Source organism: Pseudomonas sp. 2995-3 (assembly GCF_002742565.1).
GTDB classification, from domain to species: domain Bacteria; phylum Pseudomonadota; class Gammaproteobacteria; order Pseudomonadales; family Pseudomonadaceae; genus Aquipseudomonas; species Aquipseudomonas edaphica.
Genome location: NZ_LJSB01000178.1, coordinates 1 through 57671 on the forward strand (window position 1 = coordinate 1; position 57671 = coordinate 57671).

Below are 57671 nucleotides of genomic sequence, written 5' to 3' on the forward strand. Positions count from 1 at the left end.
CGTCCCCTAGGGGACTCGAACCCCTGTTACCGCCGTGAAAGGGCGGTGTCCTAGGCCACTAGACGAAGGGGACACACGTACAACATTCACTCCCTACCGCATTTCGCTGTGTGCTTTACGCTGTAAGTGGCGCGCATTCTATGGATGGATTGAAAGGTCGTCAACCCCCAAGGATAAATTTATTTAAATCAATGACTTCGCCCTGCTTTCCGGGCCCTGGCGGGCATTCTGCCCGTCCGGGCTTTGACGCCTATATTCTGGCGCCCGACAAGGCGCTATAGTTCGCCCAAGCAAATGATGGCAATGTGCATCCATGCAGGGAGCCCGCCCGGCAACGCTTACCTATATAGAAGAAACTACCTGGGCAACTGGTCGAACAGTCCTATCCGCCGGATGGTCCAGTCACTACACTCCACAGCAAACCCTATAAAAGAGGTCACACCGGTGACACCACTCATGATCACCCTGCTGGTAATAGCCGGGATCGTAATACTGATCGCCATTGGCTACATGAACCACGTGGTGGAAAACAACAAGCTGGAAAAAAAACGTACCGAGATCGAGCTCAATGATCGGCTGCGTCGGTGTGGAGAGATCACCGAGACCTTTCCTGGCCAATTGATGACCCCGGCGCTCAAGCTGCTGCTCACCCGCCTTGAGCTGAACGTCAACCAGCGTCTGCTGCTGCTCAACAAGACCAGTGCAGCACTCAAGGCGCGTATCACTGAGTTGAATGCGCTGATCGCCCAGGGCGAATCGATTCCGGTGACCAACCCGCCGGCGCCGATCCAGACTGAAGCCAAGGCCAAGGACGTGCGTTTCCTCCTTGAAGCCCTGCATGGCCAAGTTACCCGCGCGGCTCAGGATGGTTTTCTGCCGACCAACGAGGCCAAGCACTGGATCAAGGAAATTCGTCATATCCTGGTGCTGCTGCACATCGAGTTCTTCAACAACCTCGGCCAGCACGCCCTGCAACAGAACCAACCCGGCCAGGCACGCCTGGCATTCGAGCGCGGTGTGCAGTACCTGCGTAAACAGCCAGAGCCGGTGCTCTATAGCGCGCAGTTGCAATTGCTTGAGAATCAATTGGCCCGTGCTAATTCGACGGTACTGACTAACAGCAAGCCGGCTGAAGATGAGGTCAATGAGTTGACTGAAGGGCTTAAAGTTGTGGATGCGGATGCGGAGTGGAAGAAGAAAGCTATCTACGATTGATCGTTGGGGGGCGCGCGCGGTGGATGGATGGGTTGGGTACATATCCGTTGCTGCGGTAACGGCTACTTAGGGTTCCGCCCTGACGGCGGCTCACTTTTGGAAAGACCGGAATGCCGGCCCAGCCAAAAGTAAGCAAAAAGTCTTCGCCCCACCACTCGGCACCTCGCTTAGGCTCGGTGTGCCAGAACGAAGGCTTGAATCCGTGGGCCGCCTCAGATCAAAAGCAAGATCAAAAGCAGAGCACGGCGGCCTAGTAGCCGACCTGAGTGGTTAGTTCAAAAGCAAAAGCGGATTTGCATACACTGAAGAGCTGCTTTTCTGTGGGAGCTGGCTTGCCTGCGATGCAGACACCTCGGTACATCAGGCACACCGAGTTGATCCCATCGCAGGCAAGCCAGCTCCCACATTAGACCGAGTATGGCTTTGCTGTTGCTGTTGCCGAGTGTTGGGGCGAAGACTTTTTGGTTGCTTTTGTCTGGGCTGCCATTCCGGTCTTTACAAAAGTGCCCCGCTGTCAGGGCGGACTCCTAAGCCGCCGTTACCTAAATAACGGATATGCCCCCCAACGCAACACGCCACAACAAAGTGCCATCAATTTGCACCTATCCCCCCGCCCCCGACTAGCGTAAAAAAGTGCCCCTAACTCCATGAAGTCAGAGGCCTGCTATGCCTGTCGCCGTCATTGATGGACAACCGCTGCACTACGTCGACCAGGGCACCGGCCCGGTCGTTCTGCTGGGTTCAAGCTACCTGTGGGACCGCCACATGTGGGCGCCGCAAATCGAAGCCCTGTCGCAACAGTACCGCGTGATCGTCCCCGAGCTCTGGGGCCATGGTGAATCCGGCGCGCTACCGGCCCAAACCCGGTCCCTGGACGACCTGGCGCGCCAGACCCTGGCCCTGCTGGATCAGTTGGACATCCCACAGATCAATCTGGTGGGCTTGTCGGTCGGCGGCATGTGGGGCGCACGCCTGGCATTACTGGCCCCAGAGCGCATCAACAGCCTGGTGCTGATGGACACCTACCTGGGCGCCGAGCCCGAGGCCACGCGTCAGTATTATTTCTCGCTGTTCAAGATGATCGAAGACGCCGGTGCCATCCCTGAGCCGTTGCTGGATGTGATCGCACCGATCTTCTTCCGGCCAGGCATCGACCGCGAGTCGGCGCTGTACCAGGATTTCCGCCAGTCACTGCAGGCCTTCTCCAAGGAGCGCCTGCTGGACAGCATCGTGCCATTGGGCCGCCAGATCTTCAGCCGCGCCGATATCCTCGACCAACTGCACCGCCTGGACACCGACACCACCCTGATCATGTGCGGTGAGCAGGACAAGCCACGCCCACCCGCCGAATCCAGGGAAATGGCTGAGTTGATCGGTTGCAGCCTGACCCTGATTCCAGACGCCGGGCACATCTCCAGCCGCGAAAACCCGGACTTCGTCAACGAAGCCCTGCTGACCTTCCTCGCCAACAACGCCTGATCGTACGGCTCCGCCTTTGCTCATTGATCAAAGGCGGAAGTGCCCCACCATGCCCTTGAGCTCCGCCCCCAACTGCGCCAACTGAATGCTCGACGCGGCGTTGCCTTGCATGCTCAGCGCCGATTGATCGGCACTCGCGCGAATACTGGTGACACTGCGATTGATCTCTTCGGCCACCGAGCTTTGCTCCTCGGCGGCGGCGGCAATCTGCTGGTTCATCTGCTGGATCAGGGAGACGGCAGCGGCGATGCTGCCCAGCGCGCTCTCGGTTTCCAGCGCATCGCTGACGGCGAGTTTCACCAGCTCGCCGCTTTGCTGAATCTGCTGCACCGATGACTGCGCCGCACTGCGCAAAGTACTCACCAACCGCTCGATCTCCTCGGTCGATTGCTGAGTACGCTTGGCCAGCGCCCTCACCTCATCGGCCACCACCGCAAACCCTCGGCCTTGCTCGCCGGCACGGGCGGCCTCGATGGCGGCGTTAAGGGCCAGCAGATTGGTCTGTTCGGCGACACTTTTAATTACTCCCAATACCGTGCCGATGTGCTGGATTTCGGCACTGAGGCTGTCGATGCTGGCGCTGGCACTGGTGCTGGAGGACGCCAGCAATTCGATGCGTTGCAGGCTCTGACGCACCACCTGCTGGCCGCTGTCGACCTTGGCATCGGCGGTCTGCGCCGCTTGCGCGGCTTCTTCGGCGTTACGCGCCACGTCATGCACGGTGGCGGTCATCTGGTTCATCGCCGTGGCGACCTGCTCGGTCTCCTCCTTCTGGCTGCTGACCTCTAGATTGGTTTGTTCGGTGACGCTGGAGAGTGATTGCGCAGAGCTGGCCAATTGCTCTATGCCGGCCTGCAAGCCGCTGACCATCTGGCTCAAGCCATTGCCCATCTGTTGCATCGCTTGCATCAGCTGGCCAATTTCATCGCGGCGACTGACCTCCATCCGCCCGCTCAGGTCACCGGCGGCGATCCGCTGGGCCACTGCGATCACACTGCGCAGCGGCGCCACGATCAGGCGGGTAATCAGCCAGGCTGCAACCAGCCCCACCAGTAACGCCAGTGCCGAGGAACCGACGATCAGCAGCGTGCTTTTCTTCAATTGCGCCTGCATCGACTGGTCTTCGGCGGCATACGCCTGGTTGACCCGGCTGACCACCTGGTCGGCGCGGTCATGCAATTGCTTGTAGACGATTTTTTCCTGAGCCAGCAAACCGGTGTACTCACCGAGCTTTTCGCTGAAGGCCGCAATATGCCCGGACACCTCATTGAGCACGGTCTGGTAACCCGCGTCCTTGACCAAGGTTTTCAACTGCTCAACCTGCGCCAGGGCCTGGTCGGCCTGTTCGATCTTGCCCTGTTCGGCGTTGTCGGCATCGGCCTTGCGGCTCTGGTCCAGGCGTACCCGCGCCTCGTTCATGGCTTGCAGCATCAAGCGAGACACCTGGCTGACCTGCCCGGCCTGTTCGATAAACTCGGCGCCCTCCTTGCCCTGGCTTTCCTTGAGGCCATAGGCGCCATCATCGGCCAGGCCGGCTTGCAGCACATCGAGGTTATTGGCCACGCTGGAAACGGACCAACTGGCCATTTCCAAAGCCAGGTCCTTGGTCTGGGTCAACTCGACAAATTCATCGAACGCCTTGCGATACGCGGCCAACGCCTGTTCAACGTCGCCCATCACCGGCACATTGGCGGCGGACTGGGCCTTGAGCGTGGCCGCCAGGGCGGCCAGTGCATCGACGCTCTCATGCAAGGCATCAACGGCTTTGGGGTCGGCGTGCAACGCGTAGTCTTGCTCGATCAAGCGCACCTTGAGCAAGCCGCTGTTGAGCGAGGACATGGCATTGAGGCCTTCGAAACGCTGGCCAATGGTTTGCAGCGACCACACGCCAATGGCCGCCACCAGCGCCGTCAGCAGCAGCACCAGGAAGAAGCCCAAGCCCAGCTTTTTTGCCATACCGAGGTTGGCGAAACGTCGTTGCACGGCCGAAATCATTGCACTTGAATCCTCTTGCACGGGCAGATGCCAGCAAGCCTGGTTGCCATGCAGCGAGATTCGCAACGAGACGCCATTGGCACAAGACGTTGGCGTCACAATAATGGCAAAAAGCTACATGCTCGTCGTTTTCAGAATGGTTGAGGTCGATCTGGCAGGCCCCATGGCACGGAACAACTCCAAAGCCCGCTGATCAGCAGCATAGGCCACATTTATGCGCAGCCAGTCACTGTGCTCACCGCGGGGAGTGAACAGCGCCCCGCAAGACAGCAGGACACCAAGCCTGCGCGCGCACGCCTGCAACCGTGAATGATCGCCCAGGCCCGGCCGCGCCCACACAAACATACCGCCAGCAGGCACGGCAAACACCTGCCATTCCTCATCCTCCAGCACCTGCAGGGTGGCTGCCATTTGCGCATTCAAACGCTTGCGCAGGCGTTGCACCCACTTGCGGTAGGTGCCATTGGCCAGCAATGTGGCGACCACTGCTTCGGCAAACCGTGAAGTGCCGATACCGGTCAGGGTCTTGAGGCTGGCCATTTTCGCAACGATATCTGTGCCGGCACTGACGTAGCCCACGCGCAAGGCACTGCTCAGGGTTTTGGAAAAGCTTGATACGTAGATCACCCGGTCATCATGGGGCAACGCCGACAGCCGCGTGCAACTGGCGTGCTGCAGGTCGCCATAGACGTCTTCTTCAATGATCAGGAAGCCATCGCGTCGCGAAAGCTCCAGCAACCGTTCAGCCACGGCGCGACACAGGCTGGTGCCGGTTGGGTTGTGGTAGAGGCAGTTGATGAACAGGCACTTGGGACGATGCCGTAGCAGCAGTTGCTCAAGCACTGGCATGTCCGGGCCGCCCACGGTGCGCGGAACTTCCAGCAACGTGACCCCATGGCGCTCCAATTGTCGATAGAGGTTGGCGTAGCCCGGCGTCTCGACCACCACCGTATCGCCAGCCTTGAGCAGTGAGCGGATCAACAGGTCCTGTGCATGGCCGGCACCATGGGTGGTCAGGATGCGATCCAGGCAGGTGCCCACCTTTATCTGGGTCAGCCGCTTGAGCAGTTGCTCGCGCAATGCTGGCAGGCCCAATGGCGTGCTGTAGTTGAAGAGACCGGCCGTGTCGGTGCGGCTGATTTCCCGTATCGCGTAGCACAGGTCATCACTTTCACGCCATGTGTCCGGCAGCCAGCCGCAACCCAGCTTCAACTCGCCCAACGGGCCATCGACATAGGCGCCCCAGCCCAGCTCTGCACCCTCATACCAGTGGCCTTCAAGGCAAACAGGCGGCTGGGCGACCACAAATCCCGAACCTTGCCTGGACGCCAACAACCCCTGGGCCACCATTCGCTCGAAAGCCTCGATCACGCTGGACTGGCTGAGCAGGTTGTCGAGGGCCAGTTGCCGGATGGACGGCAAGCGCGTGCCGGGGCTCGCGCCGCTCTTGCGTATCCATTGCGCCACCGCGCTGACGATTTGCTGCACCACCGGTACAAGGGCTTGTCGATCGATCCCTAAATCCATGAGCCACTCACTTGAACTGTCTGTTATTCAACCCCAAACAGTTAAGCACAGAAGCTCGCTCAAGCCGGCCGCAAAAAATTATTAAAGTATTGATTTTATTGACTTATTTACCTGCTGATACACATTCTGACGAGGCCTTGTGCCAGCCATGGAAACGCCCCACAGCAGCCCCATCCTTTTCTAAGAGTGCATGGCATGGAGTCCTAGATAGCCGTTGCGCCACCATCCACCGCCAACGCTTGCCCGGTGGTAAACGCCGCCCCATCACTGCACAGGTACAGCACGGCACTGGCGATTTCCTCGACCTTGCCGATGCGCCCAACCGGGTGCATGGCGGCGGCGAACTCGGCTTTGCGCGGGTCTGCTTCATAGGCACGGCGGAACATGTCGGTGTCGATCACCGCAGGGCACACCGCATTCACGCGGATTTTCTTCTTTGCATATTCAATTGCGGCCGATTTGGTCAGGCCGATCACAGCATGCTTGGACGCCGCATAGATGCTCATCTTCGGCGCAGCGCCCAGCCCGGCTACCGAGGCGGTGTTGACGATCGCACCGCCGCCCTGGGCCAGTAACAGCGGCAGTTGATACTTCATGCACAACCACACGCCCTTGACGTTGACGCCCATGATTGCATCGAACTCATCCAGGCTGCCGTCGGCCAGCTTACCCTTCTCAATCTCGATGCCGGCGTTGTTGAAGGCATAGTCCAGGCGCCCATAGGCGGCGAGGGTCTGTGCCATCAATTGCTGTACGTCGGCATCCAGCGTGACATTGCAACGCACGAACAGCGCTTCGCCGCCCGCCTGTTGAATCAACGCAACCGTGTCCTCGCCGCCCGCCACATCCAGGTCGGCTACCACTACTCTCAAGCCTTCTGCGGCAAATGCCAGCGCGGTGGCGCGGCCAATACCGGCGGCGGCGCCGGTCACCAGGGCAACCTGGCCGGAAAACGTCATGCTCATGGGGGATGTCCTATGCAAGAAATAGCCGTGGGCCGAGTCTAGCCAAGCCGACGGCGGGCGCGTCAGCACTATCATATGGCCGGTTGGGGTTGCATGAATCGCAGTGATAAGACGCCCAGGCCAACTATCAGTCCAACCTATCGGCGGGCATTCGCAGCCACCCTTAACCTTGCCCCCAGGCCGCTGAAGGTCTATCACTCAGGGTTCACTTCTAACAGAGTCCCTGCCATGACTGCCCAGACCAACCGCCAATTCCTGCTCGCCAAACGCCCGGTCGGCGCCGCCACGCGGGAGACCTTTACCTACCAGGAAGTGCCGGTGGGCACGCCAGGTGATGGGCAAGTGCTGGTGCGCAATGAATACTTGTCCCTGGACCCGGCCATGCGTGGCTGGATGAACGAGGGTAAATCCTACATTCCACCGGTCGGCATCGGTGAAGTGATGCGGGCGCTGGGCGTGGGCAAGGTGATTGCCTCGAACAACCCGAAATTTGCCGTGGGTGATTATGTGAACGGCGCGCTGGGTGTGCAGGATTATTTCCTGGGCGAGCCGCGCGGCTTTTATAAGGTCGACCCCAAACTGGCCCCGCTGCCGCGCTACCTGTCAGCGCTGGGCATGACCGGCATGACCGCCTACTTCGCCCTGCTCGACACCGGCGCGCCCAAGGCTGGCGATACCGTGGTGATCTCCGGCGCCGCTGGCGCAGTGGGCAGCATTGCCGGGCAGATTGCCAAGCTCAAGGGTTGCCGCGTGGTGGGCATCGCCGGGGGCGCCGACAAGTGCAAGTTCCTCATTGATGAACTGGGCTTTGACGCGGCCATCGACTACAAAAGCGAAGACGTGCCCGCCGCCCTCAAGCGCGAATGCCCTAAAGGCGTGGATGTGTATTTTGATAACGTCGGCGGCGACATTCTCGACGCCGTGCTCAGCCGCCTGGCCTTGAAGGCACGGGTGGTGATCTGCGGCGCAATCAGCCAGTACAACAATAAAGAAGCAGTGAAAGGCCCGGCCAACTATTTGTCGTTGCTGGTCAATCGTGCGCGCATGGAAGGGTTTGTGGTAATGGACCACGCGGCGAACTTTGCCGCCGCCGGCATGGAAATGGCCGGCTGGATGGCCCAGGGCAAGCTCAAGAGCAAGGAAGATATTGTCGAGGGGCTGGAGACGTTCCCGGAGACGTTGATGAAGCTGTTCAACGGCGAGAACTTTGGGAAATTGGTGCTTAAAGTCAGCTGACCCGATCGTTCCCACGCTTTGCGTGGGAATGCAGCCCGGGACGCTCTGCGTCCCAAAGCGTGACGCAGAGCGTCACAAGAGGCGTTCCCACGCAGAGCGTGGGAACGATCATCAGGCGATTTCGGCGACGACTGCGGCCAGTGCCTTGGCCGGGTCCGCCGCCTGGCTGATCGGGCGACCGATCACCAGGTAGTCCGAGCCTGCATCCAGCGCCTGACGCGGCGTCAGGATACGACGCTGGTCATCCTGGGCGCTGCCCGCGGGACGAATCCCCGGGGTTACCAGTTGCAGCGACGGGTGCGCGGTCTTCAGCGCCTGGGCTTCCAGGGCCGAACACACCAGGCCATCCAGGCCAGCCTTCTGCGCCAAGGCTGCGAGGCGCAGTACCTGCTCCTGCGGCTCGATGTCCAGGCCGATGCCGGCCAGGTCTTCGCGCTCCATGCTGGTGAGCACGGTCACACCGATCAGCAAGGGTTTCGGGCCGCTGCGCTGCTCGAGCACTTCGCGGCAGGCGTTCATCATGCGCAGGCCGCCGGAGCAGTGCACATTGACCATCCACACGCCCATTTCGGCGGCGGCTTTAACCGCCATGGCTGTGGTATTGGGGATGTCATGGAATTTCAGGTCGAGGAATACTTCGAAGCCTTTGTCACGCAGAGTGCCGACGATTTCGGCGGCGCAGCTGGTGAACAGTTCCTTGCCGACCTTGACCCGGCAAAGCGCGGGGTCCAACTGGTCAGCCAGCTTCAGTGCGGCGTCACGAGTGGGGTAATCCAGGGCGACGATGATAGGAGTCTGGCAGACGGACATTGGAATGGGCTCTCAGGCAAGTCGAAATCGGCGCGGATTGTAGCGCAAGCGGCGCCGTTGCGGGATCCGATGATCGGTAAAATGCTGATCAAGCGCGCATAACCCAGTGTTTTAAGAAGATGTGTCAAGACTGATACATTCCCGACATGCCCTCAACACGCCCCGCGACTAGCCTCGCGCACATGACCGCTCGCCCGGCACTTCCAGCCATGGAGCCGGGCGCCTATGCTCAATGCAACAACCCAGGCAGATGATCGCACTATGCATACCCCTACCGTCTCTGTAAACGAAGAGCAAAAAAGCGCGGTGATCGCCGAAGACAAGCGGTGGAACACCCGCGCGCTGATCGTCGATGACGACCTGCCGATCCGCGAACTGCTGATCGACTACCTGGCCCGCTTCAATATTCTTGCCACCGGCGTCACCGACGGCACGGCCATGCGCACCGCCATGCAAGCCGAAACCTTTGATGTGGTGGTGCTCGACCTGATGCTGCCGGGCGAAGACGGCCTGTCGCTGTGCCGTTGGTTGCGCACTGAATCGGACATCCCGATTTTGATGCTCACCGCACGCTGCGAACCCACCGACCGCATCATCGGCCTGGAACTGGGCGCCGATGACTATATGTCAAAGCCGTTCGAACCGCGCGAGCTGGTGGCACGTATCCAGACCATCCTGCGCCGGGTGCGCGATGACCGCACCGAGCAGCGCGCCAACATCCGTTTCGACAACTGGCGGCTCAACAGCGTATTGCGCCAACTGGTGGCCGACGATGGCCTGGTGGTGCCGCTGTCCAACGCGGAATTTCGCTTGCTGTGGGTGTTTATCGAGCGCCCGCGCCGTGTGTTGAGCCGCGAACAATTGCTCGATGCTGCCCGTGGCCGCTCCATCGAAGCCTTTGACCGCAGCATCGATCTGCTCGTATCGCGCCTGCGCCAGAAGCTTGGGGATGACCCGAAAGCACCGCAACTGATCAAGACCGTGCGTGGCGAAGGCTACCTGTTCGACGCCCGGGATATCGGTTGATGCGCGCCACCTTCAATACGCTGTTTGGCAGGCTGTTCGGCGTATTGCTGGTGGCTATTGTGCTCGCTCATGTACTGGCCATTTTCTGGTTCCGTCATTACGGCCCGCCACCACCACGGCCCCAGGAAACCTTTGTCGAGCAACCAGACGGCACGATGAAGCCATTGGCCCGCCATCACCGCCCCTGGTACGGCGGCCCCGTGGTACCGCTGACCTTCCAGTTTATCTCGCTGATCATCGCCGCCTGGTACGGCGCCAAACTGCTGAGCCGGCCGATCCAGCGCCTGAGCGCAGCGGCCGAACGCTTGAGCCTTGACCTCGACAGCCCGCCACTCGACGAATCCGGGCCACGGGAAGCACGCCAGGCGGCATCGACCTTCAACCTGATGCAAAAACGCATCCGCGAACAAGTCAGCCAGCGCGCGCGCATGCTCGGCGCCGTCTCCCATGACCTGCGCACGCCGCTGTCACGCCTCAAGCTGCGCCTGGAGCAGATCGAAGACACCAAGCTGCAAGGCCAGATGCGCCAGGACCTGGACGACATGATCGGCATGCTCGACGCCACCTTGAGCTACCTGCACGAACAGCGCACCAGCGAGACTCGGCACTGGCTCGATGTGCAGGCGCTGGTCGAGTCCCTCAGCGAAAACGCCCAGGACCAAGGCTCGGACGTGCAGTTTTCCGGTACTTGCGTGCCTTTGCAGGTGCAACCGATGGCACTGCGTTCGTGCCTCAACAACCTGATCGACAACGCCCTGCGGTATGCCGGCACGGCGCGTATCGAGCTGGCAGACAGCCGTGGCGCCCTGGTGATCCGCGTGATCGACCACGGGCCAGGGATCGCAGCGGATAAACGCGAAGCGGTGTTCGAACCGTTCTTTCGCCTCGAAGGCTCACGCAACCGCAACTCCGGCGGCGTTGGCCTGGGCATGACCATTTCCAAGGAAGCCGTGGAGCGCCTCGGCGGCCACCTGAGCCTGGAGGAAACCCCAGGCGGTGGCCTGACGGCCGTGATGTACTTACCGAGGGCCTAAAGCGTTTTATCTTCGCGACGTTCCTGGGACTGGGTCGCGCTCCAATCCGTCAGCAGGCTGTAGGCCACCGCTAACAAGGTCGGGCCGATGAACAGGCCGATGAAGCCAAAGGCAATCAAGCCGCCAAATACGCCCAACAGCACGATCACCAGCGGCAGGTTGCCGCCTCGGCTGATCAGGTACGGCTTGAGCACGTTGTCCACGCCACTGATGATGAACGTGCCCCATACACCGAGGAACACCGCATAGGTGTAGTCGCCCTTCCATGCCAGCCAGGCCGTGGCCGGGATCCACACCAGCGGCGGCCCCATAGGGATCAGGCTGAGCAGGAAGGTGACGATGCCCAGCACCAGCGCGCCCGGCACCCCCGCAATCAGGAAGCCGATCAGCGCCAGCAGGGCCTGGGCCGCCGCCGTACCAATCACGCCGTTGACCACGCGCTGCACAGTGCCGGCCACCAACTCGATGTAGTAACCGGCGCGCTCGCCGATCAGGCGCTCCAGCAACCGATGGGCAAACATCGCCAGCCGTGGCCCATCACGGTAAAAGAAGAACACGAACACCAGGCTCAGGGTCAGCTCGAGGATACCGCCGCCAATTTGCGCACTGCGCGCCAGCAGCCAGTTACCCACCTGCCCCAGGTACGGCTTGATGCTGACCATCAGCGCCGCGCCCTGTTGGTCGATGCTGTCCCAGGTCGCCACCAGCCGCTCGCCAACAAAGGGGATCGAGTTCAGCCAGGCAGGTGCGGCGGGCAAGCCGTCAACCTGGATATCCTTGATCAGGCCGACCGCATCGCGCACATGGTCGGCCAGGTTGAACCCCAGCCACACCAGCGGCACCGCCACCAGCAACATCCAGCCCAGGGTCAGGATGCCCGCCGCGAGGGATTCGCGGCCACCCAGCCAGCGCGTGAGCAAACGCATCAGCGGCCAGCTGGCAAACGCCAGCACCGCGCCCCAGAACAGCGCCGACCAGAACGGCGCCATCACCCAGAAGCTGGCACCAAACAACACCAGCAGCAGGATTTGCACCAGTAGGCGATCGTTATTGAGCATCGGGTATCTCGAGAATAAGGCTGTAGGAAGAGAGCTTAGGCGAACGGCACGGGTCCGTTCGCCTTGATAACGGTCAGCGTATCAGATGCAGGTGCAAACCCTTAGCGTCACCGCTGCCGGTTTCCAGGCGGGCAGCCCGCACACCGCTGTCGATCAGGCCCTGGCGCCAGGCTTCGGCGGTCGGCCCGGTGAGGCTCACGCGCAAGGTGGCGTCGAGGTTCAAGCCACGGGAAATCAAGGTCAGCCAAGTGGCGTCAGGCGCGCTGCCGAGTGCCGGAAAATCCAGCTCGCCGGTGCTTTTCAGCTCGCGCAGCAAGGTCGCCGAAGTGGGCAGCAAGTCGCCCAACGGCGCCCCGGCGTCCAGTTGTTCTACATGCAGATAAGCCCGGCGGTTGCCGCGCGTAATGCCATATAGCGCCACCAGCGAATTGTCTTGCGGGGCGGCCAGGCGCAGCAGCAGGTATTCCTGCTGGCCGTCGGCGCCGACCAGCTTGGCATTGCCGAACACTTCATTGGCCCACAGGCTGCTTTCGCCGCAATCACGCGCCTGGCACCAGAACAACAGCTGCGCGCCCTTGGCCTGCAGCGCTTCGCGCGTCGCGGTAAATGCGGCGCTGGAGGTGTGCTCGGCAGGCAGCTCATAGGTGATTGCAGTGGTTTGGCCGCGCGCCGTAGCCTGGCCTTCGTAGCGCAACTGGCCGCTGATCTTGCGGATCGCGCCCATGGGGTAGATGCGTTCTTTTTCTTCGGCGGGGCGATAATCGACGATTTGCGCGTCGACCTGACGGGCCACGGTCGGCAGATCCTGGCTGCCTGGCACATCGGCGGCGAACACCAAGGGGCTGAAACAGCACAGCCCGAGGACACGGAGACATTCTTTACGCAGGCTCATCGGATGATTGAGCCCTGGCCATCGAAGTGCGCAGCGGTGTTGAGTTCGTACATGGTTGACTCCCTTTCAATCCGCCCAGCGTCGGCAGTTGACCCCGCCAAGTCAAGGCATGGAGAAAAACCGATTGAAACAGTCTGCAACAAGGATCGCGCCGGGCTCATCATTAAGGTGTAAATGATGGCCGCCCGGCAGCGTGTTCACCGTAAAAGGTAGCTGAGAAAGCAATTCGGAATGTTTCGCCAGCATGCCGTCAGCCGCGACGACCAATTGTGTAGGGCAACCCACACGTCGCACGAAAGCCATCGCCTGTTCATCGGTCAGGCGCATCGGCGACGCCAGGGTCAAGCGTGCATCGGTGCGCCAGGTATAGCCGCCCGGCACGGGCATCAAACCGCGCTGGGCCAGCAGTTCAGCGGCTTCACGGCTGACCGCCACTACACCTTTCATGCGCGCTTCGACGGCTCGATCCAAGGTGCTGTAGACAGGTTTGCGCTTGTCTTGCAGGCTCAATTGCGCCTGCAACGCCATGCCGAGGCGCTCGGCGGCGTTCTCGCCAGCGGCGGTCGGCGGGATCACGCCGTCGATCAACCCCAGGTGTGTGACGCGTTCCGGCAGCGCTCCGGCCAACACCAGGGAAACGATGGCGCCAAGGGAATGGCCAAGTAATGCAAAACGTTTCCAGCCCAGTTGTTCAGCCACTTGCAGCACATCAAACACGTAATCCCACAAGGCGTAGCCGGCCCCGGCAGGCCGATGCGCCGAGTGCCCATGCCCGGCCATGTCCAGCGCAACGATGCGCAAACCCGCAAGCTTGGGTGCCAGCCGCGCAAAGCTGTTGGCGTTGTCCAGCCAACCATGCAAGGCGATCACCGGCAGGCCGTCTTCAGGCCCGAACAAATGCGCGGCCAATTCGATATGCGGCAGGCTCAGGCGCACTTCTTCGACGGGGTTGCTCATGCGCAGCTGCGCTCACGGGCTTCCCAGCGGGAAAACAGGTTCTTGATCAACGTCGCGGTGTCCTGAGGGCGTTCGAGAGGGAACATATGGCCGCCGGGCATGGTGAGCATTTCACCCATGGGCAGACGATCGACACCACTGGCATGGTGACGCATCACCACCCGGCTCTGACGCCCGCGCACCACCGCCAGCGGCACCTTCAGCTGGCGAACCTGGCCTGGGCTGGTATGGGGCACGCCTCGGTAGATACTGATTTCGGTGGCCGGGTCAAAGCGCAAGCGCAGGCGATCGCCCACCTGTTGCAGGCCGTGTTGCAGGTACGCGTCAAAGCACTCCGGGTCGAAGCCGCGAAACAGCGTTTTGCCAGCGAAGTAGCTGCGTGCGGCGGCCAGGTCGCTGAATTCTTCACGCCGGCCCAAGGTGCGCCCCGCCGGGGTCAGGCGGTCTATAAAGCCAAAACGTTTGGCAGCGCGAATTACCCAGCGGTCAGCGCGGGTCAACACCGGCGAATCAAGCATCACCACACCACGGTACAGCTGCGGGCGGCGCATGGCCGCGTGCAAGTGCAGCACGCCGCCCAAGGAATGGCCCACGCCCCACACCGGTTCCGGTTGCTGTTCCAGGTGATGGATCAGCTCATCCACCAGGTTCTGCCAGTTGTCATCCACCGGAAACCTGGGGTCGTGACCGTGCTGCGGCAAATGCGCCACCGCGTACTCCGGGGCCAGGGCGGCAAACAACTTGCCGTAAGTGGCCGAAGGAAAGCCATTGGCATGGGCAAAAAACACGTGCTGCGACATACAGGATCCATCTACGGGAACAGAAGTGAATTGTCACCAGCCTTGAGCCGTACAGCAATGACTGTAACCGCCAGGAATGATGACACTCACGCCACGCCTATCGTACGGGTGGGTTCTCGCCCAACGGCACCACGGCCATGGTCAGGCGCGACACACAGCTGGCTTTGCCATCGTCGCTGGTCAAGCGAATGTCCCACACCTGAGTGGTACGGCCGATATGAATCGCCCGTGCTACCGCCCTCACCCGCCCGCTGTGCACACCACGCAAGTGGTTGGCGTTGACCTCAAGGCCCACGCAATAGAACTTGCTGGCATCAATGCACAGGTAAGCCGCCATGGAGCCAACGCTTTCGGCCAGCACCACCGACGCACCGCCGTGCAGCAGGCCGTACGGCTGGTGGGTGCGATGGTCGACCACCATGCTCGCGGTCAGCGACTCGTCGTCGAAGCTTTCGAAACGGATATCCAGCAGTTCACCGATGGTGTTTTTCTGGATGGCGTTGAGTTGCTCGATATTCGGTTGGGTGCGCCACAAGCTCATGAAGTCGTCCTTATTGGTTTTATTACGGTCCTAATCCTGCCACACAATCGGCTCACTGCGTTCGCTCCAAGCCGAAAATTGTGCACCGTAAGTCGACTCGATCACGTTGCGTTTTATCTTTAAGGTCGGCGTCAAAAAGCCGTTTTCCACCGCCCAGTTGTCTTTGACCACCACCAGTTGGCGCAAGCGTTCATGCTTGTCCAATGCGCCGTTGACCTGTTCCAGCCAGCGTTCCAGGCTGCTGCGCAGTGCCTGCCGGTCCTGGCTGCCAGCCGACAATACGCATAAGCCCATCGGCGCCAGCAAGCCATCGCCGACTACACACACCTGTTCGATGCGTGCATGTTCAGCCAGGCGGTTTTCGATCGGCGCCGGGGCCACGTACTTGCCCTTGCTGGTCTTGAAGATCTCCTTGAGGCGCCCGGTCAGGCGCAGGCGGCCGGCGGCGTCCTGCTCACCCTTGTCGCCCGTGCGCAGGAAGCCATCGTCAGTGAGGGTTTCGGCGGTTTTCTGCGGGTCCTTGAAGTAGCCGAGCATGGTCGCGCCACTGCGCACCTGCACTTCACCCGTCAAGTCGATGCGCACTTCGACGCCAGGGCACGGCAGGCCGATCCAACCCAGCGTTTGTTGGCCAGGGCGGCACACATGGGAATAGCCGCAGCTTTCGGTCATGCCATACACCTCCAGCACATCCAGGCCCAGGCGTTGATACCAGCGCAGCAAGGCTTCTGGCACCGGGGCGGCGCCGGACAGCGCGATGCGCAGTGCATCCAGGCCCAGCCCGGCCAGCACTTTGTGCCCAACACGTTTGCCGATAAAGGGCAGTTTCAGCAAGGTATCGAGGCGTTTTTGCGGGATTTTGGCATAGACGCCCATCTGGAACTTGGTCCAGATACGCGGCACGCCGAACAAGGCTGTGGGCCGCGCCCGGCGCAGGTCGGTCAGAAAAGTCTCGAGGTTTTCGGCGAAAAACACGGTTTGCCCGGTATAGATCGAGGCCAGCTCGACAAACATGCGCTCCGCCACATGGCACAGCGGCAAGTACGACAGCAGCCGGTCGCCCTCGCCCAAGCCAAATATCTCTGTGCCGCGCGTGGCCGCAAATCCAAGGGCGCCAAAGGTTTGCATCACGCCTTTGGGCAGGCCGGTCGTGCCGGAGGTGTAGACGATGGTTGCCAGGCTTGCGGCATCCGGCGCGGGGTTGTCCTGGATCGACGCATTGGCTTGCAGGTCTGCCCAGCTGAAATCAAAGTCGCCGGCCGGGCACAACGGCAAGCTGATGGTCGGCAACCCGGCCGGGATGCCGGGCGCCATCGCAGGCCAGTCATCCAGCTTGCCGATCAGCACCAGCGCCGCCTCGGAATGCGTAAGCACATGGTTGACGGACTCGGCCGTGAGGTTGGGGTACAACGGCACCGACACATGCCCGGCCATCCAGATCGCCAGGTCGGCAATGATCCAGTGCGCACAGTTTTTCGAGATCAGGGCAATGTGCGAGCCTTGGGGCAATTCCCGGGCGCGCAGCCAATGCGCGGCGCAACGGGCCTGATGGCCGACATCGCCCCAGGTGAGCGTCTGCACCTCGCCGCCGCCGATGGGTTGCACCAGAAAGGGTTTGCGCGGGTGTCGCGCTTCACGTTCGAAGAAGACCTGCAACGGCAAACGAAAAGCGACAGGCATGGGACGCGCTCCTTTGTGATCCGATGATAGCCAACCAAGCACTTGCTTGGTTGACTATATAGCACACAAAGTCGCGATTGCTTTTCCTACGGATGCTTCACACTGACCAGGCTCATCAGCCCTGCCAGCGGAAAATCGCCTTCCAGCTCCGCCAGGCTGGCGGTGTGCATCGGCTCTGGCTGGCGCTGGTGACCATGCTGCAAAAAGCTGATCAGGCTGCCCACCAAGGGTTGGTGGCTGACCAGCAGCACGTTGTCATCGGTGTCGAGCTTTTCCAGCACTTGCAGCGGGTTGCCCTCAGGCGTCAACCACGGCACCGTGCGCACCTGCGGCTCGAACCCCAGTGCACCACGCACCAACTGCGCCGTCTGCTGCGCCCGCACATAAGGGCTGGCGATAATTGCACTGATGGGCTGACCAATCAGATGCGCAGCACTGCGCAACACTTCACCACGGCCATGCTCGGTGAGGTTGCGCTCGGCGTCGGTGCGCGCATGCCCTTCGGCTTCACCGTGACGCAAAATCCATAGCTTCACAGCTTTGGCTCCTCATCACGCGCCGGGTGCGGCGCGGGTGGCACGCTGTGGGCGGCTTCGCCTTCGGGTGCGCGTGGGGTTGGCCAATCGGCAAACGGCCAAGGTTTCTGTTCAGTATGAAAGCTGCCGAAACGGCCGATCTGCGCCAGGAACTGGCTGAGGCTGTCGCCAAAGTTCATCAGGCCCAGGTTCGGCGCGCCGTAGATCAGGCGATAAATCAGCTGCACCACCACCAGCGCACCGAGCAGGAACTGCGCCACTTGCCACACCAGGGCAAACACCAGCATCCACAGGACGCGCAGCAGGATGGACTCGTATTTTGGGGTGTCTTTAGGATCGTTCATGTGCGCGTTCCTCAGTTGAAACCGCTGGTGGAAATGAAGTCGACGTCAGTCTTGGGCTCGGCGCGCATCAGCACCTCGATCACCTGGTCCAAGGTGCGCCCTTCAAACAGGATCGCATGCAGGCCGGCGACCAGCGGCATGTACACACCGACTTCCTGGGCCTTGGCCTTCAACACCTTGAGGGTGTTGACGCCTTCGGCGACTTCGCCCAGGCGCGTGACCGCGTCTTCCAGGCTCAGGCCCTGGCCGAGGGCGAAGCCGACTTGATAGTTGCGGCTTTTGGGCGACGAGCAGGTGACGATCAAGTCACCTACGCCGGCCAGCCCGAGGAAGGTCATCGGGTTGGCGCCCTGGTTCACGGCAAAGCGGGTCATCTCCGCCAGCGCGCGGGTGATCAGCATGCTTTTGGTGTTCTCGCCCATGCCCAGCGCCACGGCCATGCCGGCGATGATCGCGTAGACGTTTTTCAGCGCCCCGCCCAGCTCGACGCCAAAGCGGTCGCCACTGGCGTAGACGCGGAAGGTACGGCCATGCAGCACGGCCTGCACACGTTCGCACAGTGCTTCGTCTTCACTGGCCACCACCGTGGCGGTCAGCGCGTGCTCGGCGACTTCCCGTGCCAGGTTCGGCCCGGACAGCACGCCGATGCGCGCCTGCGGGGCGATCTCGGCGAGGATTTCGCTCATCAGCTTGAAGGTCTGCGCCTCAATGCCTTTGGTCAGGCTGACCAGCAGCTTGCCGGCCAGGCGTTCAGCGTGGGGCGCCAACACCGAGCGCAAGGCGCTGGAAGGCAGCGCGACAAAGCACAGGTCACAGTCGGTCAGCGTGGCCAACAGGTCGGTGACCGGCTCCACCGCCGGATGAATCTTGATGCCTTTAAGGTAACGGGGGTTTTCCCGATGCACGCGGATGGCCTCGGCCTGCTCGGGATCACGCATCCACTGGCGCACCGCGTGGCCGTTCTCAGCCAGCAGGTTAGCCACGGCGGTACCAAAACTTCCGCCTCCCAGGACCGCAATAGGGCGCTGTTCAGTCATATGCAATCCGTTAATCCTTACATGGCGATGGCGGCATTATACGGGGCGACCCGCTTGCGGCCAGCCCCCGCGTCAATTCGTGCGCTTGTCGGAAAATGCCACACTTGTGTGAAGTAATTGCAAGTCCCACGACTGGCAAATGGCCCCACCTCAGTTAACATGGGCGGCTATCCGTAATTATCAAGGCTGCACCGTGCATCTGGGCCATCCTCCTCGCTCATCTCTGTTGCTGATATTGCTGTGCAGCACAGCTGCGCTGGCGGATGACCTGTTTCTCGACAGCCAGCCACTGCCGCAAGTGTTGACCGCCACACGCCTCAAGCAATCGGCCGCGGCCGTGCCCGGCAGCATGACAGTGATCGACAGCGAGCTGATCAAGGCCAGCGGCGCACGCGACATCGCCGAACTGCTGCGGCTGGTGCCGGGGATGATGGTCGGCTACACCACCGGCAACCAGGCGGCGGTGAACTACCACGGCACCAGCGCCAGCGACGCGCGACGCATGCAGGTGTTGATCGACGGGCGCTCGGTGTACCGCGCGGGCCTGGCCACCGTGGACTGGAGCGACATCCCGGTGGCCATGGAAGATATCGAGCGCATCGAGGTGTTCCGTGGCCCCAACACCGTCAGCTACGGCGCCAACGCACTGATGGCGGTGGTCAATATCCTCACGCGCTCACCGGCCAACAGCCACGGCTCGCGGATTAAAGTCATCCGTGGCCAACGCGGCATCAACGACTATTACGCCAGCCAGGGTGTGGGCTGGGAAACCGGTGACTTGCGCCTGTCCTTGTCCGGCCAGCAGGACGATGGCTTTGACAGCGACGCCGTCGGTGCCGACCGTCGTGACGGCCGCCGCCTCAACCGCTTCAGCCTGGCGGTGAGCCAGACCCTGAATGCGCAACAGAGTCTCGATTGGCAATTTGACGCCAAGGAAGGCACCAACCAGCGTCCTTATACCTACCTGCCGGTGTTCGCCGGGATTACCGAAGGCGGCACCAATTCCGATGCCGTCGCCAAGGACTATGCCGGGTCGTTGCGCTGGAACTTCGACTTCAACCCCGAACACAGCCTGTACATTCAAGGCTCGGCCCAGCAATGGGACCGCCAGCAGGTCTGGAAAGCCTGTGACGCCAAGGTCTCGTTCAGCCCGGAACTGACGCAGTTGTGGCAGTTGAACCCCAACTATGCCGAACGGTTGGCGCGGCACATGGACACCTACAGCCAGGGCGTTGCACCACCCGGCAGTGCCGCCGAACAAACGCTGGGCAACCAGGTGCTCGACCAGTGGCGCAACGGCGCTAACCAAAGCGTGTGCGGCGACATCGACCAAAGCACCCGCGAAAGCCGCTACGACCTGGAGATTCAGGACACCCTGAGCCTGTCCGATAGCCTGCGCCTGGTCAGCGGCATGAACTACCGTTACGACCGCGCCGACTCCGACACCTACTTCAACGGCACCCTAGACGACACCACCTGGCGCTTGTTCGGCCACCTGGAATGGCGCGCCAGCGAACACTGGCTGCTGCAAGGCGGCGCCATGTACGAAGACACCCACCTGAGCGGCAACTCGCTGACGCCACGGGTGGCGGTCAACTACCTGATCAACCCGCGCCACGGCTTGCGGGCGGTGTACTCCGAGGCGATTCGCTCGCCGGACATGTTCGAGAACAACGTCAACTGGAGCTACCGCGTCACCAATTTGAGTTCCCCGACCTACGGGCAGAACTCCGGGCAATATTTTGTGGTAACGCGAGGCCCCGGCAACCTCGATAAAGAGTTGATGCGTTCACGAGAGCTGGGCTACAACGGCTTCTTTGCCGATTTCGGGTTGAATGTCGACGTGAAACTGTTCTACGACGAAATCACCGAGATGATCAGCTCGCCGCTGCGCAACAACCAATACATTGCCAGCAACGCCAACAGCGCACGGTTCACCGGCGCCGAATCGCAGTTCGACTGGCGCATGAGCAATACCGACCGTCTGCGCCTGACCTATGCTTACGTCGACGCCGCTTCCAGCAACCCGCTGGACAAGGCGCAAACCGCGCGCAACAGCGGCTCGGCCGGTTGGCTGCGCGAGTGGGGCCACGGCTGGTCCAGTGCGCTGTTCTACTATGGCGACGATGCGCTCAACCAATATCGCTTCGAACGGGTCGACCTGCGGGTGGCCAAGCGCATTGCCCTGGGCAAAGCCAATGTGGAGCTGGCCGGCATGTTGCAACAACGCCTCGATAACCAGCCCACCACCTGGGCCGATAACAACTACGACAGTCGCCATGTCCTGTATTTCAGCGCGGAGCTGGAATTCTGACATGGGCGCTCAGTCACGGATGACCCCCTTCTTTATCTCTCGGCTCTGGCGCCGCGCCTTGCTGCTGGTGTGCCTGTTGCTGACCGCGCCGGCGTGGAGCGCCGATATCCTGTTGACCGCCGCCGAAGACGGTGCCGGCGTTCAGGCATTTACCCAGGCCCTCGCCCAGCAACGCCCCGAAGACCAGGTGAGCTTTGTCCCGCTCAAAGACTTGCCCGCGCCGAGCCAGTTGCCGCCCGGCACGCGCCTGATCCTGCTTGACCTGCCCGGCCTCGACTGGCGCCTGCAGGATGACCAGGGACCGCCGACCCTGGTGTTGCGCATCAGCCGCTTACAGGCACGCCAGCGCCTGGGCACCACCCACCCGGCAAAAATCAGCCTGTTGTGGAGCGACCCGCCGCTGGCACGCCAACTCAAGCTGATCGCCAACATCCTGCCGCAGGCCCAACGCATCGGTGTGCTCTATGGCAGCGACAGTGAGTTCCTGCTGCCGGAGTTGCGCGAGTATGCAGCGCCCATGGGCCTGGAAATCGTGGCGCAACGCTGGGACAACATTAACGACAGCCGCCCGTTGCAAAACCTGCTCAAGAACAGTGACGTGCTGCTCGGGCTCGACGACCCGCAGTTGTACAACCCGAAAACCGTGAAGAACCTGTTGCTCAGCAGCTACGCCCAGCAACTGCCGCTGGTGGGGCCCAACGCCGGGTTCGTCAAGGCCGGCAGCCTGGCCAGCACCTACAGCGACCAGGCCGACTGGCTGGCGGTGCTCGACCGGCTGCTGGATCATCCGCCAGCCAACTGGCCACGCAGCCTGTACCCGCAACACTTCAAAGTCGTGGGCAACCCGCAGGTCGCGCGCTCACTGGGGATCGAACAGGTGGACGAAACCGCCGTCGCCGCCCGCCTGGCCGAAGGAGAAAAACGCCCATGACCTTGCGCCGTCGTTGGGACATCAACACCCGCACCCAGCTCATCACCCTGGGCCCGGCGCTGTTGCTGACCTTGCTGTTGATCAGCTTCTTTACCTTCGTGCGTATCCAGGACCTGCGCCAGGAACTCGACCACACCGGCCAGTTGATCGCCAACCAACTGGCCCCGGCCACGGAGTACGGGGTGATTTCCGGCAACAACGATGTGCTCGAAAGCCTGCTGCGTGCCACGCTGGCCACCCCGCATGTGCGCTTCCTGGAGATTCAGGACAGCACTGAGAACATCCTGGTGTACGTCGAACAACCTTCGGAAAAACACGACCGTTCGCTGTCGGTGAAAGTGTTCCAGGCGCCCATCCGCTTACAGCATATCCAGCTGGGCAATGACTTTTTCCAGGACAACCTCAACGAACCCAAGGCGCCGCGTGCCGATTACCTGGGCCGGGTGATCGTCGGCATGTCCAACGACGCCTTCAGCCAGCGCCAGCAGGAGATTCTGTTCAAGGCCGGCATCCTCGCACTGTTCGCCCTGCTGTTTACCTTCCTGCTCGCGCGACGCCTGGCCGCGAGCCTGTCGCAGCCGATCAGCGCCATGGGCCACGCGGTAAAAGCCATCCAGCAAGGCGACTACAAGACACCGCTGCCGATTGTCGATGATTCGGAGCTGGGCGACTTGTCGCGGCACATCAACAACCTCGCCGAAGGCCTTAACCAGGCCAGCCGCGAACAGCACCAGGCCATGGCCCAGTTGATCCAGACCCGCGAAGAAGCCGAACGGGCCAACAACGCCAAGTCGGACTTCCTGGCGATGATGAGCCACGAGTTGCGCACGCCCATGAACGGCGTGCTGGGTATGCTGCAACTGCTGGAAACCACCGAGATGACCGAGGAGCAGACCGAGTACGCGGCGCTGGCCTCGGAGTCCACCGAGCACCTGCTTAAAGTCATCAACGACATCCTCGATTTCTCACGTATCGAACGCGCCGCGCTGGAGCTGGAACATATCGCCTTCAACCTGGCGGACCTGATCAACAGTTGCGCCCAGGCCTTCCAGCACAGCGCACAGCAACGTGGCCTGAGCCTGGAATTACCGATTCCGCTGGGCATGGACGCCTTGCGCGTGAGGGGTGACCCGACGCGTATCCGCCAAATCCTGGTGAACCTGATCGGTAACGCGCTCAAATTCACCGAGCACGGCAGCGTCACCGTCGAGCCCCATTGGCAAACTCTCGACCATGAACTGGTGTGGTTCACCTGCACGGTGCGCGACAGCGGCATCGGGATTTCCGCTGAACGCCTGGAGCTGATGTTCGATGCGTTCCAGCAGGCTGACAGTTCCATTTCCAGACGTTACGGCGGCACCGGCCTGGGCCTGCCTATTGCTCGCACGCTGGCCGAACGAATGGGCGGCACGTTGCGCGCGCAAAGCCAGGAAGGCCGTGGCTCGGTATTTACCCTGGAAATTCCACTGGCCATCGACCAGCACAGCTTGCCGGCGATCGCCCTGGACGCCGAGGGCAAGGCCAGCGCGGGTGATGGCCGCCATGTGTTGCTGGTGGAAGACAACCCGGTCAACCGCACCGTGGTCGAGGCCATGTTGCGCAGCCTGGGCTTTGAAGTGAGCCTGGCCACCGATGGCGCCGAGGCAATCCGCAGCGCCGAGAGCCTGATTTTTACCGCGATCCTGATGGATTGCCGCCTGCCGCTGATCGACGGCTACGAAGCCACCCGGCGGATTCGCCAACTGCCCGGCTGCGCCGACCTGCCGATTATCGCGTTGACGGCCAACGCCTTGCAGGGCGATCGCGAAGCCTGTCTGGCAGCCGGAATGAACGATTACCTGGCCAAGCCGTTCAAACGCACGGATTTGCAGCAAATACTGCAGCGCTGGGTGCAATAGCGCCGCGCCATCAACCAACTGCGACTGGCGCGAGAGACGAAAGTGCGGCAGTCTTAGGCACCCAAACGGGCCGATAAACAGGCTCGGTTTAAAATTTCAGTGAACAAGTGTACATTGAGTACCTTGACGCTGTGACTTTCACTACAACGCAATAGTCTATGTGTAGGCTGCCGGTATGAGGCATGAACGCTTCATTCGGTCCGGGAAGATTTACCCTGCCCTGCCGCATGGGATTATTGAGGAGCTCGCATGACCAAACAAAACGCCTTTACTCGGGAAGACCTGCTGCGCTGCAGTCGCGGTGAGCTGTTCGGCCCAGGTAACGCGCAACTGCCCGCCCCGAACATGCTGATGGTGGATCGCATCACCCATATCAGCGAAGAGGGTGGCAAGTACGGCAAAGGTGAATTGGTCGCCGAGCTGGATATCACCCCTGACCTGTGGTTCTTCGCCTGCCATTTCGAAGGCGACCCTGTGATGCCGGGCTGCCTGGGCCTTGATGCCATGTGGCAACTGGTGGGTTTCTACCTGGGCTGGCAAGGCCTGCCAGGTCGCGGCCGCGCCCTGGGTTCGGGCGAAGTGAAGTTCTTTGGCCAGGTCCTGCCGACTGCCAAGAAAGTCACCTACAACATTCAAATCAAGCGCGTCCTCAAGGGCAAGCTGAACCTCGCTATCGCCGACGGTTCGGTGACTGTCGACGGTCGCGAGATCTATACTGCCGAAGGCCTTCGGGTCGGCGTATTCACTTCCACTGACAACTTTTAAGGGTTATCCGCATGCGCCGCGTCGTTATCACTGGTCTGGGCATTGTTTCTTGCCTGGGCAATGACAAAGAGACCGTCACCGCTAACCTGCGTGCAAGTCGCCCTGGCATCCGCTTCAACCCGGAATATGCCGAAATGGGTCTGCGTAGCCAGGTTTCCGGCTCCATTGACCTGCCCCTCGAAGAACTGATTGATCGCAAGATCTATCGCTTCGTCGGCCACGCTGCCGCTTACGCTTACCTGGCCATGAAAGACGCCATTGCCGATTCCGGCCTGAGCGAAGACCAGGTTTCGAACGTACGCACCGGCCTGATCGCCGGCTCCGGCGGCGCATCGACCCTCAACCAGATGGAAGCGCTGGACATCCTGCGCGAAAAAGGCGTGAAACGCGTTGGCCCGTACCGCGTAACGCGGACCATGGGCAGCACTGTTTCGGCCTGTCTGGCCACCCCGTTCCAGATCAAGGGTGTGAACTACTCGATCTCCTCTGCCTGCGCCACCAGTGCTCATTGCATCGGTACTGCGGTCGAGCAGATCCAGCTGGGCAAGCAGGACATCGTTTTCGCCGGCGGCGGCGAAGAAGAACATTGGAGCCAGTCGTTCCTGTTCGACGCCATGGGCGCGCTGTCCACCCAGTACAACGAAACCCCGGAAAAGGCCTCCCGCGCCTACGACGCCAAGCGTGACGGCTTCGTCATCGCCGGCGGTGGCGGCATGGTGGTGGTCGAGGAACTGGAACACGCTCTGGCCCGTGGTGCAAAAATCTACGCGGAAATCGTCGGCTACGGCGCTACTTCCGACGGCTACGACATGGTTGCGCCGAGCGGCGAAGGTGCCATTCGTTGCATGCAGATGGCCATGTCCACCGTGGACACCCCAATCGACTACCTGAACACCCACGGCACTTCGACTCCGGTCGGCGATGCCAAGGAAATGGAAGGCGTGCGTGCGGTATTCGGTGACAAGGCTCCGGCCATCAGCTCCACCAAGAGCCTGTCGGGTCACTCCCTGGGCGCCGCCGGCGTTCACGAAGCGATCTACTGCCTGCTGATGATGGAAGGCAACTTCATGGCCGGCTCGGCCAACATCGACGAGATCGACCCGGTCGTCGCCGATATGCCGATCCTGACCAAGACCGTTGAAAACGCAAAAATCGACACCGTGATGAGCAACAGCTTCGGCTTCGGTGGCACCAACGCCACCCTGGTACTGAAACGCTGGCAGGGCAAGTAAGCCCCGCAGGTTGATCACCTGGAAAAGCCCCGACTGGTTCGGGGCTTTTTTGTGGGCAATGGAATGAGACCGAGTCGCCTTCATCGCAGGCAAGCCAGCTCCCACATATGGCGGTGTTCGCCATTCAACATGTGGGAGCTGGCTTGCCTGCGATAGCGTCACCTCGGTCCCAAGCCCTACACCGAAAACCGCGCCACCATGGTATTCAGGTCCACCGCCAACCGCGACAACTCCTGGCTCGCCGCACTGGTCTGGTTAGCGCCCGTCGACGTCTGATGCGCCAGGTCGCGAATATTCATCAAATTGCGATCCACCTCCCGCGCCACCGCTGCCTGCTGCTCCGAGGCACTCGCAATCACCAGGTTGCGCTCGTTGATCAAGGTAAAGGCCGACGCAATCTCCTCCAACGCCGTGCCCGCCGACTTGGCGATATCCAACGTAGAGCGCGCCCGCGTATTGCTCTGCTGCATCGAACTGACAGCTTGATCGGTGCCTTGCTGAATCCCGCTTATCATCAATTCTATTTCCTGAGTCGACTGCTGCGTGCGATGGGCCAGTGCCCGCACTTCATCGGCCACCACCGCAAACCCACGCCCGGCATCGCCCGCGCGCGCCGCTTCGATCGCGGCATTCAGCGCCAGCAAGTTGGTCTGCTCGGCAATCGAGCGAATCACATCCAACACCTTGCTGATGCCATAGACCTTCTGCGCCAAGTCCTCAACCTGGGTCGCGTTGGATGTGACGTCATCGGCCAGCGCTTCAATCGACACCACGGTCTGATGCACCTGCTCGCGCCCACGCTGGGCAATGCGGTCAGACTCGCGGGACGCCTGTGACGTGGCCACCGCATTGCTCGCCACCTCCTCCACCGCCGCGGTCATCTGGTTGACCGCCGTGGCCGCCTGTTCAATTTCCTGGTTCTGCTGGTGCAAACCACGGGTCGCATCTTCAGTCACACAACTGAGTTCTTCAGAAGCCGAGGCCAATTGGTTCGAAGACTCGGCAATCCGTCGAATGGTGTCGCGCAGGTTCTCCTGCATGCCCTTGAGCGCCTGCTGCAAGCGCGCGGGTTCATCGTTGCCGGTTACGTTGATCTCACCAGTGAGGTCGCCGCCTGCCACGCCCTGGGCAACCTTCAGCGACTGCGCCAACGGCAGCACGATGCTGCGGGTCAGCCATACCGCCAGGCCAATGGTGATCAATGCTGTGAGCACTATCATGCCAACCACCCATGTGCGCGATTGGGTGAACACGCTCTGCGCGAGGTTCGCGGCCTGGTTGGCACTGGCCTTGTTCAAGGCGACCAGGTCGTGCAGGGTCGCGGCCATCTCATCGGCCAGTTGATTCATCTCCCCATTGACGATCCTGACCGCATCCTCCAGCTGGTTGGCCTTGGAAAACGCCATCACCTGCTCCTGACGTTGCAGGTATTGCTGCTCCTGGTTTTTGAAACGATCAAACAGCACACGCTCTTCGGGCAGTACGATCAACCCTTCGTAGAGCGTCTGCGCATGGTGCAGGCCGTTTTTCAGGTCGGTGAGCTTCTGTTCGTTCTGCGCCAGCGCCTGCGGGTCACGGTTGACCACCAAACGCAGGGTGAGGGCACGCACCCGCAACAGGTCCTGGCTCATCTCCCCCACCGCCATCACGCTGGGCAGCCAGTTGTTCTCCACCTGATCGGACTGCTGGCGCATATTGGCCATCTGCAGCAGGGCGAAGCCGCCCAGGGCAAACACCATCAATGCCAGCACGCCAAAGCCTAAGCCTGCGCGCGGGGCGATATTCAAACTACGGATACTCATGCCTGGATTCCTTCCGAATGCGCTGCATCCACCTGCAGCAGGTCTCCTGAAAGGTATCGGCCCTTTGTCGCGTTTGCGTAAGACGAAAACGCGATATCAACGCGCTTGGCAATCGCGCGGGCAGCCATTGGAAAAAACACGGAACACTGAAGTGCCAGCATGCTCTATAACTGCATGACCTTTTACTGTCCTCGTGAGGTTTGCCATGCCTGTTACCGTCAATACGCTTAACCACGACAACTTTCGCCACAGCGTGAACATCAACAACCACGAACTGTTCACCGACCTGCCCAAGAGCCTGGGCGGTGATGATTCGGCGCCCTCGCCCCACGATTATTTCGACGCCGCCCTGGCCTCGTGCAAGGCGCTGACCGTCAAGCTCTACGCGCAGAAAAAAGACATCCCGCTCACCGGCGTCACCGTGGAAGTTACCCACGACAGCTCAGAGGAGCAAAAAGGCAAGTACAAGCTCAACGTCAAGCTGACGCTCAAGGGCGTACTCAGCGATGAGCAGCGCGATGAACTGCATCGCGTCGCCGATAAGTGCCCGGTACACAAGCTGATGACCACCGCCGACGTCACCATCGAAACCAAACTGTCCGAAGGCGCTTTCAGCCAGTAGCCCCAACCTCCCGTCGAGCGGGTTATGCTCAGTAGCACCTAACCCGCTCAGACAGGGACGCCCCATGACCACCCTCACCGTGATCCGCCCGCGCGCCGAAGACGTCGAAGGCCAGCCGATCCTGCGACCGCTGCCGTCACGCGAATGCCGCAGCGTCGGGCCTTTTGTGTTTTTCGACCATATGTTGTCGACCCGCTATGCACCCGGCACCGGCATGAATATCCGCCAGCACCCGCATATCGGGCTGTCCACCCTCACCTACCTGTTCGAAGGCGCCCTGCAACACAAGGACAGCCTGGGCTCGGACCAGGTAGTGCAAGCCGGCGACGTCAGCTGGATGACCGCCGGCAGCGCAATTGCCCACGTCGAGCGCACGCCCGAAGCCCTCAAGGCCAGTGGTTTCAGCCTGCACGGCCTGCAGGTGTGGCTGGCCTCGCCCAAGGACCATGAAACCGGGCCGGGCCACTACAGCCATCACCCGGCGGCAAGCCTGCCGGTGAGCGATAACCTGGGCGTGCAGATTCGCCTGATCGCAGGCGCGGGCTTCTGCCTTAAATCGCCGGTGCCGGTGCTGTCGCCTACGTTATATGCCGAGGTGCAGATGCACACGGCCACGACGCTGCTGATCCCGGATGAGCATGAGGAGCGCGCGGTGTATGTGCTGGACGGCGAGGTGCAGTTGGACGGTGAGGCAGTGGAGGCGCATAGCCTGGTGGTATTGCCGAGCGGGCAGGAAATGACCTTGTTTGCCGAAAGCGATTGCCACGTGGTGGTGTTCGGCGGCGCGCCGCTGGATGGGCCACGGCGGATCAATTGGAATTTTGTCGCGAGCGATCCGGCGGTGATTGAACAGGCCAGGCAGCGCTGGGCGGCCGGGGATTGGCCGACGGTGCCGGGTGAGTCAGAAAGAATCGAGTTGCCTGTCAGATAGCTATCGCAGGCAAGCCAGCTCCCACCTGTCGACTGTTTTCACAGTTCAAAGTGTGGGAGCTGGCTTGCCTGCGATGAGGCCGGAACAGGCGCTAAAGCTTTAGCCCTTGAACACTTCATCCAGCAAGTTATGCATCGACTGGAACGCACGCTTGGCCGTCTTCGCGTCGTACATCATCTTGCCCGGCACATTGGCGTGCGGGTCAGTAAAGGAATGCACCGCGCCGCCGTAGCTCAGCAGTTGCCAATCCACACCGGCGGCGTTCATTTCTTGCTCAAACGCCGGCAGTTGCTCTTTCGGCACCAACGGATCGGACGCGCCGTGCAGCACCAGCACCGAACCCTTGACGTGCTTGGCACCTGCCGGGTTTTGTGTGTCGATCGTGCCGTGGAACGACACAGCAGCCTTCAACGGCGCACCGGTGCGTGCCAGCTCCAGCGAGCAGAAACCACCAAAGCAGAAACCGAAGGTCGCCAGCTTCGAGGTATCAACGGCCGCTTCGGTCTGGCTTTGCAGTTGCTCAAAGGCCGCCTGCATGCGCTTGAGCAGCGCCGGGTTATCGTTCTTCAACGGCATCATCGCAGCGCCGGCTTCATCGCCATTCGTCGGGCGCACGGTTTGCCCGTACAGGTCGGCGATCAGTACCACGTAGCCTTGGCTGGCCACGCTCTTGGCGATTTCCTCGGCACCCGCACTCACCCCCATCCAGTTCGGCGCCATCAGCAGGCCCGGCAGCGGGCCCTTGTGGCTGGCATCGAACGCCAGGCGGCTTTCATAAGACTGGCCATCAATCTGATAGACCACGGAACGTACAGTGACTTGGCTCATCATTTACTCCAGTTGAGGTGCGTTAGAACGAAAAAACCCGCCGAAGCGGGTTTTTCTACAACGGTGTTAAACCGACAGTTCAACCAACAGCTTGTTCAGGCGGCGCACATACGCGGCCGGATCTTTAAGGCTGTCACCGGCAGCCAGGGCTGCCTGGTCGAAGAGGATGTGCGACAGGTCGCCAAAACGCTCTTCACTCTGCTCGCCATCGAGTTTCTCAATCAGCGGGTGAGCCGGGTTGAATTCGAAGATCGGCTTGGAATCCGGCACTTTCTGCCCGCTGGCTTCGAGGATCTGACGCATCTGCATGCCCAGGTCCTGCTCACCGATGGCCAGAATCGCCGGAGAGTCGGTCAGACGGTGGGAAACCCGCACTTCGCTGACGGCATCGCCCAAGGCAGTCTTGATCCGCTCAACCAGGCCTTCTTTGGCCTTGGCGACCTCTTCGGCTTCCTTCTTCTCTTCTTCGGAGTCCAGGTTACCCAGGTCCAGGTCACCACGGGCCACGTCGACGAAGGTCTTGCCGTCGAACTCGCTGAGGTAGCTCATCAGCCACTCGTCGATACGGTCGGTCAACAACAGCACTTCGATGCCTTTCTTGCGGAAGACTTCCAGGTGCGGGCTGTTCTTGACCTGGGCGTAGGTTTCGCCGGTCAGGTAGTAGATCTTGTCCTGACCTTCCTTGGCGCGTGCCAGGTACTCGGCCAGCGACACGATCTGCTCGCCGTCGTCACCCTGAGTCGAGGCAAAACGCAGCAGGCCGGCGATTTTTTCCTTGTTGGCGAAATCTTCTGCCGGGCCTTCTTTCATGACCTGGCCGAAGTTTTTCCAGAAGCCCTTGTATTGCTCAGGCTCGTTCTTCGCCAGTTTTTCCAGCATGTCGAGCACGCGCTTCGTTAGCGCCGACTTCATGGAGTCGATGATCGGGTCTTTCTGCAGGATTTCCCGCGACACGTTCAGCGACAGGTCGTTGGAGTCGACCACACCTTTGATGAAGCGCAGGTACAGCGGCAGGAACGATTCCGCCTGGTCCATCACGAACACACGCTGCACGTACAGTTTCAGGCCTTTTGGCGCCTCACGCTGGTACAGATCGAATGGGGCACGGGCAGGTACATAAAGCAGCGAGCTGTATTCCAGCTTGCCTTCGACCTTGTTGTGGCTCCAGCTCAGCGGGTTCTCGTAGTCGTGAGCGATGTGCTTATAGAACTCCTGGTACTCCTCGTCTTTGACTTCGGTACGAGGGCGGGTCCACAAGGCGCTGGCACGGTTGACCACTTCCCATTCCTGGGCAGGTTTCTCTTCGCCCTCGACAGCCGCTTGTTCTTTCGGCAGTTCGATCGGCAAAGCGATGTGGTCGGAGTATTTCTTGATGATATTGCGCAGTCGGTAGCCGTCGGCGAATTCATCTTCAGCGGCTTTGAGGTGCAGCACGATACGCGTGCCACGGTCAGCCTTGTCGACAGTGGCGATTTCGAACTCGCCCTCACCTTTGGAGGCCCAGTGCACGCCTTCGCTGGCGTCAAGGCCGGCGCGGCGGCTGAATACTTCAACCTTGTCGGCGACGATGAAGGCCGAATAGAAGCCCACGCCGAACTGGCCGATCAGGTGCGAATCTTTCTTCTGGTCGCCCGACAGGTTCTTCATGAAGTCTGCGGTGCCGGATTTGGCGATGGTACCCAGATGGGTAATCGCGTCTTCGCGGCTCATGCCGATGCCGTTGTCTTCGAGGGTGACGGTCTTGGCGTCCTTGTCGAAGCTCACACGGATTTTCAGTTCGGCGCCACCTTCCAGCAACTCAGGCTTGGAGAGGGCTTCGAAACGTAATTTGTCGACAGCGTCAGAGGCGTTCGAGATCAATTCGCGAAGGAAGATTTCCTTGTTGGAATACAGCGAATGGATCATGAGGTGCAGCAGTTGCTTCACCTCGGTCTGGAAGCCCAGGGTTTCCTTTTGAGTTTCCACACTCATGGTCATCAAACTCCAATTGGATGGCAGTGGCCGCGCCCGAAAGGGTTGGCGGCGGGTTGTCATCAAAGTTGGGGGCTAAGACCAGGATTTCAAGGGCGCACCAATTCCTCAATTTTGAAATGTGCGCGAGCGGTGGCAATCGGCTCAGCGGCGGTGCTTTGCCAGGCGGTGATCGCCACATTCGCCACCCGGCGGCCTTGGCGCCACACCTGGCATTTGGCGTAAGTGTCGCGAAACTGCCCGGCACGCAGGTAATCCAGGGAAAAATCGATGATTTTCGGCAAACCTGGCGCACCGGTAAATACCAGCAAATGTAACGCTGCCGACAGTTCCATAAAGCCTGCGATCACACCGCCGTGCAGCGCTGGCAATATCGGGTTACCAATATTGTCCTTGTTGGCCGGCAGGCGAAACAGCAGCTCATCCCCCAACCTTGAGCATTCGATGCCGATCAGCTTGGCGTAGGGCACCAGGTTGAGCAACGCCTCATAGTCGCCGCGCTCATGGGCCTGTTCGAGGCGGGTCTTGAATCGATGCGTCATGCCTGGCCTCCCTTGATCGAATTGCCGAGTCCTTGCGTGCCTTTGAGGCGCTTGCCCATGCGCATGAAGGTGCCCACCACATGGGCGATGGGTTGCTGAGGATCATCCTGGTAGGCAAAGCCACGGGTAAAGATCACGTCGGTGGTCACCCGGTAGCATTGTGCAAAGCCATACACCGGCTTGTGCGGCTCGGCGGGATGCATGTAGTCGACGCGCAAATCCAGGGTCGGGCACACCTCGAACTCCGGCAGTACGCACAGCGTGGCCATGCCGCAGGCGGTGTCCATCAGTGAGGTCAGCGCGCCGCCGTGAATCACGCCGGTCTGAGGGTCACCGACGATATGAGGGCCGTAAGGCAGGGCCAGCGTCATGCCCTCCTCGCTGGCGGCATGCACGATAATGCCCAGCACCTGGCAATGGCGCAGGGCCAAAACAAAGCGTGTGGCACGCTCTAACAAGGGATTTTCGGTCATGTGTGCAGACTCTTATTAGTGTGGGTTTTCACGGTGCGGGTGTGGGCGCAAAAGTTCCTGGGTGACGGTGTTTTATATATCTTTGAAACAAAAGGAACTAATGCTGGCCGTCCAAGCTCGAAAGGCCAGTAGATATCTTCAATAAGGAGAAACACCCCATGCGCAAGACTTTAGCTATTTCCATGATGTTGGCCGCTGCCCTCGGTCTCGCTGCCTGCGATAAGAAATCCGAAGACAAAGCCCAAGATGCCGCCGCGCATTCTGAGCAAGCTCAGAAGGACATGGCGAAAGCACAGGATAAAGTGAACGACGCTGCGAAAGAAAACGCCGATGCTGCCAAAGCTCAGGCTGAATCGAACGAAGCCGCCGCGAAAGAAGCTGCACCTGCAGAACCTGCCAAGAACTAATAGCCTGGCATTTGCTGCAAAAAGAAAGCCCGCTTACATAGCGGGCTTTACTTTGCCTGCGATTTATAGAATTTGATTAACCCTGGGTGCCACTCATCAAGACACGGTTTCTTTAGCCGGCTCGGCTACCGGCATATCGGTCGGCGTATAAACCATCACCTGCAGTACGTCGGAATGAAACTCGCGGCGATACAGCACCAGTACCACACCGCTGCTCATCAACATGAACAACCAGGGGCTGACAAACCAGGCCAGCATGGTCATGCCGAAGTAATACGAGCGCAGGCCAAAGTTGAACTGGTTGGCCGCCATCGAAATCACCCGCGCCGCCCGCAGGGCAAATGCCTTGCGCTCCTGCTCCGACACCTGCCGCTCACCGATCATCGGCGCTGAGCCCACCAGCACGGCGGCAAAGTTGTATTGACGCATGCACCAGCTGAAGGTGAAGAACGCGTAGACGAACACCAGCGCCAGGCACAGCAGCTTGATTTCCGACATGCCCTGTGACGCCTGCTGCACCATGGGGATGTCCGCCAGCAACGATACCGCACGCTCGGACGCGCCCAGCACGGTGAGAATACCGGCGAGAATAATCAACGTGCTGGAGGCGAAGAACGAGGCATTGCGCTCCAGGTTGCCGATCACACTGGCGTCGGCAATCCGGTTATCGCGCAGCAGCATACGGCGCATCCAGTCTTCGCGATACAGGTGCAGCACGCTGGCCAGGCAGGCGGTGTCTCGGGCTTTCCAACTGGCATAGCGGGTGTAGCCACCCCAGCACAGGGCAAACCAGAAGGCGGCCAGCAGGTGGATTTGATTGGTTTCGATGAACGACATGCGGGGCCTTGTATACGATGGATGAAGACGAACACGGTTAAAAATGTGCGAGCTGGCTTGCCTGCGATGGCGGTGGATCAGGCGACACAGCAGTGACTGAACCGACGCCATCGCAGGCAAGCCAGCTCCCACATTGACCGAACTCCAACTTTAGAGCGTTGTGGTCTTGCAGGCATAAAAAATGCCCCGTATCGATTGATACGGGGCATTTCAGTACAGCGTGAAACCGCGGCTTAGGCGATGGCTTCGCTACGCTTGCCGAGCATACGGTCAACCACTACCGCCACGCCGAGCGTCATCACCGACGGCACCAGCCATGCCAGGCCTTGCTCACTCAGCGGCAGGTGCGCCAATTGTGCAGGCATCCAATCGGCCAAGCCAGCGCCTTTAAGCGCGTCGATGCAACCAAAGATGAACGACACCAGCATCACCGGGCCAACAATACGGCCCTGCTCCTGCCAGAAGTCTTTGCAGAAGCTCAGGGCCACCAGCACGATGCACGGCGGGTAGATCGCGGTGAGCACCGGGATCGAGAAGGCAATCAGCTTGGTCAGGCCCAGGTTGGACACGAACAGCGAGAACAGCGCCAGGATCACCACCAGCGTCTTGTAAGACAATGGCAGCACTTTGCTGAAGTACTCGGCGCAAGCACAGGTCAGGCCCACGGCGGTGACCAGGCACGCCAGGGAGATCAACACCGCGAGGAAGCCGCTGCCCAGGGAGCCGAAGGTGTGTTGCACGTAGGCGTGCAGCACTGCCGCGCCATTGCTGGCACCGGCCGCCACCGCGTGGCTGCCCGAACCCAGGCGGAACAGGCTGATGTACACCAGCGCCAGGCCCACGCCGGCAATCAGCCCGGCGATGATCGCATAGCGAGTGATCAGCTTTGGCGACTCAACACCACGGGAACGAATCGCGTTGACGATGACGATACCGAACACCAGCGCGCCGAGGGTATCCATGGTCAAGTAGCCATTGATAAAGCCCTGGGAGAACGGTGCAGCGACGTATTCCGGGGTGGCAACACCCACATCACCGGCCGGCAAGGCAAACGCAGCGATGCCCAGCACGGCCAGGGCGATGATCTTCAACGGTGCGAGAAAACGCCCTACCGTGTCCAGCAGACGCCCTGGGTACAGGGAAATGAAGAACACCAGCAGGAAGTACACCGAGCTGTAGAGGAACAGCGCGAGCGGGCTTTCGCCGGTCAGCGGCGCCAGGCCCACTTCAAACGAAACGGTCGCGGTGCGCGGGGTGGCGAACAGCGGGCCTACCGCCAGGTACGCCGCCGCCGCCAGCAGGCCACCGGCGATCTTGCCGATCGGACTGCTCAATGCGTCCATGCCGCCGCCGACCTTGGCCAGCGCGATCACGGTGACCACCGGCAAGCCAACTGCGGTGATCAGGAAGCCCAGCGCTGCCATCCAGACGTGAGGCCCGGACTGCAAACCAACGATAGGCGGGAAGATGATGTTGCCGGCGCCCACGAACAGGGCAAAAGTCATAAAGCCTAACGCCAGGATGTCCTGGCTTTTCAACACTTTCATTTCAGGAAATACCACACTACTGAATCGGAATTTAGAGAGGGATTCCCTGTGGATGAGGGAACTGCTGCCGGCCCTGATGGGGACCGACCGGTCTAGCGCGCGGCTTCCTTTTGGGAGGCGGACGCATAAAGAGGCGGCTAGAGTACAGAAATAAGCCGACAAACGCACTGTTGCGGGGCGGACTGTCCGATAAGCGACATCCAAATGTCGCGTTTTCATACTTAATTTGGCAGTGCCGTCCCTGTGGGAGCTGGCTTGCCTGCGATAGCGATCTGTCTGTGCCAAATGTGTTGGCTGACACACTGCTATCGCAGGCAAGCCAGCTCCCACACTTGACCGAGTAAATCTGCCAAAAAATGGGCAAATCCAGAATGCACAAAGGCCACCCGAAGGTGGCCTTTGTGTGGTGAAGCGTCAGCTAAGCGCGAGGCTTACTTGACAGCCCAACCGGTCAGCTCGGACAAAGCCTTGCCGATGTCTGCCAGCGAACGCACGGTTTTAACGCCTGCGTCTTCCAGGGCAGCAAACTTCTCGTCTGCTGTGCCCTTGCCGCCAGAGATGATAGCGCCAGCATGGCCCATGCGCTTGCCTGCAGGGGCAGTCACACCAGCGATGTAGGAAACAACCGGCTTGGTCACGTGTGCCTTGATGTAGGCAGCCGCTTCTTCTTCAGCCGAACCGCCGATCTCACCGATCATCACGATCGCTTCGGTCTTCGGGTCTTCCTGGAACAGTTTCAGGATGTCGATGAAGTTCGAACCTGGGATCGGGTCACCGCCGATGCCGACGCAAGTCGACTGACCGAAACCGGCGTCAGTAGTCTGCTTGACAGCTTCGTAGGTCAGGGTGCCGGAACGCGAAACGATACCGACTTTACCTGGCAAGTGAATGTGACCTGGCATGATGCCGATCTTGCATTCGCCTGGGGTGATCACGCCTGGGCAGTTAGGGCCGATCAGGACTACGCCCAGCTCGTCGCACTTAACTTTAGCGTCCAGCATGTCCAGGGTAGGAATGCCTTCGGTGATGCAAACGATCAGCTTGATGCCGCCGAATGCCGCTTCCAGGATCGAGTCTTTGCAGAAAGGAGCTGGAACGTAGATCACACTGGCGGTGGCGCCAGTGGCAGCTACAGCGTCTTTCACGGTGTTGAACACTGGCAGGCCCAGGTGCTCGGTACCGCCTTTACCAGGAGTAACACCACCAACCATCTTGGTGCCGTATTCGATGGCTTGCTGGGTGTGGAAACTACCTTGCGAACCGGTAATACCCTGGCAGATAACTTTGGTGTCTTTATTGATCAGGACGCTCATTATTTGCCCTCCGCAGCTTTGACAACTTGTTGAGCAGCGTCGGTCAGGCTGGTAGCCGCGATGATGTTCAAACCGCTTTCTGCCAGTACTTTAGCGCCCAGTTCAGCGTTGTTACCTTCAAGGCGAACAACAACCGGGATTTTAACGCCAACTTCTTTCACTGCACCGATGATGCCTTCGGCAATCATGTCGCAACGAACGATGCCGCCGAAGATGTTGACCAATACTGCTGCGACGTTGGAGTCGGACAGGATGATCTTGAACGCTTCGGTAACGCGTTCTTTGGTAGCACCGCCGCCCACGTCGAGGAAGTTGGCTGGTTTGCCGCCATGCAGGTTGACGATGTCCATGGTACCCATGGCCAGGCCAGCACCGTTGACCATGCAACCGATGTTACCTTCCAGGGCTACGTAGTTCAGTTCGAACTTGGCAGCGTGCGCTTCGCGCGGATCGTCTTGCGACGGATCGTGGAAAGTCTTCAGCTTAGGCTGACGGTACATGGCGTTGGCGTCGATGTTGATCTTGGCGTCGAGGCAGTGCAGATCGCCGTCAGCCTTGATCACCAGCGGGTTCACTTCCAGCAGGGCCAGATCGTGATCCTGGAACAGTTTGGCCAGACCTACGAAGATCTTGGCGAACTGGGCAACTTGCTTGCCTTCCAGGCCCAGCTGGAAAGCCAGCTCGCGACCCTGGAATGGCTGAGCGCCAACCAGTGGATCGATAGTGGCTTTCAGAATTTTTTCTGGGGTTTCTTCGGCGATCTTCTCAATGTCCACGCCACCTTCGGTGGAAGCCATGAACACGATGCGACGGCTCGAACGGTCAACGACAGCGCCCAGGTACAGCTCTTTAGCGATATCAGTGCACGATTCAACCAGGATCTTGGTGACTGGTTGGCCATTGGCATCAGTCTGGTAAGTCACCAGACGCTTGCCCAGCCACTGCTGTGCGAAGGCCTTGGCGTCTTCTTTGCTGCGAACCAGCTTGACGCCGCCCGCTTTACCGCGACCACCGGCGTGGACCTGGGCTTTGACAACCCATTCGGTACCACCGATTTTGTCGCAAGCTTCTGCTGCTGCTTCCGGGGTGTCTACTGCGTAACCCTTGGATACTGGCAGGCCGTATTCAGCGAACAGCTGCTTACCCTGATACTCGTGAAGATTCATGCTTTTTACCGTCTTCGTTAGGTACTGCGCATTCGGCGCTGCGCTCATTATGAGTGCCGCACCACCTGTGACTGCTGCTTGCACAATTTGCGAGGCTTAAGACCCGTAAAACTGTGCAAGGCTGCGTCCAGCGGATATTCCGCGGTGAGTCTTGCGCGCAAGGCTCACGACGGGCAACTCCGCCGTGGTTTCTTATTATCTCGCTTAGCGCTTCTTGCGGTTGGCGATGTGGATGGCGCCGCCATTCACTGCCAACGCTGCTTCGTGCAACGCTTCGGACAGGGTCGGATGGGAGAAGACCATCATGCCCAGGTCTTCGGCACTGGTGCCGAATTCCATACCGATCGCGCCCTGCTGAACCAGTTCTGCAGCGCTCGGGCCAATCACGTGGACGCCCAATACGCGGTCAGTCTTGGCATCAGCGATGACTTTGACAAAACCACCGGTGTCGTTAGCTGCCATGGCACGGCCAGAAGCGGCAAACGGGAAGGTGCCGACGTTAACTTCAACGCCTTCAGCTTTCAACTGCTGTTCGTTCTTGCCGACCCATGCAATTTCCGGGTGGGTGTAGATAACCGATGGGATCAGGTCGTAGTTCATCTGGGTTTTATGACCCTTGATGCGCTCGACAACCATGATGCCTTCTTCGGAAGCCTTGTGCGCCAGCATCATACCGCGAACCACGTCGCCGATGGCATACACGCCTGGCACGGTAGTAGCGCAATGATCGTCAACGTGGATGAAACCACGCTCGTCGATGTTCACGCCGCTGTCGGAAGCCAGCAGGTCGGTGGTCACTGGACGGCGACCCACGGCTACGATCAGCTTGTCGAAGGTGATGGTCTGCTCGCCTTCTTTATCGGTGTAGGTCACAACGACTTCTTCGCCGTTGACCTTGGAACCGGTAACACGGGCGCCCAGTTTGATATCCAGACCTTGCTTGGTCAGGGTTTTCAGCGCTTCTTTGGACACTGCAGTGTCGGCAGCCAGCAGGAACGTGTCCAGGGCTTCCAGCACAGTCACTTCAGAACCCAGGCGCGACCATACCGAACCCAGTTCCAGGCCGATTACGCCAGCGCCGATCACGCCCAGACGCTTGGGAACCGCTTGGAATTCCAGGGCGCCGGTCGAATCAACGATCACGTTCTGGTCAACAGGAGCAGGCGGAATGTCGATTGGACGCGAACCTGGTGCCAGGATCACGTTTTCGGCTTCGATGACTTCAACCGAGCCGTCCGGCTTGGTGATTTCAACTTTCTTGCCAGCCAGCAGCTTGCCGTGGCCTTGCAGGGAAGTGACGCCGTTGGCCTTGAACAAGGTGGCAACGCCGGAAGTCAGGCCTTTAACGATGTTGGCTTTACGGCCGACCATTGCTGGCACGTCCATGGTCACGCCAGCATGGTTGATGCCGTGGATCGCGAAACCGTCTTGGGCTTCGTGGAATTTCCAGGAGCTGTCCAGCAGCGCCTTGGAAGGAATGCAACCAACGTTCAGGCAAGTACCGCCCAGCGCCAGTTTGCCTTCCTTGTCGGTGTATTTTTCGATGCAAGCAGTCGAGAGGCCCAGTTGTGCGGCCTTGATCGCGGCAACGTAGCCGCCAGGACCGGCACCAATCACTACAACGTCAAATTTCTGTGTCATGAAAATAGATCCTCTATTCAGCGACAAGCTTCAAGCGACAAGCTGCAAGCCAAGCTGCTTTTTCCTACAGCTTGTAGCTCGCAACTTGCAGCTGCGTCTTTAGATGTCCAGCAGCAGACGAGCCGGGTCTTCCAGCAGGTTCTTGATGGTTACCAGGAAAGTCACGGCTTCTTTACCATCGATCAGGCGGTGATCGTACGACAGCGCCAGGTACATCATCGGGCGGATCACGACTTGGCCGTTGATGGCCATCGGACGCTGGATGATGTTGTGCATGCCCAGGATCGCAGCTTGCGGCGGGGTGACGATCGGGGTCGACATCATCGAACCGAAGGTACCACCGTTGGTGATGGTGAAGGTACCGCCGGTCATCTCGTCGATGGTCAGCTTGCCGTCACGGGCTTTCTTGCCGAAGCCGGCGATGCCGCCTTCGATTTCAGCCAGGCTCATCAGCTCGGCGTTACGCAGGACCGGTACTACCAGGCCACGGTCGCTGGACACGGCAACGCCGACGTCTGCATAGCCGTGGTAAACGATGTCGCTGCCGTCGATGGAAGCGTTGACTGCCGGGAAGCGTTTCAGCGCTTCGGTGGCCGCTTTCACGAAGAACGACATGAAGCCCAGGCGCACGCCATTGTGGGACTTCTCGAACAGATCCTTGTACTTCGAACGCAGGGCCATGACTTCAGTCATGTCGACTTCGTTGAAGGTGGTCAGCATCGCCATGTTCGACTGCGCTTCAACCAGACGCTTGGCCACGGTGGCACGCACGCGGGTCATCGGTACGCGCTTCTCGGTACGGTCGCCAGCAGCGAACACAGGCGCAGCGGCAGCAGGTGCTGCAGCCTTGGCCGGTGCAGCAGCCGGAGCGTTTTTCTTGGCTTCGACAGCAGCAACCACGTCTTCCTTGGTTACGCGGCCGTCTTTGCCGGTGCCCTTGAGGGACGCCAGGTTGATGCCGTTTTCTTCAGCCAGCTGACGCGCAGCCGGTGCAGCGATCGGGTCTTCACCACCTGCAGCCGGAGCGGCAGCGGCAGGTGCGGCAGCTGGAGCAGCAGCGGCGGCCGGAGCAGGAGCAGCAGCGCCGCCCGCTTCGATCGAGCCCAGGATCTGGTTCGACAGGACGGTAGCGCCCTCTTCAGCCACGATCGCGCCCAGCACGCCGTCAGCTTCGGCCAACACTTCCAGAACGACTTTGTCGGTCTCGATGTCGACGATCAGGTCGTCACGCTTTACAGCGTCGCCTGGTTTCTTGTGCCAGGTGGCAACGGTGCCATCGGCAACCGATTCCGGGAATGACGGGGCTTTGATTTCGATAGCCATTATCTGTGGGTCCTTAAAATTCGGTTTCAGTCAGCGCGAAGGCGTTAAACAGTGAAAGCATCTTGCAGCAGTTTTTCCTGCTGCTCGGCGTGCATCGACGCATAACCACACGCAGGTGCAGCAGAAGCATCACGACCGGCGTACTCCAGGCCCAGGCCTGTTTTGTGGTTACCGATACTGCGACGCAAATGATGCTGGCTGCTGTACCACGCGCCCTGGTTCATCGGTTCTTCCTGGCACCACACCGCGTGGGTGAGGTTGGTGTAAGGCGCGATGGCCTCCATCAGGTCGTCTTCCGGGAACGGGTAAAGCTGCTCGATACGCACGATGGCGATGTCTTCGCGGCCTTCGGCACGGCGTTTTTCCAGCAAGTCGTAGTAAACCTTGCCGCTGCACAGGACCAGGCGAGTGACCTTGGCAGCGTCCAGGGTGTCGATTTCTGGAATCACGGTCTGGAACGAACCGTCGGCCAGATCTTCCAGGGTCGAGATGGCCAATTTGTGACGCAACAGCGATTTCGGGGTCAGCACTACCAGCGGCTTGCGCAGCGGGCGGATCACCTGACGACGCAGCAAGTGGTAGATCTGGGCCGGGGTAGTCGGCACGCACACCTGGATGTTGTGCTCGGCGCACAGCTGCAGGTAACGCTCCAGACGGGCCGAGGAGTGCTCCGGCCCCTGACCTTCATAACCGTGTGGCAGCAACATGGTCAGACCGCACAGACGGCCCCACTTGTGCTCACCGCTGGTGATGAACTGGTCGATAACCACCTGGGCACCGTTGGCGAAGTCGCCGAACTGGGCTTCCCAGATCACCAGCGCATTTGGCGTGGTGGTGGAGTAGCCGTATTCGAACGCCAGTACGGCTTCTTCGGACAGGAACGAGTCGTACAGGTCGAAACGTGGCTGGCCTTCGTACAGGTGTTGCAGCGGTACGTAGGTGGTCGCGTCTTTCTGGTTGTGCAGTACCGCGTGACGGTGCGAGAACGTACCACGGCCGATGTCCTGGCCGGTCATGCGGATCGGGTGACCTTCGAACGCCAGGGTCGCGTACGCCATGGTTTCGGCGTAACCCCAGTTGATCGGCAGGCCGCCGGCTTGCATCTTCTGACGGTCTTCGTAGATCTTCGCAACCTGGCGCTGCACCACGAAGCCATCTGGAATTTCCAGCAGCTTGGCGGACAGTTCCTGCAGGGTCTTGAGGTCGAACGAGGTGTCGTGACGCGCCGTCCAGGCGTGGCCCAGGTACGGGCGCCAGTCCACGAACAGCTCTTTGTTCGGTTCTTTAACCAGGCTTTTCACTACATGCAGGCCGTTGTCCAGCGCGTTGCGGTATTCGTCGACTTTCGCCTGAACACGCGCATCGTCAACCACGCCGGCCGTAATCAGGCTGTCGGCGTACAGTTCACGGGTGGTGCGCTGCTTGGTGATCTGCTGGTACATCAACGGCTGGGTGCCGCTCGGCTCATCCGCTTCGTTGTGACCGCGACGGCGGTAGCAAACCAGGTCGATGACCACGTCACGCTTGAACTGCATGCGGTAGTCGATGGCGAGCTGGGTCACGAACAACACGGCTTCCGGATCATCACCATTCACATGGAGGATCGGCGCCTGGATCATCTTGGCAACGTCGGTCGCGTACTCGGTAGAGCGCGCGTCCAGCGGGTTGCTGATGGTGAAACCGACTTGGTTGTTGATGACGATGTGAACCGTACCGCCGGTCTTGAAGCCGCGAGTCTGCGACATCTGGAACGTTTCCAGGACCACGCCTTGACCGGCGAACGCCGCGTCACCGTGGATGGAAATCGGCAGGACTTTCTCACCGGTGGAATCGTTACGACGATCCTGGCGAGCACGCACCGAACCCTCGACCACCGGAGAAACGATTTCCAGGTGGGACGGGTTAAAGGCCATGGCCAGGTGAACTTCACCGCCGGTAGTCATTACATTGGACGAGAAGCCCTGGTGATACTTGACGTCACCGGAACCCAGCTCGACCTTCTTCTTGCCTTCGAACTCGTCGAACAGTTCACGCGGGTTCTTGCCGAAGGTGTTGACCAACACGTTCAGGCGACCACGGTGAGCCATGCCGATCACGATTTCCTTGGTGCCGTAGGAACCGGAACGCTGGATCAGCTCGTCGAGCATTGGAATGAGGCTTTCGCCGCCTTCCAGGCCGAAACGCTTGGTGCCCGGGTATTTGGTACCCAGGTATTTCTCGAGACCTTCGGCCGCGGTCACGCGCTCCAGCAAGTGGCTGCGCACGTCGGCGGACAAAACCGGACGGCCACGCACACCTTCCAGGCGATGCTGGAACCAGTGGCGCTGCTCGGAATCGGTGATGTGCGTAAACTCAGCGCCGATGGTGCGGCAATATGTCTGCTGCAACGCTTCGTGAATTTCGCGTAGGCTCGCTTCCTCTTTGCCGATGAACAGGTCGCCGGCACGGAAGGTCGTATCAAGATCGGCATTGGTCAAGCCGTAATGATTGATCGACAGGTCAGCAGGTGCAGGACGCTTCCAGAGCCCCAGCGGGTCAAGCTGGGCCGCCTGGTGGCCACGCATCCGGTAAGCCTGGATCAGTCGCAATACTTCAACTTGCTTCTTCTCATGCTCGCTGCTCACGCTACCGGCGGAAACCGGTTGGGCGCGGCGCTGGTTCTTTGCCAGCAGCACAAATTGATCGCGAATTGTTGCGTGCGATACATCGGTGGCAGCGTTGCCGTCTGAAGACAACGTCTGAAATTTGGTGCGCCATTCTTCTGGCACAGCGTTAGGGTCGTGCAGGTAGAGCTCATAAAGCTCTTCCACATAGGCAGCGTTACCACCTGAAAGATAGCCGCTGTTCCACATGCGCTGCATCACGCTTTCTTGCATGCTTGGTCACCCTCGATTTGGGGACACCACCGGCGAAAACACCGAGTTTGCTTGCAAAAGGCCAAGTGCAGCGACCAAAACAAGCCACTTAGGATCACGCTGATAGTTCGGGTACCAACCCGAATGCCCCTGCTTGTCTCATTTCTTCAAAATAAGAGCTGCGGCTTTGTAAGTCGCTGCTCAAGTTAAAACTACGGCGCCGGTTGAAGCCTGCGCCGTAGCATTTACGGGCACAACGGTCCTGCTTTGCTACAACGTCGCTTACACGCCGCTTTGCAGCAGCATGTTACGGATGTGACCAATGGCCTTAGTCGGGTTCAGGCCTTTGGGACATACGTTGACGCAGTTCATGATCCCGCGGCAGCGGAATACGCTGAACGGGTCATCCAGTGAAGCCAGACGCTCGGACGTCTTGGTGTCACGGCTGTCTGCCAGGAAGCGGTACGCTTGCAGCAGGGCAGCTGGACCCAGGAACTTGTCCGGGTTCCACCAGAAGGACGGGCACGAGGTCGAGCAGCAAGCGCACAGGATGCACTCGTACAGACCGTCGAGCTTTTCACGCTCTTCAGGGGACTGCAGACGTTCGATGGCCGGAGCCGGCGTGTCGTTCTGCAGGAACGGCTTAACTTTCTCGTATTGCTTGTAGAAGATGCTCATATCGACCACCAGGTCACGGATAACCGGCAAACCTGGCAGAGGACGAACGATCAGCTTGTTACCTTTAACAACAGCCGACAGCGGCGTGATGCACGCCAGGCCGTTTTTGCCGTTGATGTTCATGCCGTCGGAGCCACAAACGCCCTCACGGCAAGAGCGACGATAGGAGAAACCTTCGTCCTGCTCTTTGATCAGTGCCAGTACATCCAGCACCATCAGGTCTTTACCACCGGTATCGACCTGAAATTCCTGCATGAACGGCGCGGCGTCCTGATCAGGGTTGTAGCGGTAAACACTGACTTTCAACATGGCAGCCACCCTTAGTAAGTCCGAATCTTCGGTTCAAACGTCGGCACCGTCTTCGGCGAGAAGTTCACGGCACGCTTGGTCACGCGCTTGTCACCCGGGAAGTACAGGGTGTGGCACAACCAGTTTTCGTCGTCGCGATCTTCAAAGTCTTCACGGGCGTGGGCACCACGGGATTCTTTACGAACCTCGGCGGCGATCGCAGTGGCTTCGGCCACTTCCAGCAGGTTTTGCAGCTCAAGGGCTTCGATACGAGCCGTGTTGAACGCCTGGCTCTTATCGTTGATCTTGACGTTGGCGATGCGCGTGCGCAGGTCGGCCAGCTGGGCAATACCCTTCTGCATGTATTCGCCGGTACGGAATACACCGAAGTAGTTCTGCATGCAGCTTTGCAGCTCGCGACGCAGGGTAGCCACGTCTTCGCCATCGGTACGCTCGTTCAGAGCGTTCAGGCGCGCCAGGGCGGCCTCGATGTTGGCGTCGGTGGCGTCATCGTATTCGATGCCGTCGGTCAGGGCTTTTTCCAGGTGCAGGCCGGCAGCACGACCGAATACCACCAGGTCGAGCAGCGAGTTGCCGCCCAGACGGTTGGCACCGTGTACCGATACGCAAGCCACTTCGCCTACGGCGAACAGACCGTGGATGATCTCGTCCACGCCTTCGGCGTTCTGGGTGATCGCCTGGCCATGAATGTTGGTCGGCACGCCGCCCATCATATAGTGGCAAGTCGGAACAACCGGCACCGGAGCAACTACCGGGTCAACGTGCGCAAAAGTCTTGGACAATTCGCAGATACCTGGCAGGCGGCTGTGCAGGACTTCTTCACCGAGGTGATCGAGTTTCAGCAGTACGTGGTCGCCGTTCGGGCCACAGCCGTTACCGGCGATGATTTCCTTAACCATCGAACGGGCCACAACGTCACGACCTGCAAGGTCTTTGGCGTTCGGAGCATAACGCTCCATGAAACGCTCGCCGTGCTTGTTGATCAGGTAACCACCTTCACCACGGCAACCTTCTGTAACCAGTACACCGGCGCCGGCGATGCCGGTCGGGTGGAACTGCCACATTTCAATGTCTTGTACCGGCACGCCAGCACGCAGGGCCATGCCGACGCCGTCACCGGTGTTGATCAGGGCATTGGTGGTCGACGCGTAGATACGACCTGCACCGCCGGTTGCCAGCACAGTAGCCTTGGCACGGATGTAGGTGGTTTCACCGGTTTCGATGCAGATGGCGATCACACCGACGAAGGCGCCGTCGGCGTTCTTCACCAGGTCAACGGCGTAGTACTCGTTCAGGAACGTGGTACCGGCTTTCAGGTTGCCCTGATAAAGGGTGTGCAACAGCGCGTGACCGGTACGGTCGGAAGCGGCGCACGTACGGGCAGCCTGCCCGCCTTTACCGTAATCCTTCGACTGGCCGCCGAATGGACGCTGGTAGATACGACCTTGCTCGGTACGCGAGAACGGCAGACCCATGTGGTCCAGCTCGAACACGGCAGCCGGGCCTTCCTGACACATGTACTCGATAGCGTCCTGGTCACCGATGTAGTCGGAACCCTTGACGGTATCGTACATGTGCCAGCGCCAGTCATCGTTCGGGTCGGCGGAGGCGATGGCGCAGGTGATGCCACCCTGGGCCGACACAGTGTGGGAACGGGTCGGGAACACCTTGGTGATCACGGCAGTCTTGTGACCGCCCTGAGCCAGCTGCAGCGCTGCGCGCATGCCGGCACCGCCGCCACCAATAATGATGGCGTCGAAGGAAATAGTTGGAATGTTAGCCATGAATCAGATACCCCAAAGAATCTGCACACCCCAGACGAAGTACGCGAACATCGCAACGCCGCAGACTGCCTGGAAGAGAAAACGTACTGCAGTCGCGGACTTGCCCAGCGCCATCGGCGTCAGGTAGTCGGTCGCGATGGTCCACATGCCGACCCAGGCGTGAGCGCCCAGGGCTACAAGGGCCAGCAGACTGAAGATTCGCATCGCATTGTGGGAAAACAGGCCATGCCATTGCTCATAGCCGATGCCCGGGTTTGCGACGAGGTATCCGATCAGGAAAATGAAATAAGCCGCGAGAACGACCGCAGACACACGCTGTGCCATCCAGTCATAGAGGCCCGAACGCGAAAGGTTCGTAACGCTGGTTACCATATCCAAACTCCTGCCAGAACGATCAGCACCACGGAAATGGCGATGATGATTTTCGAGCCCAGGCGGCCGCCTTCCAGCGTCTCACCGATACCCGCATCCATGATCAAGTGGCGCACACCGGCTACCAGGTGATACAGCAGAGCGGACAGGAGGCCCCATGCTACGAACTTGGCCAGCGGGCTGGTCAAGCATGCCTTCACCTCGGCGTATCCTTCCTCGGAACCCAGGGATTTGCTCAATGCATAAAGCATGATGCCCAAGCCCAGGAACAGGATGATGCCGGAAACACGGTGCAGGAACGACGTAACGCCGGTGATGGGGAGTTTGATGGTCCTTAGGTCTAGGTTTACAGGTCGTTGGCTATTCACGGCTTTTTTTTCACACTGAAGAGCCCCTAACAATCAGGGCAAAGTTGTTGGGGAGTGCACTGGTCAGGTAAGCACCACCCAGGGAGTGCGACCCCCAATGAAAGCAAGCCCAAAAGCCCTTGGCGGTCGGTGGCCGAGTATAGACAGTTAGGTTACTAATGACAACGCGCACTCCTCACCCTAATAGCGGATTGCGCTGGCGGTACAAAAGGCGTAAATGGCAGTCAATTTCGACGAAAAAGTATGGTTAAAGCCTTCTGGAGCAAGACTTTAGGCAAATTGACATCTGGATTTATATCAATATAGTGGTGCGGGCCCTGCGTGGGGGGTCTGTCTGATGATTTGAAGCATAAATAGGAGGCCACATGGCTGACAAAAAAGCGCAGTTGATCATCGAGGGCGCAGCCCCCGTCGAGCTGCCCATTTTAACCGGCACCGTTGGTCCCGATGTTATCGACGTACGGGGCCTGACGGCCACGGGCCGTTTCACATTCGACCCAGGCTTCATGTCGACCGCCTCTTGCGAGTCGAAGATCACCTATATCGATGGTGACAATGGTATTTTGCTGCACCGCGGCTACCCGATCGAACAGCTTGCTGAACAGTCGGACTACCTGGAAACCTGCTACCTGCTGCTAAATGGCGAATTGCCAACAGCTGAGCAGAAAGCCCAGTTCGTCAGCACCGTGAAGAACCACACCATGGTTCACGAGCAGTTGAAGACCTTCTTCAACGGCTTCCGTCGCGACGCCCACCCGATGGCCGTCATGTGCGGTGTAGTCGGCGCCCTGTCGGCCTTCTATCACGACTCCCTGGACATCAATAACCCGCAGCATCGCGAAATTTCCGCGATCCGCCTGGTTGCCAAGATGCCAACCCTGGCCGCAATGGTTTACAAGTACTCCATGGGTCAACCCATGATGTACCCGCGCAACGACCTGACGTACGCGGAAAACTTCCTGCACATGATGTTCAACACCCCGTGCGAGATCAAACCGATCAGCCCGGTGCTGGCCAAGGCGATGGACAAGATTTTCATCCTCCACGCCGACCACGAGCAAAACGCCTCCACCTCCACCGTACGTCTGGCGGGTTCTTCGGGTGCCAACCCGTTCGCCTGTATCGCCGCCGGCATTGCCGCATTGTGGGGCCCTGCCCACGGCGGTGCGAACGAAGCCGTGCTGACCATGCTCGATGAAATCGGCGATGTGTCCAACATCGACAAGTTCATCGCCAAGGCCAAGGACAAGGAAGATCCGTTCAAACTGATGGGCTTCGGTCACCGCGTCTACAAGAACCGTGACCCGCGTGCCACCGTGATGAAACAGACCTGCGACGAAGTGTTGAAGGAGCTGGGCATCAAGAACGATCCGCAACTCGAACTGGCCATGCGCCTGGAAGAGATCGCCCTGACCGACCCTTACTTCATCGAACGCTCGCTGTACCCGAACGTCGACTTCTACTCGGGGATCATCCTCAAGGCGATCGGCATTCCAACCAGCATGTTCACCGTGATCTTCGCCTTGGCACGCACTGTCGGCTGGATCTCGCACTGGAAAGAAATGCTCTCCAGCCCGTACAAGATTGGCCGCCCGCGCCAGCTGTACACCGGCTACGAGTCGCGTGATATCACCAAACTGGAAGATCGCAAGTAAGCATCTAACTATTTGGTCTTAAAAACGGCCTCCTTTCACAAGGAGGCCGTTTTTATTTGTGCAGGAATTGAGCGCAAGACCTGAGGCCAGCGCCAACCGGGACGCAGAGCGTCCATGGCTGTATTCCCACGCAGAGCATGGGAACGATCGGCGTAGAGGCACTTTATTGATGCAAGCGTTGAGAAACTGTTTTGTGAAATCCGTTACCAATAAAAGCAAAAAAATGCCCCGATCTCACGACCGGGGCATTTTTTTGTAACCGTTACAAATATTAGTGATTAACCGCTCCGCTTGCCCCCAAGCCAGTCTGCGAACGCACAAACTGCGGGAAGTACAGCGCACGCTCTTTTTCTGCCGCCGCCGACTTGTCAGTGATGGAGAAGAACCAGATGCCGACGAACGCAATGATCATCGAGAACAGCGCCGGGTACTCGTAAGGGAAGATCGCTTTTTCATGGTGCAGGATCGACACCCAGATGGTCGGGCCAAGGATCATCAGGCCGACGGCACTGATCAAGCCCAGCCAGCCGCCAATCATGGCGCCACGGGTGGTGAGGTTTTTCCAGTACATGGAAAGCAGCAGCACCGGGAAGTTACAGCTGGCAGCAATCGAGAACGCCAGGCCGACCATGAACGCGATGTTCTGGCTTTCGAACAGGATACCCAGGCCGATCGCCAACACGCCCAACGCCACGGTGGTGATCTTCGACACGCGAATCTCATCTTTCTCGTTGGCCTTGCCCTTCTTGATCACACTGGCGTACAGGTCATGGGACACCGCCGAAGCACCGGCCAGGGTCAAACCGGCAACCACTGCCAGGATGGTGGCAAACGCCACGGCCGAGATGAAGCCGAGGAAAATGCTGCCACCCACCGCGTTGGCCAGGTGCACCGCCGCCATGTTGTTACCGCCGAGCAAGGCACCTGCAGCATCCTTGAACGCCGGGTTGGTGCTCACCAGCAGGATCGCGCCAAAGCCGATGATAAACGTCAGGATATAGAAGTAGCCGATGAAACCGGTGGCATACAGCACGCTCTTACGCGCTTCCTTGGCGTCACTGACGGTGAAGAAGCGCATCAGGATGTGCGGCAGGCCGGCCGTACCGAACATCAGCGCCAGGCCCAGCGAGAATGCCGAAATCGGATCTTTTACCAAGCCGCCGGGACTCATGATCGCCTCACCTTTAGGGTGAACCTTGATCGCCTCGGAAAACAGCATGTTGAAGTCGAAGTTGACGTGCTTCATCACCATCAACGCCATGAACGAAGCACCGGACAGCAACAGCACCGCCTTGATGATTTGCACCCAAGTGGTTGCCAGCATGCCGCCAAACAGCACATACATGCACATCAGGATACCCACCAGGATCACCGCTACGTGGTAGTCCAGACCGAACAGCAGCTGAATCAGCTTGCCCGCCCCTACCATTTGCGCGATCAGGTAGAACGCCACCACCACCAGCGAGCCACAGGCCGACAGACTGCGGATCTGGGTTTGCCCCAGGCGATAGGACGCCACGTCGGCAAAGGTGTACTTGCCCAGGTTACGCAGGCGCTCGGCGATCAGGAACAGAATGATCGGCCAGCCCACCAGGAAGCCGATCGAGTAGATCAGGCCATCGTAGCCGGAGGTGAACACCAGCGCGGAAATCCCCAGGAAGGACGCCGCCGACATGTAGTCGCCGGCAATCGCCAGGCCGTTCTGGAAACCGGTGATCTTGCCGCCGGCCGCATAGTAGTCGGCCGCCGACTTGTTGCGTTTGGACGCCCAGTAGGTGATGCACAACGTCGCGCCGACGAAGACCACGAACATCAGGATCGCTGCAACGTTCAGCGGTTGTTTGTGTACTTCACCGGTCAATGCATCCGCCGCCCAAACGGCGGGCGCAAAGACCGAGGCGCCAAGTACAGCCAATAGACGACGGATCATTGCGCAGCCTCCTTGAGAATCGCATTGTTCAGGTCGTCGAATTCGCCGTTGGCGCGTCGTACATAGATGCCGGTGAGGACAAAGGCCGAGACAATCAGGCCGACCCCGATGGGGATGCCCCAGGTGATGGATGAGCCGGGGCTGAGTTTGGCCCCCAGTATTTGTGGCCCGTAGGCAATCAACAGGATGAAAGCGGAGTAAAGCCCTAGCATGATCGCCGAGAGTATCCAGGCGAACCTTTCCCTTTTTCTGACCAGCTCCTTGAAACGCGGGCTGTTTTGAATCGAGAGGTAAATGCTGTCGTTCATTGTTTTTATCCTCGCAGCACAGCTTTTTATTATTTTGGAACATATCCACTGTATGCGGCTGCGGAACAGGTTCCAGACGACCTTAGTAGTAGAGGGAGTGTAGCGAGGGTTTACGGGCGTGCGAGGCTAATGTGGGAGCGGGCTTGCCCGCGATGGCGGTGTATCAGTCAAAACATCTGTGACTTATACGCTGCCATCGCGAGCAAGCCCGCTCCCACAAGGGTTAGTGCTTTATTTTGCGGTCCACTCCGCGACACGTTCAGGGTGCTTGGCGACCCAATCCTTGGCCGCAGCATCAGGCTTGGCGCCCTCTTGAATTGCCAGCATCACTTCGCCGATTTCGTCCTTGGAGGCCCATTGGAATTTCTTCAGGAAAGCGGCGACTTCCGGCGCTTTCTTCTCCAGGCCCTTGCTGCCGATGCTGTTGACGGTCTCAGCAGCACCATAAATCCCTTTTGGGTCGTCCAGAAAGCGCAGTTTCCACTTGGCGAACATCCAGTGTGGCACCCAGCCGGTCACCGCAATGGATTCCTGCTTGTCTTCGGCACGGGTCAGCTCGGCGATCATCGCAGCGCCCGAACTGGCTTGCAGTTTGTAGTCCAGGCCATAGGCCTTGATGGCTTCGTCGGTCTTGAGCATCACGCCTGAACCGGCGTCGATGCCGACGATCTTGTTCTTGAAGGTGGTGTCGGTCTTGAGGTCTTCGATGGACTTGGCTTTAACGTACTCCGGCACGATCAGGCCAATTTTGGCATCCTTGAAGTTGGGGCCGTAGTCGACCACCTTGTCCTTGTTCTTGGTCCAGTATTCACCGTGAGTCACGGGCAGCCAGGCGGAGAGCATGGCGTCGAGTTTGCCGGTAGCTACGCCCTGCCACATGATCCCGGTGGCGACCGCTTGCAGTTTCACGTCGTAACCGAGTTTTTCCCTGATCACCTCGGCTGCCACATGGGTCGTGGCAACGCTGTCGGACCAACCATCTACATAGCCGATGCTCAGGGTTTTGCTGTCGGCGCTGGCCAGTGTGGAGCCCATCGCAACTACCAGAGTGGCAGCTGCGCCCAAGAGTCGTCGCATCTTCATAATACTTCCCCGAAAGTGCTGCGCTCGGCGGATGCCGAGCGACGTCAACCTGTTGTTATAGGGTGCATCGCGCCCCCTTCACGCGCGTCGATCACGGTGGTGCGCCGCCAGTGGAGTGCTGACACTTCGATCATCAACCTGCCGGGGCCTTGGACCTGCTCTGTCAGCGACCTCGGGTAAGCAAGAAACGACATCACATCGCCAGCAGGACAGTTCCTAGGACTTGGCGTCAATTTCCCGCCCGAACTTTGCATGTCTAAATTATGCAGCCCCACTGGGACGGGCCAAATCCGGGTAAGATGCGCGCCTTTGCTCCCCCAGATAAGCTGACCATGCCCGCGACTGCCCGCTTCCCTGCCCTGCCCTATTTCTGCGCCTTGATCCTCGGCGTGCTTGCCCTCGTCGGCTATTGGTACGGCCTTGGCCGACCGGTGGTGTTGCCGGATGTGGCCAGTGCCAGCCACAAGATGCAATGCGCGTCCTACACGCCGTTCGACAAGGACCAGTCGCCGTTAGACCAGCCGTTCAAACTGCGCCCTGAGCGCATGGACGCCGACCTGGCGCTGCTGGCCACCCGTTTTGAATGCATCCGCACTTATTCCATGACCGGCCTGGAAGCCCTGCCTGGCATGGCGCGCAAGCATGGTTTGAAGGTGATGGCCGGCGCTTGGGTCAGCAGTGACCCGGTGGCCACCGAAAAAGAAATCAAAGAACTGATTGCTGCTGCCAATGCCAACCCCGATGTGGTCACTTCGGTGATCGTCGGTAACGAGGCCCTGCTGCGCAAGGAAGTCACCGCCAAGCAGTTGGTGACGCTGATCCATCAGGTCAAAAGCCAGATCAAGCAGCCGGTCACTTATGCCGATGTGTGGGAGTTCTGGCTGCAACACCCGGAAATCGCCCCGGCGGTGGATTTCCTGACCATTCACCTGCTGCCCTACTGGGAAGATGACCCGTCGGGCATCGACCAGGCCCTCAAGCATGTTGGGGATGTGCGCCAGACCTTTGGCAACAAATTCGCCCCTAAAGATGTGCTGATCGGCGAGACCGGCTGGCCCAGCGAAGGCCGCCAGCGCGAAACCGCGGTGCCGAGCCGGGTCAACGAGGCCAAGTTCATGCGTGGTTTTGTGGCCATGGCCGAGGCCAATGGCTGGCGCTACAACCTGATCGAAGCGTTTGACCAGCCGTGGAAACGCGCCAGCGAAGGTGCAGTCGGTGGTTACTGGGGCTTGTTTGACGCCGACCGCCAGGACAAGGGCATCCTTGCCGGGCCGGTGAGTAACGTGCCGTATTGGCCACTGTGGCTGGGCATCGGCGGCCTGATTCTGCTGGGCACTCTGGCACTGGGCGGTCGGGTGCGCAGCGCGCGTGCCGCATTCATGCTGCCATTACTCGGCGTAGTGGCCGCCTGCTCCATTGGCACCTGGGCCGAGCTGACCCGTGTCACAGCACGTTTCAACGATGAATGGGTGTGGGCGGGCTTACTGGTGGTGTTGAACCTGTTGGTACTGGCCCATGCCGCGCTGGCTTTAAGCGCTCGGGAAGCTTGGCGGGAACGCGCCTTCACTTGGCTGGAGCAACGCGCAGGTTGGCTGGTGGCAATTGCCGGGTTCGCCGGTGCAGTGATGATGCTGGCGCTGGTGTTTGACCCGCGCTATCGCAGCTTCCCAAGTGCGGCACTGGTATTGCCGGCACTGGTTTACCTGGTTCGCCCGGTCACCGGCCCGCGTCGGGAGATTGCGCTGCTGGCCTTCATTATTGGCGCCGGCATTGCGCCGCAGCTGTATCGCGAAGGCTTGCTGAACCAGCAGGCGTGGGGTTGGGCGGTGGTCAGCGGGTTGATGGTTGTAGCGTTGTGGCGTTGCTTGCGGGTGCGCAAAGCTTAAAAATGCTATCGCAGGCAAGCCAGCTCCCACATTCGACCGCATTCCATGGGATGCACCCAATCTAATGTGGGAACTGGCTTGTCGAATCGTCGCACCGCTGCGATGAGGCTCTATCAGACGCCCCGAGGCTTCCTGACCAACCGCAACCCCGCAATCACCACCGCAAACACCGCAAACGTGGTGTTATACAACGCCAGTGCCGGCAACCCGAACACCATCCCCAACACCGCCAAACCCCAGCCCGCTCGCCCCGGCACAAAAAACGCCAGCACCGACGTGACCAATGCGGCCCAGCCCAATACCTTGAAGTGAATCATCAGCCCCAGGTTCGAGCGCAACTGGCATTCCCAGCGGCTGGCCTCGTCAACGCAGACCCCCACCCACTGGCCGTCTTCCATAAACCCGTAACGGGCGCCATAACTGGCGGCCAACCATAACGGCAGGGCAATAAGCAGCAGGATCAGTGGCAAACGACGGGACATGGGGTACTCCGATAGGCAAAAACGGCGCTCAGCTTAATGCGCCGGCAGCCGTTAGCAAGGCGCATACACACAATTAGTGTTCATCAATGCATGGCAACGTGTATCTTCTGGCTACTATTACCCCGATTCCGTGGTTTTTTCCGACTTTTAGTGCCGAGGGCTGGCACTTCGGTGGCAACGCGGTGGTCATAGCCTGCGAACTTCATTCAGCACGTTTCCTCTTAGGGATTAAGTCATGCTCCGTTCCTTGCGCTGCGCTGCCTTGCTGGGCAGCCTATTTTTGAGTGCGTCAGCACTGGCCGTCGATATCGACCCAGCCAGCTATGGCTACCCTTTGACCAACCCGTTCGAAGCGACTATCGCCACCACTCCGCCGAATCTGCGCCCGCAATTGCCGAGCGACGACGAGATCAACCAGTCCGACTACAGCCTGACCATGCGCCCTGAGCGCCAGTTCAGCCTGCCGGACAACTTCTGGGCGGTGAAGAAACTCACCTACCGCATCGCCAAGCAAGACCACGCCGCACCGCTGATTTTCCTGATTTCCGGCACCGGTGCGCGGTATGACAGCAGCATCAACGAATACCTCAAAAAGCTCTATTACAAAGCTGGCTACCACGTGGTCCAGTTGTCCTCGCCCACCAGCTTCGACTTCATCGCCGCGGCTTCGCGCTTCGCCACTCCCGGCATTACCCAGGAAGACGCCGAAGACATGTACCGCGTGATGCAGGCGGTGCGCGCGCAGAACTCCACGCTGCCGGTGACCGACTACTACCTCTCCGGCTACAGCCTGGGCGCTTTGGACGCGGCATTTGTGAGCAAGCTCGACGAGACCCGCCGCAGCTTCAACTTCAAGAAAGTGCTGCTGCTCAACCCGCCGGTCAACCTCTACACCTCGATCACCAACCTCGACAAGCTGGTACAGACCGAGGTCAAGGGCATCAACAACACCACCACGTTTTATGAGCTGGTGCTGAGCAAGCTGACCCGTTACTTCCAGCAAAAAGGCTACATCGACCTCAACGATGCCCTGCTCTACGACTTCCAGCAGTCCAAGCAGCACTTGACCAACGAACAGATGGCGATGCTGATCGGCACCTCGTTCCGCTTCTCGGCGGCCGACATTGCCTTCACCTCGGACCTGATCAACCGTCGCGGCCTGATCATTCCGCCGAAATACCCGATCACCGAAGGCACCAGCCTCACGCCGTTCCTCAAGCGTGCGCTGCAATGCGACTTCGACTGCTACCTCACCGAACAAGTGATCCCGATGTGGCGCGCGCGCTCCGACGGCGGCAGCCTGCTGCAACTGATCGATCAGGTCAGCCTGTATGCCCTCAAGGACTACCTGCACGACAGCCCGAAAATTGCCGTGATGCACAACGCCGACGACTTGATCCTCGGCCCTGGCGACCTGGGTTTCCTGCGTAAAACCTTCGGCGATCGCTTGACCGTCTACCCGTTGGGCGGCCACTGCGGCAACCTCAATTACCGCGTCAACGCCGACGCCATGCTGGAGTTCTTCCGTGGCTAAATATCTTCTGCTGCTTGCCGCCTTGATGTGCGCAGGCGTGGCCAATGCCGACAACAGCAAGGCCCACGAGCCGGTCAAAGTCGGCGCCGACGGCTTCAAGGAACCGCTGACCAAACTCAAGTTCAACCCGGGCCTGGACCAGCGTGAATTCGAGCGTTCATCACTGACGGCACTTAACGTCTATGACCCGCTGGAGTCGTGGAACCGCCGCGTGTACCACTTCAACTACCGCTTCGACCAATGGGTGTTCCTGCCGGTCGTCAACGGCTACACCTACGTCACTCCCAGCTTCCTGCGTACCGGTGTGAGCAACTTCTTCAACAACCTGGGCGATGTGCCCAACCTGGTGAACAGCCTGTTGCAACTCAAGGGCCACCGCTCCCTGGAAACCACCGGGCGCCTGCTGCTCAACACCACCATCGGCATCGCCGGCCTGTGGGACCCGGCCACCGCCATGGGCCTGCCGCGCCAGAGCGAAGACTTCGGCCAGACCCTGGGCTTCTACGGCGTCCCTGGCGGCGCCTACCTGGTGCTGCCGATCTTCGGGCCCTCGAACCTGCGTGACACTACCGGCCTGATCGTCGACTACGGCGCCGAGACCGAGATCAACTTCCTCAACGTCTCCAAGGTCAGCGAAAACCACCCGGAAATCTGGGCTTTGCGCGCCGTCGACAAGCGCTACCAGACCAGCTTCCGCTACGGTCAGATGAACTCGCCGTTTGAGTATGAAAAGGTGCGCTACATCTATACCG

The 57671-nt window shown here is 59.9% G+C and carries 50 protein-coding genes and 1 tRNA gene (1 of these 51 running past the window's edge); 17 read left to right on the forward strand and 34 right to left on the reverse strand.

Features of this window, described 5'->3' with window-relative positions; translation table 11 throughout:
• Positions 1-73, reverse strand: a tRNA-Glu gene (locus tag AOA62_RS14610).
• Positions 74-444: 371 nt separating this feature from the next.
• On the opposite strand from AOA62_RS14610, the gene AOA62_RS14615 reads away from it, so the two are divergent.
• Positions 445-1215 (forward strand): hypothetical protein, encoded by a 771-nt coding sequence (locus AOA62_RS14615; protein ID WP_099549009.1) that lies wholly within the window; start codon positions 445-447, stop codon positions 1213-1215.
• A 666-nt stretch (positions 1216-1881) separates the two neighbouring features.
• On the forward strand, positions 1882-2694 hold the full coding sequence (locus tag AOA62_RS14620; RefSeq protein ID WP_099549010.1) for an alpha/beta fold hydrolase: 813 nt from the start codon (positions 1882-1884) through the stop codon (positions 2692-2694).
• Positions 2695-2721: 27 nt separating this feature from the next.
• Here AOA62_RS14620 and AOA62_RS14625 read toward each other — a convergent pair whose 3' ends face one another.
• The 3 genes from AOA62_RS14625 to AOA62_RS14635 form a co-directional block, all read right to left on the reverse strand.
• A complete protein-coding gene (locus AOA62_RS14625) occupies positions 2722-4689 on the reverse strand; it encodes a methyl-accepting chemotaxis protein (protein ID WP_099549011.1) in 1968 nt (655 codons plus the stop codon).
• 114 nt (positions 4690-4803) lie between these two features.
• Positions 4804-6216, reverse strand: a complete 1413-nt coding sequence (locus tag AOA62_RS14630) for a PLP-dependent aminotransferase family protein (protein WP_017134452.1) — start codon at positions 6214-6216, stop codon at positions 4804-4806.
• A 203-nt stretch (positions 6217-6419) separates the two neighbouring features.
• The gene (locus AOA62_RS14635; protein ID WP_017134453.1) at positions 6420-7181 is read right to left on the reverse strand and encodes an SDR family oxidoreductase; all 762 of its coding nucleotides are present in this window, start codon (positions 7179-7181) and stop codon (positions 6420-6422) included.
• Between the two features lie 228 nt (positions 7182-7409).
• On the opposite strand from AOA62_RS14635, the gene AOA62_RS14640 reads away from it, so the two are divergent.
• Positions 7410-8417: an NADP-dependent oxidoreductase gene (locus AOA62_RS14640; protein ID WP_017134454.1), complete on the forward strand. Its 1008-nt coding sequence runs from the start codon at positions 7410-7412 to the stop codon at positions 8415-8417.
• 111 nt (positions 8418-8528) lie between these two features.
• Here AOA62_RS14640 and pyrF read toward each other — a convergent pair whose 3' ends face one another.
• Positions 8529-9227 (reverse strand): orotidine-5'-phosphate decarboxylase, encoded by a 699-nt coding sequence (gene pyrF / locus AOA62_RS14645; RefSeq protein ID WP_017134455.1) that lies wholly within the window; start codon positions 9225-9227, stop codon positions 8529-8531.
• 261 nt (positions 9228-9488) lie between these two features.
• Between pyrF and AOA62_RS14650 the strand changes: the two genes are divergently transcribed.
• Positions 9489-10253 (forward strand): response regulator, encoded by a 765-nt coding sequence (locus tag AOA62_RS14650; RefSeq protein ID WP_026013476.1) that lies wholly within the window; start codon positions 9489-9491, stop codon positions 10251-10253.
• Positions 10253-11287 (forward strand): HAMP domain-containing sensor histidine kinase, encoded by a 1035-nt coding sequence (locus AOA62_RS14655; RefSeq protein ID WP_099549012.1) that lies wholly within the window; start codon positions 10253-10255, stop codon positions 11285-11287. Before AOA62_RS14650 ends, AOA62_RS14655 begins: the two co-directional genes overlap by 1 nt.
• Here the strand turns inward: AOA62_RS14655 and AOA62_RS14660 are convergent.
• The 9 genes from AOA62_RS14660 to AOA62_RS14700 form a co-directional block, all read right to left on the reverse strand.
• Positions 11284-12345: an AI-2E family transporter gene (locus AOA62_RS14660; protein ID WP_099549013.1), complete on the reverse strand. Its 1062-nt coding sequence runs from the start codon at positions 12343-12345 to the stop codon at positions 11284-11286. The genes AOA62_RS14655 and AOA62_RS14660 overlap by 4 nt on opposite strands.
• Before the next feature lie 73 nt (positions 12346-12418).
• The gene (locus AOA62_RS14665; protein WP_017134459.1) at positions 12419-13237 is read right to left on the reverse strand and encodes a DUF4892 domain-containing protein; all 819 of its coding nucleotides are present in this window, start codon (positions 13235-13237) and stop codon (positions 12419-12421) included.
• A gap of 102 nt (positions 13238-13339) precedes the next feature.
• On the reverse strand, positions 13340-14194 hold the full coding sequence (locus AOA62_RS14670; protein WP_099549014.1) for an alpha/beta hydrolase: 855 nt from the start codon (positions 14192-14194) through the stop codon (positions 13340-13342).
• Positions 14191-14994, reverse strand: coding sequence for an alpha/beta fold hydrolase (locus AOA62_RS14675; protein ID WP_099549015.1), 804 nt, complete (start codon positions 14992-14994; stop codon positions 14191-14193). The genes AOA62_RS14670 and AOA62_RS14675 overlap by 4 nt, the downstream gene beginning before the upstream one ends.
• A gap of 97 nt (positions 14995-15091) precedes the next feature.
• Entirely contained in the window at positions 15092-15535 is a 444-nt protein-coding gene (locus tag AOA62_RS14680) for a hotdog fold thioesterase (protein ID WP_099549016.1), read from the reverse strand.
• Positions 15536-15565: 30 nt separating this feature from the next.
• On the reverse strand, positions 15566-17215 hold the full coding sequence (locus tag AOA62_RS14685) for an AMP-binding protein (RefSeq protein WP_099549017.1): 1650 nt from the start codon (positions 17213-17215) through the stop codon (positions 15566-15568).
• Positions 17216-17301: 86 nt separating this feature from the next.
• Positions 17302-17751, reverse strand: a complete 450-nt coding sequence (sixA, locus tag AOA62_RS14690) for a phosphohistidine phosphatase SixA (protein WP_017134464.1) — start codon at positions 17749-17751, stop codon at positions 17302-17304.
• Positions 17748-18095: a DUF4389 domain-containing protein gene (locus AOA62_RS14695; protein WP_099549018.1), complete on the reverse strand. Its 348-nt coding sequence runs from the start codon at positions 18093-18095 to the stop codon at positions 17748-17750. The genes sixA and AOA62_RS14695 overlap by 4 nt, the downstream gene beginning before the upstream one ends.
• Positions 18096-18106: 11 nt before the next feature.
• Entirely contained in the window at positions 18107-19132 is a 1026-nt protein-coding gene (locus AOA62_RS14700) for an NAD(P)H-dependent glycerol-3-phosphate dehydrogenase (protein ID WP_099549019.1), read from the reverse strand.
• Positions 19133-19325: 193 nt separating this feature from the next.
• Between AOA62_RS14700 and AOA62_RS14705 the strand changes: the two genes are divergently transcribed.
• The 5 genes from AOA62_RS14705 to fabB all read left to right on the forward strand — a co-directional run bounded on the left by AOA62_RS14705 (position 19326) and on the right by fabB (position 26272).
• Positions 19326-21446, forward strand: coding sequence for a TonB-dependent siderophore receptor (locus AOA62_RS14705; RefSeq protein ID WP_099549020.1), 2121 nt, complete (start codon positions 19326-19328; stop codon positions 21444-21446).
• A gap of 1 nt (position 21447) precedes the next feature.
• Positions 21448-22377 (forward strand): ABC transporter substrate-binding protein, encoded by a 930-nt coding sequence (locus AOA62_RS14710; RefSeq protein ID WP_026013477.1) that lies wholly within the window; start codon positions 21448-21450, stop codon positions 22375-22377.
• A complete protein-coding gene (locus tag AOA62_RS14715; RefSeq protein ID WP_017134469.1) occupies positions 22374-24275 on the forward strand; it encodes an ATP-binding protein in 1902 nt (633 codons plus the stop codon). The genes AOA62_RS14710 and AOA62_RS14715 overlap by 4 nt, the downstream gene beginning before the upstream one ends.
• A gap of 249 nt (positions 24276-24524) precedes the next feature.
• Complete coding sequence (fabA, locus tag AOA62_RS14720) at positions 24525-25040, forward strand: 3-hydroxyacyl-[acyl-carrier-protein] dehydratase FabA (RefSeq protein WP_003210552.1); 516 nt, start codon at positions 24525-24527, stop codon at positions 25038-25040.
• An 11-nt stretch (positions 25041-25051) separates the two neighbouring features.
• Positions 25052-26272, forward strand: a complete 1221-nt coding sequence (gene fabB / locus AOA62_RS14725) for a beta-ketoacyl-ACP synthase I (protein WP_017134470.1) — start codon at positions 25052-25054, stop codon at positions 26270-26272.
• A 176-nt stretch (positions 26273-26448) separates the two neighbouring features.
• On the opposite strand, the gene AOA62_RS14730 is transcribed toward fabB, so the two are convergent.
• Positions 26449-28074, reverse strand: coding sequence for a methyl-accepting chemotaxis protein (locus AOA62_RS14730; protein WP_017134471.1), 1626 nt, complete (start codon positions 28072-28074; stop codon positions 26449-26451).
• A gap of 205 nt (positions 28075-28279) precedes the next feature.
• Here AOA62_RS14730 and AOA62_RS14735 point away from each other — a divergent pair, with 205 nt between their 5' ends.
• Positions 28280-28696, forward strand: a complete 417-nt coding sequence (locus AOA62_RS14735) for an OsmC family protein (protein WP_099549021.1) — start codon at positions 28280-28282, stop codon at positions 28694-28696.
• Positions 28697-28760: 64 nt separating this feature from the next.
• On the forward strand, positions 28761-29627 hold the full coding sequence (locus AOA62_RS14740; protein ID WP_099549022.1) for a pirin family protein: 867 nt from the start codon (positions 28761-28763) through the stop codon (positions 29625-29627).
• A 99-nt stretch (positions 29628-29726) separates the two neighbouring features.
• Here AOA62_RS14740 and AOA62_RS14745 read toward each other — a convergent pair whose 3' ends face one another.
• The 4 genes from AOA62_RS14745 to AOA62_RS14760 form a co-directional block, all read right to left on the reverse strand.
• Positions 29727-30455, reverse strand: a complete 729-nt coding sequence (locus tag AOA62_RS14745; protein WP_099549023.1) for a dienelactone hydrolase family protein — start codon at positions 30453-30455, stop codon at positions 29727-29729.
• Positions 30456-30521: 66 nt separating this feature from the next.
• Positions 30522-32426, reverse strand: coding sequence for a molecular chaperone HtpG (gene htpG / locus AOA62_RS14750; RefSeq protein ID WP_099549107.1), 1905 nt, complete (start codon positions 32424-32426; stop codon positions 30522-30524).
• An 89-nt stretch (positions 32427-32515) separates the two neighbouring features.
• Positions 32516-32968, reverse strand: a complete 453-nt coding sequence (locus tag AOA62_RS14755; protein WP_017134476.1) for a PaaI family thioesterase — start codon at positions 32966-32968, stop codon at positions 32516-32518.
• Positions 32965-33441, reverse strand: coding sequence for a PaaI family thioesterase (locus tag AOA62_RS14760; RefSeq protein WP_099549024.1), 477 nt, complete (start codon positions 33439-33441; stop codon positions 32965-32967). Before AOA62_RS14760 ends, AOA62_RS14755 begins: the two co-directional genes overlap by 4 nt.
• A 158-nt stretch (positions 33442-33599) precedes the next feature.
• Between AOA62_RS14760 and AOA62_RS14765 the strand changes: the two genes are divergently transcribed.
• On the forward strand, positions 33600-33848 hold the full coding sequence (locus AOA62_RS14765) for a hypothetical protein (protein WP_099549025.1): 249 nt from the start codon (positions 33600-33602) through the stop codon (positions 33846-33848).
• Between the two features lie 96 nt (positions 33849-33944).
• Here the strand turns inward: AOA62_RS14765 and AOA62_RS14770 are convergent, their stop codons facing one another.
• The 11 genes from AOA62_RS14770 to sdhC all read right to left on the reverse strand — a co-directional run bounded on the left by AOA62_RS14770 (position 33945) and on the right by sdhC (position 48041).
• On the reverse strand, positions 33945-34685 hold the full coding sequence (locus AOA62_RS14770) for a DUF599 domain-containing protein (protein ID WP_017134479.1): 741 nt from the start codon (positions 34683-34685) through the stop codon (positions 33945-33947).
• 233 nt (positions 34686-34918) lie between these two features.
• Complete coding sequence (gene brnQ, locus AOA62_RS14775; protein ID WP_056859730.1) at positions 34919-36232, reverse strand: branched-chain amino acid transport system II carrier protein; 1314 nt, start codon at positions 36230-36232, stop codon at positions 34919-34921.
• A gap of 431 nt (positions 36233-36663) precedes the next feature.
• Entirely contained in the window at positions 36664-37545 is an 882-nt protein-coding gene (gene sucD / locus AOA62_RS14780; RefSeq protein ID WP_003210566.1) for a succinate--CoA ligase subunit alpha, read from the reverse strand.
• Entirely contained in the window at positions 37545-38711 is a 1167-nt protein-coding gene (sucC, locus tag AOA62_RS14785) for an ADP-forming succinate--CoA ligase subunit beta (RefSeq protein WP_003210567.1), read from the reverse strand. The genes sucD and sucC overlap by 1 nt, the downstream gene beginning before the upstream one ends.
• Positions 38712-38915: 204 nt before the next feature.
• Positions 38916-40352: a dihydrolipoyl dehydrogenase gene (gene lpdA, locus AOA62_RS14790; RefSeq protein WP_017134447.1), complete on the reverse strand. Its 1437-nt coding sequence runs from the start codon at positions 40350-40352 to the stop codon at positions 38916-38918.
• 99 nt (positions 40353-40451) lie between these two features.
• Positions 40452-41675, reverse strand: coding sequence for a 2-oxoglutarate dehydrogenase complex dihydrolipoyllysine-residue succinyltransferase (odhB, locus tag AOA62_RS14795; protein ID WP_099549026.1), 1224 nt, complete (start codon positions 41673-41675; stop codon positions 40452-40454).
• Between the two features lie 44 nt (positions 41676-41719).
• Complete coding sequence (locus AOA62_RS14800; protein WP_017134445.1) at positions 41720-44551, reverse strand: 2-oxoglutarate dehydrogenase E1 component; 2832 nt, start codon at positions 44549-44551, stop codon at positions 41720-41722.
• 261 nt (positions 44552-44812) lie between these two features.
• Positions 44813-45517, reverse strand: a complete 705-nt coding sequence (locus AOA62_RS14805; RefSeq protein WP_003172807.1) for a succinate dehydrogenase iron-sulfur subunit — start codon at positions 45515-45517, stop codon at positions 44813-44815.
• An 11-nt stretch (positions 45518-45528) separates the two neighbouring features.
• On the reverse strand, positions 45529-47301 hold the full coding sequence (gene sdhA / locus AOA62_RS14810) for a succinate dehydrogenase flavoprotein subunit (protein WP_017134444.1): 1773 nt from the start codon (positions 47299-47301) through the stop codon (positions 45529-45531).
• 3 nt (positions 47302-47304) lie between these two features.
• Complete coding sequence (gene sdhD / locus AOA62_RS14815; protein WP_003172805.1) at positions 47305-47673, reverse strand: succinate dehydrogenase, hydrophobic membrane anchor protein; 369 nt, start codon at positions 47671-47673, stop codon at positions 47305-47307.
• On the reverse strand, positions 47667-48041 hold the full coding sequence (gene sdhC, locus AOA62_RS14820) for a succinate dehydrogenase, cytochrome b556 subunit (protein WP_016979564.1): 375 nt from the start codon (positions 48039-48041) through the stop codon (positions 47667-47669). The genes sdhD and sdhC overlap by 7 nt, the downstream gene beginning before the upstream one ends.
• Positions 48042-48406: 365 nt before the next feature.
• Here sdhC and gltA point away from each other — a divergent pair, with 365 nt between their 5' ends.
• Positions 48407-49696 (forward strand): citrate synthase, encoded by a 1290-nt coding sequence (gene gltA, locus AOA62_RS14825; RefSeq protein WP_017134443.1) that lies wholly within the window; start codon positions 48407-48409, stop codon positions 49694-49696.
• A 271-nt stretch (positions 49697-49967) separates the two neighbouring features.
• Here the strand turns inward: gltA and AOA62_RS14830 are convergent, their stop codons facing one another.
• The 3 genes from AOA62_RS14830 to AOA62_RS14840 all read right to left on the reverse strand — a co-directional run bounded on the left by AOA62_RS14830 (position 49968) and on the right by AOA62_RS14840 (position 53017).
• On the reverse strand, positions 49968-51626 hold the full coding sequence (locus AOA62_RS14830; protein WP_017134442.1) for a cation acetate symporter: 1659 nt from the start codon (positions 51624-51626) through the stop codon (positions 49968-49970).
• Entirely contained in the window at positions 51623-51934 is a 312-nt protein-coding gene (locus AOA62_RS14835; protein ID WP_017134441.1) for a DUF485 domain-containing protein, read from the reverse strand. Before AOA62_RS14835 ends, AOA62_RS14830 begins: the two co-directional genes overlap by 4 nt.
• Positions 51935-52165: 231 nt before the next feature.
• A complete protein-coding gene (locus AOA62_RS14840) occupies positions 52166-53017 on the reverse strand; it encodes a glycine betaine ABC transporter substrate-binding protein (protein WP_017136250.1) in 852 nt (283 codons plus the stop codon).
• A 332-nt stretch (positions 53018-53349) separates the two neighbouring features.
• Here AOA62_RS14840 and AOA62_RS14845 point away from each other — a divergent pair, with 332 nt between their 5' ends.
• Positions 53350-54903 (forward strand): glycosyl hydrolase family 17 protein, encoded by a 1554-nt coding sequence (locus AOA62_RS14845; RefSeq protein WP_099549027.1) that lies wholly within the window; start codon positions 53350-53352, stop codon positions 54901-54903.
• A gap of 113 nt (positions 54904-55016) precedes the next feature.
• Here AOA62_RS14845 and AOA62_RS14850 read toward each other — a convergent pair whose 3' ends face one another.
• Entirely contained in the window at positions 55017-55385 is a 369-nt protein-coding gene (locus tag AOA62_RS14850) for a hypothetical protein (RefSeq protein WP_099549028.1), read from the reverse strand.
• A gap of 235 nt (positions 55386-55620) precedes the next feature.
• Here AOA62_RS14850 and AOA62_RS14855 point away from each other — a divergent pair, with 235 nt between their 5' ends.
• Both AOA62_RS14855 and AOA62_RS14860 read left to right on the forward strand, forming a co-directional pair.
• A complete protein-coding gene (locus tag AOA62_RS14855; protein WP_017136247.1) occupies positions 55621-56919 on the forward strand; it encodes a serine protein kinase PrkA in 1299 nt (432 codons plus the stop codon).
• Positions 56912-57671, forward strand: the 5' portion of a protein-coding gene (locus AOA62_RS14860; protein WP_017136246.1) for a VacJ family lipoprotein. 29 nt of this gene lie beyond the right edge of the window; the window shows 760 of its 789 coding nt (coding positions 1-760); the start codon lies at positions 56912-56914; the stop codon falls past the right edge of the window. The genes AOA62_RS14855 and AOA62_RS14860 overlap by 8 nt, the downstream gene beginning before the upstream one ends.

Bases quoted from the DNA above. Each gene is read 5' to 3' on its own strand.
- AOA62_RS14620 (WP_099549010.1), top strand. From the start codon at position 1,882: ATGCCTGTCGCCGTCATTGATGGACAACCGCTGCACTACGTCGACCAG.
- AOA62_RS14625 (WP_099549011.1), bottom strand. From the start codon at position 4,689: ATGATTTCGGCCGTGCAACGACGTTTCGCCAACCTCGGTATGGCAAAA.
- AOA62_RS14630 (WP_017134452.1), bottom strand. From the start codon at position 6,216: ATGGATTTAGGGATCGATCGACAAGCCCTTGTACCGGTGGTGCAGCAA.
- AOA62_RS14635 (WP_017134453.1), bottom strand. From the start codon at position 7,181: ATGAGCATGACGTTTTCCGGCCAGGTTGCCCTGGTGACCGGCGCCGCC.
- AOA62_RS14640 (WP_017134454.1), top strand. From the start codon at position 7,410: ATGACTGCCCAGACCAACCGCCAATTCCTGCTCGCCAAACGCCCGGTC.
- pyrF (WP_017134455.1), bottom strand. From the start codon at position 9,227: ATGTCCGTCTGCCAGACTCCTATCATCGTCGCCCTGGATTACCCCACT.
- AOA62_RS14650 (WP_026013476.1), top strand. From the start codon at position 9,489: ATGCATACCCCTACCGTCTCTGTAAACGAAGAGCAAAAAAGCGCGGTG.
- AOA62_RS14655 (WP_099549012.1), top strand. From the start codon at position 10,253: ATGCGCGCCACCTTCAATACGCTGTTTGGCAGGCTGTTCGGCGTATTG.
- AOA62_RS14660 (WP_099549013.1), bottom strand. From the start codon at position 12,345: ATGCTCAATAACGATCGCCTACTGGTGCAAATCCTGCTGCTGGTGTTG.
- AOA62_RS14665 (WP_017134459.1), bottom strand. From the start codon at position 13,237: ATGAGCCTGCGTAAAGAATGTCTCCGTGTCCTCGGGCTGTGCTGTTTC.
- AOA62_RS14670 (WP_099549014.1), bottom strand. From the start codon at position 14,194: ATGAGCAACCCCGTCGAAGAAGTGCGCCTGAGCCTGCCGCATATCGAA.
- AOA62_RS14675 (WP_099549015.1), bottom strand. From the start codon at position 14,994: ATGTCGCAGCACGTGTTTTTTGCCCATGCCAATGGCTTTCCTTCGGCC.
- AOA62_RS14680 (WP_099549016.1), bottom strand. From the start codon at position 15,535: ATGAGCTTGTGGCGCACCCAACCGAATATCGAGCAACTCAACGCCATC.
- AOA62_RS14685 (WP_099549017.1), bottom strand. From the start codon at position 17,215: ATGCCTGTCGCTTTTCGTTTGCCGTTGCAGGTCTTCTTCGAACGTGAA.
- AOA62_RS14695 (WP_099549018.1), bottom strand. From the start codon at position 18,095: ATGAACGATCCTAAAGACACCCCAAAATACGAGTCCATCCTGCTGCGC.
- AOA62_RS14700 (WP_099549019.1), bottom strand. From the start codon at position 19,132: ATGACTGAACAGCGCCCTATTGCGGTCCTGGGAGGCGGAAGTTTTGGT.
- AOA62_RS14710 (WP_026013477.1), top strand. From the start codon at position 21,448: ATGGGCGCTCAGTCACGGATGACCCCCTTCTTTATCTCTCGGCTCTGG.
- AOA62_RS14715 (WP_017134469.1), top strand. From the start codon at position 22,374: ATGACCTTGCGCCGTCGTTGGGACATCAACACCCGCACCCAGCTCATC.
- fabA (WP_003210552.1), top strand. From the start codon at position 24,525: ATGACCAAACAAAACGCCTTTACTCGGGAAGACCTGCTGCGCTGCAGT.
- fabB (WP_017134470.1), top strand. From the start codon at position 25,052: ATGCGCCGCGTCGTTATCACTGGTCTGGGCATTGTTTCTTGCCTGGGC.
- AOA62_RS14730 (WP_017134471.1), bottom strand. From the start codon at position 28,074: ATGAGTATCCGTAGTTTGAATATCGCCCCGCGCGCAGGCTTAGGCTTT.
- AOA62_RS14735 (WP_099549021.1), top strand. From the start codon at position 28,280: ATGCCTGTTACCGTCAATACGCTTAACCACGACAACTTTCGCCACAGC.
- AOA62_RS14740 (WP_099549022.1), top strand. From the start codon at position 28,761: ATGACCACCCTCACCGTGATCCGCCCGCGCGCCGAAGACGTCGAAGGC.
- AOA62_RS14745 (WP_099549023.1), bottom strand. From the start codon at position 30,455: ATGAGCCAAGTCACTGTACGTTCCGTGGTCTATCAGATTGATGGCCAG.
- htpG (WP_099549107.1), bottom strand. From the start codon at position 32,426: ATGAGTGTGGAAACTCAAAAGGAAACCCTGGGCTTCCAGACCGAGGTG.
- AOA62_RS14755 (WP_017134476.1), bottom strand. From the start codon at position 32,968: ATGACGCATCGATTCAAGACCCGCCTCGAACAGGCCCATGAGCGCGGC.
- AOA62_RS14760 (WP_099549024.1), bottom strand. From the start codon at position 33,441: ATGACCGAAAATCCCTTGTTAGAGCGTGCCACACGCTTTGTTTTGGCC.
- AOA62_RS14765 (WP_099549025.1), top strand. From the start codon at position 33,600: ATGCGCAAGACTTTAGCTATTTCCATGATGTTGGCCGCTGCCCTCGGT.
- AOA62_RS14770 (WP_017134479.1), bottom strand. From the start codon at position 34,685: ATGTCGTTCATCGAAACCAATCAAATCCACCTGCTGGCCGCCTTCTGG.
- brnQ (WP_056859730.1), bottom strand. From the start codon at position 36,232: ATGAAAGTGTTGAAAAGCCAGGACATCCTGGCGTTAGGCTTTATGACT.
- sucD (WP_003210566.1), bottom strand. From the start codon at position 37,545: ATGAGCGTCCTGATCAATAAAGACACCAAAGTTATCTGCCAGGGTATT.
- sucC (WP_003210567.1), bottom strand. From the start codon at position 38,711: ATGAATCTTCACGAGTATCAGGGTAAGCAGCTGTTCGCTGAATACGGC.
- lpdA (WP_017134447.1), bottom strand. From the start codon at position 40,352: ATGACACAGAAATTTGACGTTGTAGTGATTGGTGCCGGTCCTGGCGGC.
- odhB (WP_099549026.1), bottom strand. From the start codon at position 41,675: ATGGCTATCGAAATCAAAGCCCCGTCATTCCCGGAATCGGTTGCCGAT.
- AOA62_RS14800 (WP_017134445.1), bottom strand. From the start codon at position 44,551: ATGCAAGAAAGCGTGATGCAGCGCATGTGGAACAGCGGCTATCTTTCA.
- AOA62_RS14805 (WP_003172807.1), bottom strand. From the start codon at position 45,517: ATGTTGAAAGTCAGTGTTTACCGCTACAACCCTGATCAGGACGCCGCG.
- sdhA (WP_017134444.1), bottom strand. From the start codon at position 47,301: ATGGCTAACATTCCAACTATTTCCTTCGACGCCATCATTATTGGTGGC.
- sdhD (WP_003172805.1), bottom strand. From the start codon at position 47,673: ATGGTAACCAGCGTTACGAACCTTTCGCGTTCGGGCCTCTATGACTGG.
- gltA (WP_017134443.1), top strand. From the start codon at position 48,407: ATGGCTGACAAAAAAGCGCAGTTGATCATCGAGGGCGCAGCCCCCGTC.
- AOA62_RS14830 (WP_017134442.1), bottom strand. From the start codon at position 51,626: ATGATCCGTCGTCTATTGGCTGTACTTGGCGCCTCGGTCTTTGCGCCC.
- AOA62_RS14835 (WP_017134441.1), bottom strand. From the start codon at position 51,934: ATGAACGACAGCATTTACCTCTCGATTCAAAACAGCCCGCGTTTCAAG.
- AOA62_RS14840 (WP_017136250.1), bottom strand. From the start codon at position 53,017: ATGAAGATGCGACGACTCTTGGGCGCAGCTGCCACTCTGGTAGTTGCG.
- AOA62_RS14845 (WP_099549027.1), top strand. From the start codon at position 53,350: ATGCCCGCGACTGCCCGCTTCCCTGCCCTGCCCTATTTCTGCGCCTTG.
- AOA62_RS14850 (WP_099549028.1), bottom strand. From the start codon at position 55,385: ATGTCCCGTCGTTTGCCACTGATCCTGCTGCTTATTGCCCTGCCGTTA.
- AOA62_RS14855 (WP_017136247.1), top strand. From the start codon at position 55,621: ATGCTCCGTTCCTTGCGCTGCGCTGCCTTGCTGGGCAGCCTATTTTTG.